The sequence below is a fragment of the Dyadobacter sp. AC419 genome, from assembly GCF_979253085.1.
The window spans coordinates 5001-62671 of the sequence record NZ_CEEDCD010000029.1 but is presented as its reverse complement, the minus strand read 5'-3'; the positions used below and the strand labels follow the sequence as shown (position 1 = coordinate 62671).

The following is a 57671-nucleotide window of genomic DNA, read 5'->3' as shown; positions in this document are numbered from 1 at the left end:
GGAATTGAATGGGCTTATTAAGCACCAAAGTGTAGTTAAATGTATTGGTCAAAGGCTTATTTCCGTCGGGCTTTGTAGTCATCGAAAACGGATCTTTCTGCCTCTCTTTTCCTCGCTGTACCTGGAATGCTATCTTTTGCTCAAAGTCAGTTACGGCACCCAGCGAATCAGTCACTGTCAGTTTCACAAGCGTAGAATCCGGATGAGGCTGCACATTAAAAAATTTAAGCGCAGCGCCGTTTTCCAGCATGTATGGAAGTGTGTCGTTGTTCATAAATTTCACGTCAACTTTCTCAATGGATTTGCTGAAAACGACGGCATAATTATTCACGCGGGGGATTGTCCGCTGAATTTTGAGCGCCGTATTATCTGTATAAAAACATATCTATATTGTACGACACAGAGTCTGTCCCCGCTGTTATAGGTTTCGCCTAGAAATCCAATTCGCTCGTCTTTTGCATTGTAAAGCATATTGCGGTTTTTGTCATCGATCGCAATCAATTTGTAATTTCTTGTCTGAATGTTTTCAATCGAAAAAACGCCGCTGCTGTCTGTCCGTGAAAAGTAATAGGGCTTTTGTTTGGTCACATTCAGTGTATCGCTCACATTATATAATCCGACCAATGCATCGAAGAGCGGTTTGTCCGTTTTAACATCTCTTAAGCGCCCATAAACACGTCCTGAATCGAGTGTGTTGCCGGTGCTAAACACGAGTTTCAAATTCTTCGCCGGATTCTTCTTCAGCAAAATCACGGATCGCATCGCCAAAACTTAACGTGTAAGTCGTGCTGTCGACGAACTGATTTTTGAAGCTTAATGAAACAGACATACCATTCTGTTTGTATGAATATGGATTGTCAGCTTCCGGCGTAATGATGAGTTTTTGATTGATATTATCAACGACAACATACTCGTCAAAAAACAGCTCGATCTTTTTTCCCTTAAAATTGAGTGTCTTATTTAAAGGATTGCTCTCAACCAATGTAGGCGGAATAGAATCCTTTTTACCACCGGTGGGTGCAACCTGCTGCGCGCAGCGTCCGAAAATCAATAGGCATATAATCGCAATGGCAATGGTTCTGATCATGGAATTTGTTAAAGTTAAAAAGGCCCACAATACATTGGATGCGTATTGAGGGCCCGTGCGAATTTTGTCAGAATTCAGTTTATTTTTTTGATACAATGTAAATCAAGCTGGATGTATTGAGGTGTTCCTTATCATTGGAACGACCTTTTAAATTAGAGACAAGTCCCGTTTTGACGCTGTCCAGATAATTAATGCTGCCGCCGCTGTATTTAGTGCTAAGCATTCCTACATAAAACGAATCAAACCACATCGGCAGAATGTTTTTAATCTCCAAACCGTGCTTATTAAGCAACGTTTTCATCGTTCCTTTTGTGAAGTGATATAAATGTCTTGGCACGTCATAAGCAGCCCAGAAACGGCCATATTTTGCGGCATCAAATGATTGTGGATTTGGTACGGCAATCAGGATTTTTCCATTTGGATTAAGATGCTGATATAACCAGTCCACCGTCTCATTCAGCAAATGCACATGTTCCAGCACATGCCACATTGTGATCACATCAAACGTTTGTGATGCCAGTTCCGAGGAGTAAATCGATTCGTAGATAGACGCTCCTGCCCTCTTCTCAGCTAATGTCCTTGCACCTGAATCCGGCTCCGTTCCTGCGGCTTTCCAACCGTCTTTGGCAGTTGCGGCCATGAAGTTTCCCGTTCCACATCCTATGTCCAGAATCTTACCTTTCGATGGAGCGAGACTATTGATCAACTCCACTTTTTGTTTGATCGTACGATTTCTGACTGCGGTATATGCTTTTGATATCAGATTGGTTTTCTCTTCATCGTGGTGTGAAATGTAATCTTCCGATTGATAATATGCGCCTATTTCAGCCTCCGATGGTCGCGGATTCGTAAACAGGAAATAACAATTGTTGCATTGCTGGATCGTAAATTCCTTGTGAGAAACGGTGTAATCTTCAACATTCAAATAATTATTGAAGCTGGACTTATCGCAAATCGGGCAATTCTGCGAGTGTTTCTAACGGCATTATCGTCCTATAAATAGCATTAATACTGAAATGTCGGAAGGGCTCACGCCGCTGATCCGAGAAGCTTGTCCGATGGTCTGCGGACGAGTTCTTTTCAATTTTTCGCGGCCTTCAAAAGACAATGAAGTAACCACGTCGTAATTGAAATTCTCGATAATGTTCAGGTTTTCTAACTTGTTCATTTTCTCAACGAGCAACATTTCCTTCTCGATATAGCTGTCGTATTTGAGATTAATCTCCGCCTGATGAATTGAATCCTTGCCAAATTTTTCCAGCAAAGTCTCTACAACGGGACTGGCTTCTGTAAGCTGATCAATCGAAATCTGTGGTCGTTTCAACAGCTGCGCTAGTGAAATTTTCTCCCGCAATGGAGCCGTGCCGATGGCGGCAAGCGTTGGGTTGATTTCTTCCGGCGTCAATTTTGTGGCGGAGAATGCTGCGATGATTGCAGCCACTTCGGCTTTCTTCTTTTCAACATTATTAAGCCTAGTTTGATCTGCCAGTCCTAGCTTGAAACCTTTTTCGGTCAAGCGAATGTCGGCGTTATCCTGGCGTAGCAATGTGCGATACTCAGCACGTGAGGTGAACATCCGGTAAGGTTCTTCGGTGCCTTTGTTGATCAAATCATCAATCAAAACACCAATGTAAGCCTCCGATCTTTTCAGCACGAATGGTTCGAGCTCATGCACATTCTGATGCGCATTAATGCCCGCCATCAATCCCTGGCAAGCTGCTTCTTCATAACCCGTCGTCCCATTGATCTGGCCGGCAAAGAAAAGGTTTTGGATCAAATGTGTTTCCAAAGTCGATTTCAATTGGGTTGGCGGGAAATAATCGTATTCGATCGCATAACCCGGACGGAACATTTTTGCGTTCTCAAATCCCGGAATTTTCCTTAGCGCTGCGTATTGCACGTCTTCTGGAAGCGAAGTCGAGAAGCCATTTACGTAGACCTCAACCGTATCCCACCCTTCCGGCTCTACGAAAATCTGGTGGCGATCCTTGTCTGCAAAGCGATTAATCTTGTCTTCAACAGATGGACAGTAACGAGGACCAATGCCTTTAATCCTTCCCGAAAACATGGGAGATTTCTCAAAACCTGTTCTCAGAATTTCGTGCACTTCTTCATTCGTGTAAGTAATCCAGCAGCTGCGTTGCTTGGCAAGCGGCTTAGTGTCCGAGTAAGAAAATTTGGATGGATTCTCATCTCCTGGCTGCTCTTCCATTTTGGAATAGTCCAGCGAACGTCCGTCCACACGTGGAGGCGTTCCGGTTTTCATGCGTCCTGCTTCGAAGCCTAATGTTACCAATTGCTCGGTGATTCCGGTCGCGGCCTTCTCTCCTGTTCTGCCGCCACCGAAATTTTTCTCACCAATGTGGATTAGTCCGTTCAGGAATGTGCCGTTCGTAAGCACGACAGATTTGGAATGTATCTCAATGCCCAGACTTGTCTTCACGCCGCAGGCTTTTCCATCCTTAATGATGATCTCTTTTGCGGTGTCCTGCCAGAAGTCAACATTCGGATTTTGTTCCAATACGTTCCGCCATTCCGTAGCGAACATGGCCCGGTCGCTCTGGCATCTTGGGCTCCACATGGCAGGGCCTTTTGACAAATTGAGCATCCGGAATTGGATCATTGTTTTGTCGCTAATGATCCCCGACTGTCCGCCGAGTGCATCAATTTCACGAACGATCTGCCCTTTCGCCACGCCTCCCATTGCAGGGTTGCACGACATTTGAGCAATGGTATGCATATTCATTGTAATCAGCAGCACGGAGGAGCCCATCGACGCAGCAGCCGCAGCTGCTTCACAACCGGCGTGGCCTGCTCCTACCACGATTACATCATATTCTTGAAACATAATTCATTTACTTATTAAACCACTTTAATTAAAGTGTTCCACGTGGAAATTTAACTAGAAGAGCAGAAGATACTGATCCTCTTTGGCCCGCATGGCCGCTTTTAGCTTTTCGTGCGTATCGTCATAACCCATCAAATGCAGCAAACCGTGAATCAAAACACGACGCATTTCGGTTTCAAAATCGGCATGAAACGTCGCTGCATTCTCTCTCACCCTGTCGACGCTGATATAAATATCTCCCTCAATGACATTATCTTCCTCACTATTGTCAAACGTAATAATGTCCGTGAAATAGTCGTGATCGAGATATTGTTTGTTGATTTCCAGGAGATAATCGTCGTCGCAAAAAATATAATTCAAATCAGCTATCTCATAACCCTCTGAAATAGAGGTGTTTTTGATCCACTTTTTCGTTTTTATTGGGCGTAATAGGTCGAAATCGACGTTTTCGGTGAAGAAATTAAGCATACCAGGCGATAAAATATTACAAACATACTAAACTATCCGCTTAAGAACAGTTTAGCCGATGACCGCGCCCTGAACAACTGCTTAAAAAGTGTTAAAACGCGGTCATCGGAATGTTCACAACAAAATGCTTTTATAATCAGTTCTTAGCCTGATACTTGCGGAAGTAAGTGTCCACCTCCCTTTTGTAGAATGGCGAGAATGTTGGCGGGATGGTTCTCAGCAGTTCAGTTTGCTTCTCTTTCTCGCGAATGTATCTTTCGAAAGCCGCAGGTGGTTGTCTTGGCAATTGTTTCGCACTCTGGGCTTTGCGCTGCTCGTCCTCATCCTGTTCCTTCATCGCTTTTTCCGATTCCAGCAAGCGAGTCGTTATTTCCTGGTTGCGCTTGATTAGCTCGGGTGTAATGCGCTTGTTCACGAGATCGGTTTCCGTCTCGTCCATTTTCTCAGCGATTTCCTGCAACTCCTTGCTCATCTGTTTTCCAACCTCCGTGCCTTTTTGCGATTCCATCAGGTCATTGATCATCTTCCGGATCATCGCTTGTTCAGCGGCCATTCTCGCCAGTTTCTCGGAATTATTTCCCTGCCCTTCCTTGCCTTCTCCCAGCTTTTTCATTTCGCCATTGAGCTTTTCCTGCATTTCACCCATGCCCTTTTGCTCGCCTTTCTGTTTTCCTTTTTTGCCTTTGCCACTTCCCGGCATTGCCATCGCCATTTGCTGTTGCATCTGGTTGAACACGTCGCTCAGCATTAGTGCCAGGTTATTCATGGACGTCATGGCGAATTGTTGCTTCGCAGTCGCCTGGTTGATCTGGCGGTCCTTAATGCTCTTCACGCTCTCGTCCATGTAAGACTTCATATCATTAAGCTCACGCGTAATAAACGACTGGATCTGAATCACACGGTTCGCAAGCGCATAAAGGCTGTCCTCGACGATTTTTGCGTCGTCTTTCAACTTCAATTGCTGCTGGCCGAGTTTGATAAATCGCGGATCCTGCAAACTCACGCCGCGAAAATCCTTCATCAATGTTTCCTGATCGAAAGAAAGCGTGATCAGATTTTCCAGAATGTCGCGCAACGCGTCAAGGTTTTCCTGCATTTGCTCCATTTCCGCAGCTTCCATCGCTTCCTGCATAGACTGCGACATTTTCTTCATCGATTGCGCCGCCTTTTTTTGTGATTCAGAAGCTTTTTTATTCTGTTGCTTATCCAGCTGCTCTTTGCTTTCCTCCATCTGCTCAGAAGCGTTTTTCTGCTCTTCTTTTTGCGTGTCCAAAGGCTGTTCAAGCTCCTCACTCATTTTTTCGACCTCCTTAGAATCCTCCTGCGCTTTCTTAAACTCATCCTGGATCTTTTCCTGCTCTTTTTTCAACTCCTCATTCTTGCCTTTTTTGTCATCGGAGTTCTTATTCTTGTCATTTTCCTGACTTTTATCTGCAAGCTGGTCTTCCTTATCAGCCAGCTCGTCCAGCTTTTCAGTCAGATTTTCCATTTTTTGTTCAAGCTGCATTTGCTTGAAAAGTTTCATGGTCCTTTCCAGCTCTTTTTCAAGATTGTTTTCCTTGTTTTTAAGCTTTTCCATCATGCTCGACATGCGGTCACTTTGCTTCTGCTCCAACAGTTTTTTCAATTCCTGGTAAAGCTTTTCCGTGTCCTTGTCCATCAGCTCGTTCATAAGCTTTTGAAGCTGGTCTAGCTTGCTCTGCAATTCCGGACTTTGCTGGTTAAACTGCTTCGATTTCTCGTTCGCGTTCTGGTTCTTTTCCTGCAAAGCCTGCAACTCTTTCATGAGCTCTTCCCGCTTTTTGAGCACTTCTTCGATCTGTTTTTGCTCTTTAAAATCAAGTTCTTTATTGCTTTTGAGCTTATTATCGAGGTTAGTAAGGTCTTTTTGCAAGCTCTGCGCCTTTTTCATGGCCGATTGCATCTGATCTTCTGTTTCTTTCTCCGATTTTTTGATTTCAGCTTCTAACTGATCTTTTGATGGAACTGTAAACTGAATTGCCCTTGATTTGGCGCTTTTCGGGCCATTCACGCCATCATTATCCCAAACCTGGGCATAATATTCGATCTTATCGCCCGGAGCCAGTTTGAGGCTGTCTACATACCATTGGAAATAAAAGCTTTGGGTGTTCACCGTTTTGTTAAAAGGAACCGGAATTCCTTTGGCAGGGGAAGCTTCTTTCTGATCCGCCCGTTTCACAGAATAGAACATTTTAAGCTGTGAGAAGCCATAATCATCGCTTATGGAGCCGCCTAGCACCAGATAATTATAAAGCGTCGTATCTTGGAAATTTTCGAGGTTAAGGACTGGAAATTTGTCCGGAACAACATTGATGAAATAACCGATTTTATCCGCATTCGTCGTCTCTTCATTTTGCAAATTCACCTGATATTGCGAAGAGCGTTTCACCGTTTTTCTGATCTCAAACTGATCTCCATCCTTTCCTTTCGCACGATATAATGCCGAATCATCATCAAATTTGATCGCCAGTGATTTGGTCGAAGAAGTGTTAAAATTCCATTCAACCGTCGTTCCTTCCGGCACAGAAAGGTTTCCAACATTGTTCAATCCCTCCGCAGGCTTGTTCAGATAAGCCGGATAATGCAGATTCACGTCAAAAGAAAGCAGCGAAGGCCGTTCAGCCACATTAATGCGATATTCCTCAGAAGTAAATCCGGCCGCGTCAAAAGAGAATTTAACGTCTCTTTGCAGGTTTTTGAATGTATAGGAATAAGTCTGATTGCCATCATTGTTCAGTTTGAATCTCGAACCGTTCTGGACCAGATAGGCGGCAGTGGGCAATGCTTCGCCTTTCAGTTTGAGTTTCAATGTAAAATCCTCGTTTCTAAATGCTTTCAAATTTTTGTTTTCCAAAACAAATGAAAACGGCGCATAAGTGTAATTTTTCTGAAAATGAATGATCCGCTCCGAGCTGGAAGTGAAAAATGAGGGATTGAAAAGCAAGATCGCAGCAATGGCCGCAAGCGGATAAATGGCGTATTTAATTCGCTTTTTATTCTCATTAAAACGAATCGCATCCGAAAATTTAACAATCAGCAACTGCCCCGATTTCTGGCGAATGCTGGCTTCGATCAGGTCCGATTGTGTGCCTGTTAAGCCCCTTAATTGCAATGTGTTGACGAGCTTATCCCCTATTTCTGGAAAATATTCACCGATCTGTAATGCAGCCTGTTCGTCCGAAATCGGCTTTTTTAAGCCAGAAAGATGTATTATAGGCTGAATAACCCATTGGAAAAACGAAAAAACGAGCACAGCCAAAAATCCGAAGAATAACATTCCCCGGACCCCTGAGCTAAAGCGCCCGAAATATTCTATTGTATTAAAGAAAAGAAAAACCGTCAGCAACAGCCCGGCCGAGAAAATGATGCCCTTAAGAAGCTGGTTTTGATAGTATTTCTGACGGTATTCCTGGATGCGGAGCAAAAGGCCTTCCATTGCCGGCGTAAATGCAGCCATATATGAGTCTCTTTATATCAGTTTGGAAATTTATAACGTATGCCGGAATCAAAAATTACGATCCGCTTTGCTACGCATAAAACAAACTAATATAGCGAATTATATGGAATTCCATCGTTTAAAATGGATTTTCCTCAGGCATTTTAGTGCATTCTGCTATGGTTAATTTTAAAGCGTCAGCAAAACGCCGACAGAAGCATAGTTGATCCAGTTGAAATTGTAAACTTCATCCGTATCCGCACCGCCTTCCACGACCCGATAACCTGCCTTAACGCTGAATTTCGGATTAATCTGGTAAGCCAAACCTGCGAAAACATCCTCTGCCCTACCCTGCTTCGCGGCCAAAGCATCTCCTTCCAGGATTACAGACCAGCGGTAAGACGGCTTGTAAGACGCATAAAAGTTCACCAGCGGAACAAAGCCAATGTTGTCGAAATGCGTGTCCTGTGATTCATTTTTGAAGCGCACATCCGCATCACGGATCTTCGCGGTAAGTCCTAATCCCACACGCCACCTTGTTTTAGCGACAATGTCGTAGCGATAGGTAAGTCGGTAAGAGTTGAATTTATAAAAAACCTGCAAAGGCTGGCCGCTTTGGTAAGTCAACCCATTGAAATTCACATCTTTTCCGAACGCACCATTGTATTTAACAGACAGAGGCGCATATAATGCGCTGATATTATGCCGCTTACCAAATGTGTAAGTGCCTCTGATCCGGTAAAAAATCTTTGGATCAATGCTTAGATCCTCCGCCAGGTTCACCTCTGTGCCGCCCACATTTGGAATGCGGACTTTGTTATAATTTGTTCCAAACACCACACCACTTTCGACATCCAGCTTAAACTGGGCCAACAGCTGTGAGGAACATAGCAGTAAAAAAACGATAATAATGTTTCGAGATCCCATATCCACACCTTTATTAAAAAAAACAAACAACCCGATATGAGTTGTTTGTACAAAAGTGGTGCCTGAGGCAACAATGTTGATATAGGCCGTCGGAGGCTATGCCTCGATCGTTTCCGGGTAATTTTTTACACTTCTTACAAAGGATTTAATGTCCTGTTCCAAGTCATTGCTCTCCTGCAAAACTCGGATGAATGCGCTGCCAATGATCGCACCGGCCGCATGATCCGAAGCTTTTTTGAATGTATCATGATCTTTAATCCCAAATCCGATCAGGCGCGGGTTACGCAGCTGCATCGCATTCAGGCGCTCAAAATATGACTCCATATCCTCGCTTACACCCGATTTCGAGCCTGTAACGCTGGCTGAGGAAACCGTGTAAATGAAGCCTTCGCTCACTTCGTCAATCTGGCGAATGCGTTTTTCGGAAGTTTGCGGCGTTACCAGGAATATATTCAGGATGCCGTAAGCGTCAAAAATGGCTTTGTATTCATTCAAATACACATCCATAGGCATATCGGGCAGGATTAAGCCGTCAACGCCCGTCTCCGCGCATTTTTTACAGAACTCTTCAATGCCAAACTGCAAAACCGGGTTTACGTATCCCATCAGCAACACAGGAAGCGAAATTGTCTCGCGCATATCCTGCAGGTTGTTCGAAGAGCATTTTCACGGTCATGCCGTTTTCCAGCGCCCTGTCATTGCTTTTTTGAATGGTCTCGCCATCCGCAACAGGGTCAGAATAAGGCATTCCAATCTCCACAAGATCGGCGCCGCCGTCCTGCAAGGCTCGTAAAACGCGCATGGTGTCATTGCGTTCGGGGAAGCCGGCTGTGAAATATACATTCAGCAAGCCGCCGTCGCTTTGCGTGCCGCTAAAAAGGTTTGTTATGCGGTTCATTCCTGTGTCCAGTAGTCGATCACCAAAACCTTGTCCAAATGCGGCCCAAGGACTTTTCCAAATGCTTTGTGGTCAGGATGAGGCAAATACACTTCGCGGGCAGCTTCGTTCTCGAATGTTACGAAAAATGCGTGCGTGAAGCCTTGCGCCAATCCTTCGGGGCTGTTGTTCGTGCCCCATTCCAGGCTTTTGATCTCCTTAATCTTCGAAGGCAATGCTCTGAAAGCATCTTCTACTTCTTTCACCTGCGCAGGCGTCGCCGAATCTTTGAATTTGAATAAAACGACGTGACGGAGCATTTTTTTCGGTGGGTTTTGAGGTGAAGCAGAAGCCATAGCGCCAAAAAGAAGCATTCCGGCCATTAATAGTAATTTGAAATTCATAGTTGGATAAAAGGTTGAACTGTAAGGAATTAATTGTTACTATGCGGAGCAATTCAGGCATTCGCCCTCGTCGCTGAATTTCAGTCTGTCAAACTCGCCAAGCTTTTCTTTGAGTTCGAGAATCTCGTCTTCCAGGTCGCACCTTTCGAAAAGCGAAAGCTCGCCGGAGTTTACTTTTCCTTCCAGCTCCTGAATTTTGAGCCTCAGATCAAAAACCTCGGGTAAGGTAAGTGTTGCCATTGCAATGTATTTATGAGTAAATTAATCGATGTATTTCATGTAAGTCGCCATGTCCTTATCGCCGCGACCGGAAAGGTTCAGGATCACGTTCTCGTTTTCAGAAGCACCCAGCTGACCTAAAATCGCCAGGGCATGTGAAGATTCCAGAGCCGGGATAATGCCTTCAAAGCGAGTTAGTTCAAATGCAGCCTGCACGGCTTCTTCATCTGTTGCCGACATGAAAATCCCTCTTCCGCTGTCGTACAAATAAGCATGCTGAGGACCAATGCCTGGGTAATCCAGACCGGCTGAAATTGAGAATGGCTCCACAACCTGGCCGTCTTCAGTTTGCATTAATATTGTGCGGCTTCCGTGCAGAACGCCTGGTTTTCCCAAAGCCGTCGTAGCAGCAGAATGTCCCGAAGTAAGTCCCTGACCAGCAGCTTCCACCGCCACGAGTTTTACACTTTCATCATCCAGAAAGTGATAGAAAGCACCCGCAGCATTGCTTCCGCCGCCCACGCAAGCCACCACATAATCAGGCGTTTCTTTGCCAGTCTGCTCTTTGAGCTGCCATCTCATTTCCTCCGAAATAATGGCCTGAAAACGTGCCACCATATCCGGGTAAGGATGCGGTCCTACCACGGAACCAATGATATAATGCGTGTCCACAGGATTATTGATCCAGTGGCGCATCGCCTCGTTCGTAGCGTCTTTCAATGTGCGTGAGCCGCAGGTTGCAGGCCTTACTTCTGCACCGAGCATCTTCATGCGGGCAACGTTAGGCGCCTGACGCTCAATGTCCAGCTCGCCCATGTACACAATGCATTCAATGTCCATCAGCGCACATACAGTCGCCGTAGCAACACCGTGCTGGCCGGCACCGGTTTCTGCAACCACACGCTTTTTGCCCAATCGCTTCGCCATCAGGATCTGCCCGATGGTGTTGTTCACCTTATGAGCGCCTGTGTGGCAAAGATCTTCGCGTTTGAGGAAAATGTTGGTTTTGTATTTTTCCGAAAGCCTGTTGGCCCGGTAAAGCGGCGTGGGACGTCCCACGTAATTGCGCAGGAGATCATTGTATTCTTTTTGAAAAGAAGGCTCTGCAATGATGCTGAGATAATTTTCACGCAGTTCTTCCACGTTTGGATACAGCATTTCGGGAATGAATGCACCTCCAAAACTGCCGTAGTAACCGCGGCCGTCCACTTGATATGACTTCTTTTCTGCTATTGCTTCCATAGTTTCTAAGCTTCCGCCTCTTCTTTCTCTTTTACACGAACTAAACTGAACAGTTCTTCCAACTTGGCAATGTCCTTCACGCCTGGCTCTGTTTCAAACTGACTGTTAACATCAATTCCATAGATAGGCAGCGTTTTGGATAACTCTATAATGTCTTCAATGTTGTCCAGCCCGATTCCCCCGCTGAGGAGAAAAGGCTTTTCATTATCGTATTTTTTCAAAAGTTTCCAGTCAAACGGCACACCGTTACCGCCTGGGTTATCGCCTTTTGTATCAAACAAAAACAGGTCACAGAACGACTTGTAATTGTTAAGCATCGCAAAGTTGAAAGACGCATCAATGCTGAATGCTTTGATCACATTAACCCCTTTCTGACGAATGCTGCGGCAAATGTCGGGCATTTCGTTGCCGTGAAGCTGTGCGTATTGCAGGTCGTATTTCTTAACCATTGCCAGGATATGGCCCGGGCTGGCATTTACAAACACGCCTACTTTCTTGATATTATTGGGAATGCTTTTGATAAATTCTTCATCCAACTCTTCGCCGACAAAACGGGGTGATTTTTCATAAAAAATAAACCCGATGAAGTTAGGCTGTAATGCCACCACTTTTTCAATGTTGTCTTGCTGGCGCAGTCCGCAAACTTTTATTTTCATAGAACCAAAGGATTTAAATTGCTATGTTGAGTTAAGTCATTTTGCAAATCCGCCAGTGCGGTTCCGGGATTTGCAGTCTTCATAAATGTTTCACCAATTAAAAAACCCTTATAGCCGTGACCGTATAATTTCAAAATGGTCTCAGCATCTTTCAGGCCGCTCTCTGATATTTTAACAAAAGAATCGGGAATCTGTTCACTTAGCGCGATCGAAGTTTCAATGGAGGTTTCAAAAGTTTTAAGATTTCTATTGTTAACCCCCACTATATCAATGTCTTCACCAATGGTCGCCGCCAGTTCCTCGGCATTATGCACCTCCAATAAAACTTCCAAACCCAGCTCGTGCGCTTTCTTGCTCAGCGACACCACTTCTGCTGGCGTAAGACAGGCAGCAATGAGTAAAATTAGGTCCGCGCCTATCGCTTTTGCTTCGTAAAGCTGATATTCGTCAATGATAAAATCTTTGCGCAGCATCGGGATCATTGAATTCGCCTGCCGTGCTTTCAGAAAATCTGCAAATGAGCCGCCGAAGAAATCCTGATCTGTAAGCACCGACAAAGCCACTGCGCCTGCATTTACATAATCAAAAGTCACAATCTCAGGCTTTACCTGATCATTAATGATGCCTTTTGAAGGAGATTTCCGTTTGAACTCGGAAATGATCTTGGGCGATGAAGCATTTCGCAATGCTGCCGACAGGGAAACTGTTTTGCGTGCAAATAAAGGCTCTTTTTCCAGATCGGAAATCGATTTGCTGCCTTTGGCTTCGCTTACTTCTTCCCTTTTTCTTGCAACGATTTTATCTAGTATGTTCATCTATAATTAGTCTTCGATCAATTTTTTAAAGCTGCGCAGCGCCTTTTTGCTTTCCAGTGATTCACGAGCCGTTTCCACCGCGTCGGGCAACGACAATGCCGGATTTGCACAATGCAATGCCAGCGCCGCATTGGCAAGCACGGCCTGCTTTTGAGAGAATGTTGCTGTATCGTTTAATACATCCATGAAAATTTTGGCAGATTCTTCAACCGTTTTCCCTCCCGAAAGGTCTTGTGCGCGCAAGGTGGGTAACCCCAGATGCGCGGGAGTGAGAACTTGCTCCGTGTGAGCGGTGATCATTTTAAAAGCACCTGTTAATGACACTTCGTCGTAGCCGTCTAATGCGTGAAGAACCAGAAATTGCTTGTCAGTCTGTTGGTAAAGATAAGCAAAAAGCCGTGCCAATTCAAGACTGAAAACGCCTACAAGCTGTTTTCTGGGCGAAACCGGATTCACCATCGGACCCAGCATATTGAAGAAAGTTTTGACCCCCAACTCACGCCGGATCGGTGCCACATTCTTCATCGAAGGGTGAAAAAGCGGCGCATGCAGAAAGCAAACACCGGCTTCGTTGATCTTCTTTTCGAGGATATCCTTATCATTGGTAAACTTCGTGCCGAGATATTCCAAAACCGTCGAAGAACCGCAAAGTGAGGAAACGCCGTGGTTACCATGCTTGGCGACATGCTGGCCCGCGCCCGCGACCACAAAGCAAGACAACGTTGAAATATTGAATGTGTCCTTGCCATCGCCACCTGTTCCGCAAACGTCGATGGGGTCATAGGCTGATAAATCAACGGCTAAGCACAACTCCAACATTGCGTCCCGGAAGCCTTCCAGTTCTTCCACTGTAATGCTTCTCATGGCGTAAATGGTCAGGAACGAGGCGATTTCGGAATTGGAATATTTGCCTGTGCTAATGCCGATGAGGACGTCTTTGGATAACTCTTTACTTAAAACTTTATATTCAAAAAGATGGCTAAGAATCTGCTTCATGATATTGCTAAGCGTAATGAAAGAAGGTTTTTACTGTTCGAAAATTGATTTTGTTTTCTAAATTTTCAACCAGTTTTCCAGCATTTCTTTACCATGCTCGGTCAGCACAGATTCCGGGTGAAATTGAAGGCCTTTTACATCATATTTCTTGTGCGAAAGCCCCATTACGCGGCCTTTTTCATCCAATGCGGTGATTGTCAGATCATCAGTAAATGTTTCAGGAATGACAGTCCAGGAGTGATAACGGCCGACTTTGATTTCGGACGGAAGCCCCTGGAAAATGCGTTCGGACGGATCTGTGACAATCGCCGTATCGCTGATGCCGTGCAAAACATCCGTCATGTTTTCGAGCGTGGCGCCATACACTTCGCCTATGCCTTGGTGTCCAAGACAAATGCCTAAAATGCTCTTGCTAGGACCATATTCACGGACCAGCTCGTGCATAATGCCCGCTTCCGACGGAATGCCCGGCCCGGGCGAAAGCAGGATTTTATCATATTTCCCGACATCTTCCATTGAAATTTTATCATTGCGGAAAATATCCACCTGGTCGTTCAACTCGCGGAGAATGTAAACGAGGTTGTAAGTGAAAGAATCGTAATTATCGAGGACTAAGATTTTCATTATTTCCAGTTTTTGCGGGTTATATCTCTACTGCAAAATCGATCGCCTTTCTCAAAGCAGCCAGTTTGCTGTTAATTTCCTGTAATTCACTTTCCACATTCGATTTGGCCACAACGCCCATTCCAGCCCTGAAAAACAATGTGTTATCCTTACTAAGGAATGTCCTGATCGCGATTGCATGGTTAAAATCACCATTGAAATCCATAAATCCGATCGCGCCGCCGTAAATGCTCCGGTTGCTCGTTTCCATCTGGTCGATCAGCTTCATCGCATTGTGCTTAGGCGCTCCCGAAAGCGTTCCAGCAGGGAATGTGTCGGCCACCAATTGCAAAGGATTCACGCCTTCATTCATTTTGCCAACCACTTTTGAAACCAAATGGATGACGTGCGAATAATATTGGACTTCCTTATAATTCGTCACTTTCACGGCATCGCAACTTCTGCTCAAATCGTTTCTTGCCAAATCAACAAGCATAACGTGCTCCGCAGTTTCCTTAGGATCATTTAACAACGCCTGCGCTGCCTCTGCATCCGCCTGATCGTCGCCTGTTCTGCGGAATGTGCCTGCTATGGGGTGAATTTCAGCTTGTCCGTTTTTGATAAAAATCTGTTTCTCCGGAGATGAGCCAAAAATCTTATAACTGCCATAGTCAAAATAAAACAGATAAGGCGAAGGATTGATGGAGCGTAATGCGCGGTAAACATTGAATTCATCGCCCTGGAAATCACGGCTGAACCTGCGCGAAGGAACGATCTGGAAGACGTCGCCGCGAAGGCAATGATCGATTCCTTTTTGAATTACAGTCCGCATTTCATCGTCGGTCACGTTGGACGTTTCTTCGGAAGCAATCTGAAACCCGTATTTAGGGAAATTTCTGTTTTTGATTAAAATTTCAATCTGCTCAATGCCACTCTCCTGCTCGCTGTCGCCATATTGATGCTCAAAAATGTAAAGCTCATTTTTGAAGTGGTTAATAGCGATCACATAGCGGTAAACCTGATAAAAAATCTGATCAATGTCCGTTTCCGGGCTCGCTGGCTGAATGGTAATGTCTTCAAAATAACTTACTGCATCGTAAGTCATATGACCGAAAAGGCCATTAGAAATAAAAGGAAAACCGTTCTTTTCTGATTTGAAGCTTTGCGCAAATGCATATAATGTCTGCACGGCGTCCCTCGGGTTTTTGAGCGTAATAATGTTTTGCTGTCCGTCCGGAAATTGCTGCGTAACGACATTCTGATTCAGCTTAAAAAAAGCAACCGGATCGCAGCAGATGTAAGTGAATGAGTTTTCATTACCGTGATAATCAGAGCTTTCGAGCAAGATTGTGTTCACAAAGCGGTCTCTCAGTTTGAGATAAATGGAAACCGGCGTTAATGTGTCTGCCAGAAGCTTTTTATGGCGGGTTGATATCTGATAGGTTGGATTCGACATTTTTGAAATCTTAAAAATTGATGATAATGGCACAAAAAAAACGGCTCGCTGTCAGATGAACAGCGAGCCGTTTGTAAAGTATATTTTGATTATACCAAAGCAATAGCTACTCGTCCATCTTGTTAAGACGTGCACGCCACCACCAAATAGTATTCAAAGTTTTCATATCTCGATTTTGTAATGTCCTGCGACATTGTCATTGGCAAATATAGAATAAAATAAATATGATTTTATTTATTCGAAAAAAAATTATTGCATTGTACCAGTCAGTTACTTCTCCCTGATCCGCTTCACAATCCTGACCGCCGTCATCATCAATATTGCAAAGATAACAAGCCCCAGCACACCCCAGAGCCAATCAACCGTGTTTTTCAAAACGACGAGGAAAACAATGGAGAATAGAAATATTGTAGCGATCTCATTGAAAAGCCTCAGCTGAAAAGACGAAAACCGGAATATTCCGTGACGCAGTTCCAACAAGATTTTACGCGTTAAAAAAATGATAAGCGACCAGCCCGACCACGAAAAGCAACTTCAATTGCATCCATTCCTGATCCAGCCATGACGGCGTAATGTAAAGCATAATGGAGCCGAAAATGATCGTGAGCCAGCAAGCCGGCGTCATGATCGCATTCCAGAGCAGCTTTTCCATTTTGGTAAACTGCGCAAACAAAATCTCCCGCTCAGGACTCGTCTTATCCTTAGCCTCTGTGTGATAGACAAATAACCGCGGCATATAAAAAAGTCCGGCAAACCAGCTTACGACAAAAATGATATGTAACGCCTTGAAATGGAGATAAGTCATGGGTGAATGGGATGCATGGCTGAGCAGGCTTAATGCTGTTCGATTAGTGATCTTTTCAAAGTCAAATTTCGTAAATAATGGGCGAATGCATCAGATAAACTTTCTTTGATCGCGATTCGTTTAACAATAAGCGACAACACAAATCAATAAAATGAGAACCACCATCCCTATTTTCACGTTCCTTTTTCTGTGTTGCATGGTTGTGATATCATGTGCACAGTCGGACAAAAAACAAAAAAAGCAAATGAACAAAGAAACGGCTTTGACAGCATTGGACGAAAATAACGTAGACATGTCAAATACAGAAACCGCAACTTTCGGAACCGGGTGCTTCTGGTGTACGGAAGCAGTGATGGAATCATTGGATGGCGTAAAAAAAGTTGTTTCAGGCTACGCAGGCGGTCACGACCCGAATCCTAATTACAAAGAGGTTTGCACGGGCAACACAGGCCATGCAGAATGTGTGGAAGTAACATACGACCCGAAGGTGATCAGCTACGCAGATTTGCTCGAAGCATTCTTCCGCAGCCATGATCCGACATCGCTAAACCGCCAAGGAAATGACGTTGGCACGCAGTATCGTTCGGTGATCTTTTTTCACAATGAGGAACAACAGAAGCTTGCTGAGCAGGCAAAGGCGGAATTGGACAAATCCGGGGCGTACGACAAGCCGATTGTAACCGAAATCTCCAAAGCTCCGAAGTTTTTTCCGGCAGAGGATTACCACCAGAATTACTTCGCAAACAACCCAGATCAAGGATATTGCGCATTTGTGATCGCACCGAAACTGGACAAATTCAAGAAGGTTTTCAAGGACAAATTGAGAAAGACGATCTAGTAAAATACCGTTAAAATTGGTTTGCCTACCTTTCGTATAAAGGGGCATTCCGATTAATAACTATCGATGGCACAAGTTTTGAAGCGTTGAAATAAAGGCTTTAATTTGTGCCATTATTTTTTTTAACAAAAACTAATCTATTACGATGAAAAAGATTCTATTTATGTTTTTTGTTGTTGCTGTACTAGGAACAACCTCAGAAAAAGCCTTTGCGCAATTTGAAAAAGGAGATAAGTTATTGAATGCTGGGATCAACTTAGGCGGCACATATGGTGGCGGCGGTGTTGGTGTAGGTGCTTCATTCGAAAGTGGTGTTCATGACTTCATCAGCGTTGGTGCTCAGGCTGACTTTGTTACTTGGAATTATGGCACTTTTGGATACAAATGGAGATATAATTTCTTTACAGTAGCAGCAAGAGGTTCTTACCACTTCGGAAAGCACTTTTTAACAATGGATAACCTGGATTTATACGCTGGACCAGCATTGGGATATCGTATTTCTTCTTACAGCACTCCTGGCGGTTATTCAGGTTTTTATGACGATGGTTACGGAAGCGGCGTTTTCTTCGGAGCCTTTGCAGGAGCGCGTTACTATTTCAAACCAACAATGGGTGTTTTTGCAGAAGTTGGTTACAATGCTTCTCCTTTGAAAGCTGGAATCACTTTCAAGTTCTAAGCTGAAAATCAATATATAAGAAAAGGCTTCGGGAAACCGAAGCCTTTTTTGTGCTCTAATGTTAAAATTTCATCCTTAATGTGACGAATCCGCTGCCATTAGCGGGATTGAAACCGGGTGACAATTGAAATGTGATCGGCTCGTTTCTTCTGGTGAGCTCCCTTCTTACCCGCGTTGCCTTCGAACCGTTCTTACCGCCTTTCACGAACCCTACTGTTCCAAATGTTACCGCGCCGGCAAAGCCACCAATCATCATCCAGGCGCCTGTAATGGCCCTTTTTTCATCCTGATAACTCTTGTAATTTCCGTTGGCATCCATGGCTCCTGCCACAATTCCGGTTCCGATTCCTGCCACAATTACTCCAACAGACGTCCCGACAATGCCCATAGTCATGCCGGCTTTGGACTTGCCTTTGTAATATTTATAAACTGCCCTGAGCTTATCTGGTGTCGCCGTCTGCAATTCTTCCTGAAACCTCGCTTTTGGCGTTACAGCTGTTGAATGAGAAAGGCTTGGCTTGGTAACTGGTGCGGAAGGAGAATAATAACTCGGGACTTCCAACACAGCTTCAAAGGTTTCGGTTTCGCCATTTCCGTATTGAATGGATGCGATTTCGGTTTTTCTGACCGTAAATAAAGGCCCTTCCGGATCGGTCACTTTCTTGTATTTTATCACATTCTCATCCACCTCCTGAATCAGCACTTCCAGCTTTGTGGCGTCGCGAAGTGTGATGAGGTCGGGCTTGCGCGTAGTTTGTGAAAATGACAAATGTGCGCTAAACAGCAAAAAAAAGCAGAAAACCCATTGGATCTTCTGCTCGGAAATTTTGATTTTCATTTGGGAAGGATGTTATAATAAGACATTTAGATCATTAATGATACTAAATAAATGCTATTACAGTGACATCCTTAATGTTAATTGTCCTGACTTATTAAACGGATCAATGCTTGGACTGATGTTCAGAATGCTGAGCGATTGATTTCGGCGCACTAATTCAGTCTTCACTTTCTCCGCTCTATTTCTATAAAATTTGTAGTTTCTAAAACCAATTAAACCAAGTCCTACGCCCACGACAGGACCAACTATTGCCAAAGAATTTCCAATTGTTTTGTTATCAGGACTGGTTCCTGAGCCAGCAATGATTACACCCGAAACAAGCGAAGCAGCTGCAAATGAAGTAAACACGATTGCACCCGTTTTGCCGTCCAGCGAGCGATCCGTATGATAGCGATATTTGTCTCTCAGTTGATCCGAATTCGCCATAACGACGCTTCTTTCAAATTTATCGGAAGGCAAATTGGCCATATCCGCATATTGTCCGACACTATCCGGCGGCACGTGACCGATTAAAACCGAATCGCGAACTTGAATGATCTTTCCTGTTTTAAGAATAACGCGCGCAACCTTATCGAGGTAAATGTAGCTTTTCGCGCTGTCAGCGGTCCCAAGATCCCGATAATTGATCTTTTCGTAGCTCATTTGGGTAATCAGCGCCTGAATTTTAGAACTGTCGCGCTTGACGATCACGTCATTTTTTGCTCCGGTCTGAGCCCATATTTGATTTGAAACAATAAAACTCAAAACAAAACCGAAAAGCAAACCTGACTTGACAAATGTGTGTAAATGCATGTTTTTAATGTTAGGTGAAAACGAATTGTTAAACTACACAATCTTTCTTCATAACCCTTAAAAAACCATGCTACTATACGCCAAATTTGTTCAGCTGCTTTACAAGCACTTCAAAATCTTTGGGATACGGCGCCTCCACGCGAATCGGATCACCATTCATCAGGGCAAACGATAATGCAAAAGCATGCAACGCAACACGCTGAATCAGAGGCTGTTCTTCCGTTTCTTTTTTCAGATTGAATTTGCGTTTCAAATTGGACAGGAAGATCGGCTCGCCGCCATATTGCGGATCGCAGACGATGGGCGCTTTCAAACACGACAAGTGAATCCGGATCTGGTGCATGCGACCCGTGATAGGAATGCATTCAACCAATGTATATCCGCGATAGACTTTCAATGTGTTAAAAATTGTCTCCGCAGTTTTGCCTTCCGCCCGGTCAATTTTAACGGCAGTTCCGTTTTTCAGAGGTAAAATAGGCAGGTAAACCGAAATGCTGTTCAGGTTATGAATGCCATTTGTAACTGCGTGATAACGCTTTGTAACCTCACGATGTTCAAATTGCATGGCCAAATGCCGGTAAGCGGCCGGGTTTTTCGCAAATGCCAGCACGCCGGAAGTTTCTTTATCCAAGCGATGCGCTGCCTGCAACTCGGAGTTGTATTCTTTTGCAAGCCTCAACACGCTTCCTCCCCTATCTGCCGTCCGCTCGTCAAGCGTAGCCAGGTGCGGGGGCTTATTAACGAGCAAAAAATCCTCGTCTTCAAATAATATCAGGTCCTTAAAATTGATCTTCATATAATATCAAATAAAAACAATCCGGAAGAACAACCAGTTGCGGTTCATTCTTCCGGATTGGCATATTACGGCAAAAATAATGATTTACTTTTTGTAAGCTTCTTTTCGATCAGCAACCTTGATGACTTCTATGAGAAGCTTTTCGTCTTCGATCGAATAAATCACCCTATAATTTCCAATTCGTATTCTGTAACTACTTTCGTAGTTTTCTAGTTTCCTTACTCCTTGTGGTCTTGGATTATTAGCGAGCGCATCAATATGGGCAATAATTTTTGAGCGATCTGATTTTGGAATACTTTCTAACTCTTTTAACGCCGATTTTTTGACAGAAATTTTATACATATCAATCCTTCGACATCAGCGAACTTCTCACATCTTCCCAATTTAAAGAAGGCTCATTTTTTCTCTGTCCAATCGCGATCTCGTCTTCAATTTCTTCCAAAATGTCTAGCAGACTGTCCCGATCTTTTAGCAAATCAATGTCTATTACAACAGCCTTTTTTTGTCCCTCCTCATCCATTAAATAGCTTATTCCCTTCATGATTGACAAAGTTTTCTGGAAAGTTAATAAATTCTAAACCAAAGCGCTAACCTTCGTTGGATTGGGATTTATGGTGTCGGATTCGACGAGGCCGTCGCGGAGGCGGACGATTCTGTGGGCATAATGTGCAATGTCTTCTTCGTGCGTTACCATAACAATCGTGTTTCCTTTGCTATACAATTGATCAAAAAGATCCATGATTTCGTAAGATGTTTTCGAATCAAGGTTACCCGTTGGCTCATCTGCAAGCAATATACTTGGATCATTAACAAGTGCCCGTGCAATGGCAACACGCTGGCGCTGACCTCCTGAAAGCTCATTAGGCTTGTGACCAGCACGATTTTCAAGTCCGACGTTTTTAAGCGATAACATTGCTTTCTCAGTGCGGTCCGATTTGCTTAATCCGGCGTAAATGAGCGGCAACGCAACATTATCCAGTGAAGACATCCGCGGAAGCAAGTTAAACGTCTGAAACACAAAACCGATTTCCTTATTCCGGATCTCAGCCAGCTCACTTTCCGTCATATCACTGACGTCTTTGTTATTTAAAATATATCTGCCGGTTGTGGGCGTATCCAAGCAACCGATGATGTTCATTAATGTTGATTTTCCAGAACCCGACGGCCCCATAAAAGCGACATATTCGCCCTTATTAACGGAAATCGTCACCGATTTGAGTGCCTGGATTACCTCGCTTCCCATCACATAACGTTTCGCAATTTCGGTGGTCTCAATGATTCTCATGTGATGCTTTTTATTGATTTGAGATAAACTAGAAGTGATTAACTACGAAGTGGCGGCGATTTTACGCCAATAATTGCTGACATACAATGCCGATAAAATCATTGCAGCTGAAATGTCGTCATTTTCAACGCTGCCCTCATTTTTCCAGAAACCTGTTGTAGAAAACCGGGCAATTTCTTCCGAATTTTGAATGGACCATTTTCCTTTCATCCACGAATCGAACTTCCATTCGTATTCATCGTCGCCGTAAATGATCTTCGCCGAGCCTTTCCAGTAATTATAATGAATTAGCCCAAGCTCATTTTTACCTTCAATATCGAGGATTTTAGTCTTTGTACTGAACCAGTTTTCTCCTTTAAATCGCAGTAAATGTCCGTCCAGTTCGCCATATCCTGCATCTTGCCAGACACCGGTTTTCAGAAGTCCGACAATTAATTTGCCCCGGAATATCCGATACTCAGTTCCGCTGACATTAGATTTCCAGGATAAGGACATGTTGATGAAGTGTAATTTAAGTTCTCTAAAATATCAAATCACTGAAATTCCGCTCTTTGTTTTTCGATAAGAGCCCGCATGGGTTGATAGCGAGTCATAAATTGCTGATAATCGGCAGGCAACGCATACTGACGCACTTTTTCTTCGCCTTCGTTGCCCTGACCAATCAAACCTTGTTCCAGGCTTAAATACGCATATTGTTCCCAAAGTTGTGGCGCATATTCGTTGTAACGCAATGCATCCAGCACAATTTTATAAGCTTTCGCAGTCCGTTTTTTCTGTCGGTAATATGCAGAAGCGGTTGCAACAACTTTTTCATCAAATGGATTTGACTGAATGGCATTGTCAAAATTCTGGTCCGAAGGCGTCCGTTTGGCTATTTGTAACAAAGAATCTGCCGGAGATTTTGGTTTCGCGCCGGAAAACAATGTCTGCTTCAATTTTTCGATGGCCGCATTCGGCTCTTTTTCCTGTATTTTATCCAATAAAACAACCGCAACCGCTTGTTTGTCAGACAAAGCATTAGCAACTGCCATGCCAATTGTCCCCTCAACGCCTTCTACTACAAGACAATGCTTCAATTGCCTGGTCATTAAGGCCAAGTTGTAACAACCAGTGCCCGAGTATTTTATGATAAATATCACTGTTTTCACCGCCGTCATCAGCCCATCCGGAAAGCGTTTCCAGCGCCTTTAATTTGCTTCCGCTATAATATTCAGCGTAAAGAGCTGCAAGGCTCAAATCTTGTGAAAGAACAGGGTTTTTTGTTGCCAAAACGGGTAAAAGTTTGGCGGGCATGCTGTCATTTTTTGCCTGATTAACAGCGTAGTTTAGTAAATAGGCAAATGAAGAAACGCTTAGCAAAGAATCAGCCGGAATGGCATCTTTGTTAAATGCTTCTTTTGTAAAATTCTGCCTTAAATTCTGAATAGCGAGCCAATTTGCCTGCCACGAAAGATAATTCTGCTTTTCGCTTTCTGTGGCAAGTGAGTCCAGCAATGTTTCGTCTGTGCTTTTGGCAAGAATGGCGAGCAGGTTTGTCGCCGGGATTTCTGAGCGTTTTGTGTTGTCTTTGGCCTTTGCGAGATAAAAATAGGCCGAATCCGCAACATTGGTTTTGGAATAAAGCATACCCAAATTATTCAGCAATTCCCCGCTTTTTGGAAAGCGTTTTGTTCCTTCTTGCAAGCTGTAAACGGCGTCAAAAAATAGATTTTCCTGAATCAAAATTCCGCTTAATCCCGCGTATGCTTGCGCAGAAGGGTTTTTGAGCAAAGCCTGACGGAAATAAAATGCTGCTGCATTCCGGTCGCCCTGCCGTAATGCGAGGGACGCCAATGCGTAATTGGATTTATGGTTTTGAAACTCCTGCTGAACAGCTAGCTTGTAATATTGCTCCGAAAGCGAAAACTCCTCCGTATTGGCATGAAGATCGCCCAGACCATTGAAATAACCCGCAATTGCTTGATTTACGGGCAACAATCGTTGTATAGAAAACAGGATAATCAGAATCGTAAAACCAAATAAGCGTGTCTGGGTTAATCCAAAGCGCATCGGTTTGTACAAGACTTTGTGAACGGCCAGTTTTTGCTGAAATAATGGGTAAAAATTGATCAGCACATAAAATAAAAAGAGGACACCCATGGCAAGCTGGCCCTCAACAACAACATCTTCAAGCGTTTCCAACACAGGATCGTTAGCCATTCCAGCCATATAGCCTGTAAATGAAACCGCAATGATAAACATGCTGATATAAAGCCAAAAGCCGGTGCTTCTGAATGGAATGATGCCACCCGTCGAATCGGCCCTTCTCCGGAATCCCCATATGCCCAGAACGCCTGCTCCCAAGCCAAGGTAAGCCGGACTAATTAATGTCAGGTCCCAGTCAATTTGCTTTGTATTTCGCAAGTATAAAAGTAAAAGCAAGAGCAAATACAAAATGCTGATGACCAGAAAGTTGACTAGGCCGGACTTTCCTTTCCCCGTGGATCCGCTGGTGCTTAGCCATACGAGCGCAGCCATAATTTCGGTGGCGCTCACGATGAGGAATAAAACGGTTATGATCAGCCAAAATGGGTAGGAATAAGAGGCCGCTGTCAATGGCGGAAATGGCGTTTTTGAAGCAAAAGCAACCAGTAATGCGATTACTATGGTCACCGCACCAACTCCCGCAATCCGCATGGCTATGCCGAGATCAGGCCGGAATGCGTGGAAATAATAAGTTATTCCGCCATAGAGCACGACTGCAATAATAAAGAGCGTTCGGTTTCCGTCACCAAAAACGCCAAGTGTTTCCAGTCGCGAGAAAGCCAGAAACATAATAAAAGCGATGGTCCCTGCCAGATAATAGAATCTTGACATGGTTGTCAATGCAGCAAGCAATATCGTAAGTCCGACTAAGGATAGGGTCCAGAATGCCGCAACACTCAAAAAATCGGTTTCCATAACAGAAGCCATAAAACTCTCTGTAACCAAATGTGTAGGCGTTGAAATGCCATATTGCCATTGATCCAGCTGCAAAACGTCAACGACCGCGGTTGTCTCAGACAGTTCACTAACCACATTCCACCGAATCACATTCGCCAGCGGATCAATGCTTTTGATCAGAAAAAAAACAAGCGCCAAAACAAGCGCCAGGAAAGCAGCAACCGTCATATTCCGTTCAGACGGTGACCAAACCTTCCAGAAAAAAAACTCCTTCATAAAATTCATTTATAGCAATTCTCGGAATTACAACGTAGAGATTTGGCAAAAACAGGCGGACTATCTAAAAAATATCCAATAATTCAATAATTCCTCGCTTGGTACTGACCAAATTATCTCCTACTTTTGCGGTCTGAAAAAAACCTCATCGGAGATAATCAAAATTATATAATGGCAAACGCGACAAACATAGGAAAAATTACGCAGGTAATTGGTCCGGTTGTAGACGTATCATTTGAGGACAGCGGCCGAATTCCGTCTATCCTTGATGCGTTAGAAGTCATCAAATCAAACGGTCAGAGAGTCGTTCTTCGAGTGCCAACAGCACTTGGGCGAAGACCGTATCCGTACCATCGCGATGGACAGTACCGAAGGTATGCAACGCGGAATGTCGGTTACTCCCCTTGGATCACCCATCAGAATGCCAATCGGCGAAGGGATCAAAGGACGTTTGTTCAACGTGATCGGTGAAGCGATCGACGGACTTACACCACTTGACAATTCGAATGGTATTTCTATCCACCGCTCAGCTCCTAAGTTTGAAGATCTTGCAACATCTACGGAAATCCTTTTTACAGGGATTAAAGTAATTGACTTGCTTGCTCCTTATGTAAAAGGAGGTAAAATCGGTCTTTTCGGGGGTGCCGGTGTTGGTAAAACCGTATTGATCCAGGAATTGATCAACAACATTGCAAAAGCTTACGCGGGTCTTTCCGTATTCGCAGGTGTTGGAGAGCGTACCCGTGAGGGAAATGACTTAATGCGTGAAATGATCGAAGCTGGTATCATTAAATACGGCGACGAATTCAAGCATAGCATGGAAGAAGGCGGCTGGGATATTTCAAAAGTGGATTATAACACGTTGAAAGACTCACAAGCAACTTTCGTTTTCGGACAAATGAACGAACCTCCTGGCGCACGTGCCCGTGTTGCACTTTCAGGATTGACAATGGCTGAGTATTTCCGCGATGGAGATGGCGAAGGTCAAGGTCGTGATATTCTTTTCTTTATTGACAACATTTTCCGCTTTACCCAAGCAGGTTCAGAGGTTTCGGCCCTTTTGGGACGTATGCCGTCTGCGGTAGGTTATCAGCCAACATTGGCCACAGAAATGGGTCAGATGCAGGAACGCATTACATCTACAAAGCGTGGTTCAATCACATCTGTACAAGCGGTTTACGTGCCTGCGGATGACTTGACTGACCCTGCTCCTGCGACAACATTTGCTCACTTGGACGCAACGACTGTACTAAGCCGTAAAGTTTCTGAAAAAGGAATTTACCCAGCAGTGGATCCACTCGATTCAGCTTCAAGGATTTTGAATGCAGAAACATTGGGTGCAGCACATTACGATTGCGCACAGCGTGTTAAGAACATTCTTCAGCGTTACAAGGAATTGCAGGATATCATTGCGATCCTTGGTATGGAAGAACTTTCTGACGAAGATAAGCTTGTCGTTTCACGCGCTCGTCGTGTTGAGCGCTTCTTGTCTCAGCCATTCTTTGTTGCAGAGCAGTTCACAGGTTTGAAAGGAACATTGGTTGACATTAATGATACAATCAAAGGCTTTAACCTGATCATGGACGGCGGTTATGATCACCTTCCTGAAATGGCTTTCAACCTGGTTGGAACCATTGAAGATGCGCAGGCAAAAGGAGAAAAAATGCTTGCAGAAGCAACAAGGTAAGCTGTAAGCTTTATAAACTCAAGATTTATGCATTTAGAAATCATCACCCCAGATAAGAAAGTGTTTGCCGGAGAGGCAAATGCCGTTACATTACCGGGTTCTGAAGGACAGTTTCAGGTTTTAAACCGTCACGCACCATTGGTTAGCACGCTGGGCAAAGGTGATGTGGTTGTAGAAGCCGGTGGCGTAAAGCAATCCTATCTGATCGACGGCGGCGTTGTAGAAGTGCTTAACAACAACGTTCTCGTTCTGGCAGAAGCTGTTCTGTAAGCATATATTATTAATTGAAAAAGCAGATGTTGCGAAAGTGACATCTGCTTTTTTTTGTGTTTAAAACACTCGTTAAGTTGTTTCCAGGATCAAAATAATCGCATCATTGGATAACGCTTCAAATTCAACTTCCTGCACATTCCTAAGAGAAAGCCCGTCCCGCTTTTCAAGAAGCCGGTTCTGGACTTCAAATGCGCCTTCAATAATAAAAACGAAGATGTTATTTGTGGGACTTTTTAGAGAATAAGTGCCATCCTTGCGGCCGTCATACATGCCTATTAAAGCGTTTTCGTGCGGATCTGGGGCATCCAATATTGGAATAAGCGTATTTTTAATGCTTAGGTCAAAAGCGTTTACAACTACTTCTTGAAAACTAATGTTGTTTGCTAAGATACTGATGTGCAAATAGTTAATTGCTTGGTCCGGGTAAGGATTTGTGATGACAAAACGATCATCCGGCGTCATGTCAAGTAGAAAGCATTCACCAGAATCAACAAATCGCAGTTCTCCTTTTCCTCCATCAATTTCAAGCGCACCCACCAATGGCAATAACAGAAGTTGAACTGGCTCGTTGACAGTTACTTCATGCGAACATTGCGGTGAAAGCGTTTCATCGTTCAAAGCCAGTAAATTTCCGAAGGCCTCGCGATTCTCAGCTTTGTAATGTCCGAAGTTGAAAGTGTAAAACGCCCGGTAACCCTCCGACTGAAATTGTCCTCGCTGACTTTGAAGATAAATTTGTGCTTCTGTTTCCATGTTTGCCGCGATCATTCCGCGCTTACAACAATTGCATGCGTAAGTTCGTATCCTGCTGATGCACTGCCTGTTACTGTGGGCATTTCCGTAGAAGTGCCGTCGTTGAAAACGTTATCACGTGAATTTGTCGTGTCCGCCTGGCCGTGGCTCGCGTAAACGCCTTGTGCGTAAACCACTTTGCTGATCGCTTCCGGAAATGCAATCTGAGTCACTAGCAGCGACTTTCCGCTCGCATTATATACATGCACGTGAATGTGCGGCGCACGACCCGAATACCAGCCCGGATAAATGCTTGTAAATGTAACCATTCCGTTTGTGTCAGTCATTTGGCGGCCTCTCAGGAAATGGACATTGGTATAATTCGTCGATTGCATGCCTGAGCCGCCATATTCCGAGTAATTTCCGCCTGCGTCACAATGCCAGATATCGACAAGTGCGTCGGCCAATCCTTCGCAGCTGTTATTGAGGTTTTGGATGGTTATTTTGACAGATAACTTGGTTCCTTGCCGGTCAGATGTAATGTCGTTTGCTACCAGACTGGCAGGAGTTTTGGTAGGAAATGGTCCGGCAGTTTCGGTGGCGGTCATTGAGCAGGTGCCTGATCCAGAGCCGTTTGTACTTCCCGTGGTCGTTTCGGATCCGACTTCTACGGGCGCAACTGTGTCGCTCGAGCAGCTGATCAGCGGCACGATGGCTGCGAACCCTAATGCTGAAAATCCCCGCCTTAAAAATTCTTTGCGTTCCATATTGTTTGTAACAGTTCATGTGATTCAAATACATAATCGCACGAAGCACGGTAAATGTTGCAGTGTATGGTCAATGTCTCGGTGAATAGGCTGAACGGGCCGGTGAATGCCACAAACAAAAAGGTCGATTCTCACCATCTTATATTCCGATCTGACAAAGATGGAATCCCGTGCATGAGCAGAAACTGATTTGACTTACTGCCAGTGAATAAAGGTTATTGAGTGTGTTAAATAGGAAATGCGGGTTGATCTGAGCTTTGAAAAATGATAATTCCGCTGCCGCCTTGTCTGCCTCGGAGCGGATGATCCTTTTCTCCGAAAGCTCAAAAAGAAAACGTGTTGCTGTTTGAGATAAAGTGCTGGAATTAAGAAAATATAATTGACATACAAGACAGCCATATACAATGCGACGAACAGCCAAAACATTACCGAACCCAGCATTCGCAGCTCAATAACCGGGACTATTCCCTGGCATAACCGTGATTGGCAGGCTGATAAACAGAAGCCAGCCAGCCAATTGGGCGATCCATAGAATTTTAGTCCCAAGCATTATATTCTGCCAAAAGGAGGTTTTGCGATGTAATCAATGTCAATATAGGACTTACAAAAAGAAAAAGTTTTCCTATTTTCGAAAAGCACAATTTCACTCCTCCACAATGCAACAACCCGCAGCCAAGAATGAACTGTTTAAAATTTTAGGTGTCGGATTCGGCATAGCCGTAACGGTCGGCGGGACAATTGGCACAGGAATCCTCCGAAAACCCGGTCCTATTGCAGCACAATTAGGCGATTCTTGGCTCATAATGGGCCTTTGGGCAGCCGTCAGCTTATATGCCTTGTTAGGAACATTGTGCACCATTGAACTAGGGACTTCGATGCCCAAAGCCGGCGCCTGGTATGTTTACGCACAACGCGCTTTTGGCAATTATGCAGGTTTTGTGGTGGGCATAAACAGCTGGCTGGGAACATGTTCTGCCCTTGGTTTTGGTGTTTATACCATGAGTGAATATTTGGCATTGCTCGTCCCGTCTTTTGTGGGTTTTGAACCTTATGTTGCAGCTGCCATTTTACTGATTCTCACGGGCATACATTGGATCGGACTCGCGCTGGCGAGCAGTTTTCAGAACATTATGAGTGTGCTGAAAGGGCTCGGACTTTTCATTTTTGTGGCCGTATGTTACATATATGGAGACGAAGTGACGGCGGAGCAAGCGCAACTGACCACAAGCGAAATCGTGAAAACAGGAAGTTGGATTGCTCCGGTAATTTTCTCACTACAAGCCATATTTTACACTTACGACGGTTGGCATACAGCCGCTTATTTTTCAGAAGAAGACAAAGATCCGACCAAAAACCTGCCCAAATCGATGATAGGAGGCGTTTTGCTCATCATTGCAATTTATCTGCTTTGTAATCTCGCCATTCTGCACATTCTGCCGATGAATGAATTAGCTCAGTCTAAGCTGGCCGCGGCGGACGCCATTCGATTAATTTTTGGCGAAGGATCAGCGAAAATTGTGACGCTGTTTTTGATGATCTCCATCTTAGGGATCGTTAATGCACAGTTGCTGTTCAATCCACGGGTTTTATATTCCATGAGCCGTGACGGTTTATTTTTCAAAGGCGGCACATCCGTAAACAAAGGCGGAACGCCTGCAACGGCCATGCTGATCACTTCGGGCGTCGCCATAACATTGATTTTGATTGGGAAAGACGCGACCGAAAAGCTTTCGGACATTGCTACATTCTTCTTTGTACTGGGTTACACATCCGGATTTGCGTCATTATTGGCACTTCGAAAAAAGGAGCCGCTCCTACCCCGCCCTTGGAAAGTCCCGGCTTATCCGGTGCTTCCGATTGTGATGCTGATCCTTTCAATCGCATTCCTCGTAAGCGCTGTGGTTCAGGATTTACCGAGCAGTCAGTTTGCTTTGCTTTTTCTAGTCATTAGCTATCCCATTTACTTGCTTGTTACCCGGCTGAACCGTTAAATTGCATCCGGTTACAAAAAAGTATAACTATGCCATGGATCAACGGACTTCTACGAAAATGCCTTATTCCCCTCATGTTGCTGTTAATCACTGGTTTTCATTGGATTGACGATGATTTTACCCAGCACATTGCAGCCAAACTTGCAGAATATCGAACACATTTCCCGCAAGAAAAAGCCTATTTGCATTTAGATAAGCCCTATTATGTCACCGGTGACACGCTCTGGTTTAAAAGTTACTTAGTCGAAGGCGCATTGCATTTGCCTGACAGCGCGAGTCAGCTTTTATATGTTGACCTGATTGAGCAGCGGACTGGCAAAAATGTGGCTTTGCGGCGCGTTCAAATGTCGGGTGGCATTGGAAACGGCGAGATTGTGTTGGCGGATTCTATTCCAAAAGGTGCCTACACCATTCGCGCCTACACCAATTGGATGCGCAATTTTTCCGAAGACCTGTTTTTTCATAAGGACATTTATCTCTTTGATCCTGACAGCATTGCCGTGCCCGCTCCTCCCCGCTCGGTTGATATCAAATTTTTTCCCGAAGGCGGTCAAATGGTTGCTGGCATCACCACGCGCATTGCATTTAAAGCGGTTGCAGAAAATGGCCTGGGGCAAGATGTGAGCGGTTTCATACTCGATAAAAGTAAGGATACAGTGGCGTCTTACAAAAGCGCACATTTGGGAATGGGGCGCTTTCAGTTTGAGCCAAAGTCAGGGGAAACTTACACAGCTTATGTGCATGCAAAAGACGGAAAAGCGGTTCAGTATGACTTTCCGGAAGTGATGGAAAACGGATTTACGATGATCGTAGACAACCTTTCAAATCCCCTTAAAATGCGGGTGCTCGCCTATTGCAAACTTCCTGGCAAACAAGAATCCGTCGTGCACATTGTAGGGCATTCAAAAGGAATCGTCGCGTTTGTAGCCAAAGGAAAAGTATCCGCCAAAGGACTGACAATGAGCCTTCCAACAGCCGAACTGCCGGACGGGATCACACATTTGACACTTTTTGATGAGCAAAATAAACCGGTTTGTGAAAGACTCGTTTTTATCAATCATGAGCGGAGTTTACGGGTTAAAATCACGCCTTCCAAAGCTGCTTACAAGCCACGTGAGAAAACATCCATTGAAATTTCTGTTTCAGATTCTGCCGGGAAGCCCGTTGAAGCAAATCTTTCTGTCGCGGTTACGGACGCAGGGCAGATTTTACAACAGCCTTACGACCAGACCATTACTTCCAATTTTCTGCTTTCATCCGATTTAAAAGGATTTATCGAACAGCCCGGACATTATTTTGATCCCGAAAAATCTGAGCGAAAGATTAACATGGATTATCTGATGATGACACAGGGTTGGAGTCGCTTCCGCTGGGAGGATGTGCTTTCGGATTCCCTTGCGGCTCCGCGGCATTTTGTGGAGCAAGGCGTTACATTGGAAGGAGAAGTGCGGCGGAACAATAAAAAGTTAGTCGACAAAATTGCACTTTCCATGTATCTGAGCAATGACAGTCTGGGCACTTTTATGACTGCTGAGACCAATGAAGCAGGTCGCTTTTCAGTATATAATCTGGCTTTTTCCGATTCGTTGAAGATCCGTTTGCAGGGCATGAACAAAAAAGGCAATGCCAATCTTTCCTTTATTTTAGACCCTTTTACAACGCCAAAAATAACCTTGGTTAAAGTGCCTTTTTATCCCATAACCGTCGATGCGGTGCAGTTACAAGCCTATCTCAAACGTGCGGAACAGGATCAGGAAATAGCCCGAAAAATCCGGGAAAGCCGGGAACGGTTATTGCAGGAAGTGACCATCAAAGGAAAAAAGGCAGTGCAGCGTGATTCAAGAAAATTGTATGGATCTGCGGATGCGTCCCTTAAAATAACGCCGCAGATGGCATCGAGCGGACGAAGTATTTTGGATATGATAGCTGGACGAGTGGCTGGTGTTCAAGTGATTGGCTCGGGAATGAATGCTTCGGTGTTCATTCGGGGAAATCGTGGCGAACCGCTTTTTGTGCTGGACGGAATGCCGGTGGAGAAAGATATGATAGCAAATCTGAACACATTTGATGTTGAGTCAATTGATGTGTTGAAGGGAGCTTCGGCGGCAATTTTCGGAAGTCGCGGCGGCAATGGTGTGATCTCGATTTTGACCAAAAGAGGAAATGAAAATTACGATTACTCGCAGGACATTGTGCCGGGCGTGCTGGTCACAAAAATTGCAGGTTTTAATGTTCCAAAAGAATTTTACGCACCGACTTATGAAGCCAGTAAACCGCAGGACACAAATCCTGATTTTCGCGCGACGATTTTCTGGGCGCCTATGCTGCGAACGGACAAACAGGGAAAAGCGAAATTGGAATATTACAATACAGATGCGTCAACCAATGTTGACATTAGGACAGAGGTTTTGAGCTTTTCTGGAACGCCTGGTTTTGGAAAAGGGGTTTATTCGGTTCAATAGGGCGTTTTTTGAGCCAGGAAAGTTTGAATAAACTTTCCTGGCGAGCTGATTTTCAGGCAAGATTAAGTTTGTTTGAGCGTTACTAATCTTATTTGGCCTTGAAGAGCGGACAAATCATACAGTCAAAAATTGGTAACTTTGATTTTTAAGTAAAAATGGCTTGTCACCTCTTCGGATCTGACTTTGTTTAGATAAAAATATGAGGACTGAATATATCAAATTGACCCTGCTTATCTGCCTCATTTCGAGCACATTCGTGGCTCAGCCTGCCGAAGCACAGCGTCGTAATAAGGAAAAGGAAAAACAGCCGGAAAAGTCAGAAAATACGAGCTTTCGGCTTGCAGAGGAAACGCTGGCCGCCGACGGCATGAAGTTCATTATGAAGGATGAGCCCGAGCGCGCGCTGCCTATATTTCAAAAATTGGTTGAATCGAGCAGCAATGATGCGGCGAGCCATTATTTGCTCGCAACTGCATTGATTAAGCTTGAAAAATTTGACGACGCCATTGGGTCGGCTAAGAAAGCTTATGACCTGGACAAGGAAAATATATATTACGGACAACAGTTAGCGGAACTGTACGCCAAGCGCAGGAAATACGCTGAAGCGGCAGAAATTTACGAAAAACTCCTTCAAAAGAATCCTGGGAATATTCAGTATGGTGTTGAGCTGGCGGCGGTGTATGTCTTTAATGATCAGTTTGATAAGGCAATTGAAACCTATAATGTTTTAGAAAAAGCATTAGGTGTAACCGAAGAGATCACGCATCAGAAAGAGCAGCTTTATTTGAGACAAAATAATCTGGAAAAAGCCCTTGGCGAAGCGAGAAAGCTGATTGCAGCTGAACCCGGCGAGGTGAGTTATCTGGTCGAATTGGCCGAAATGCTGATTGCGAACGAGCGGATCGTAGAGGCCGTTACGCCTTTGGAAGAAGCATTGAAAATCAATCCGGATGAGGCGCAAGCCCACGTTTTGCTGGCTGACATTTACCGGCGGAATGGCGATGTCCAGAAATGCAATCAGGAATTAAGGCTCGTTTTCGCTAATCCAAATCTCGACGCAGATCCTAAAATCCGCGTTTTGTCTGGTTATTTAACCATGCTTAAAACAGGCGAGGAGCTGGGCGAGGCCGTATCGCTGGCCAAGCAGCTTGCAGAAACGCACCCCAATGAATCGCGCACGAATGCCATTTACGCCGACTTGCTCATGCGCCAGGGACAGAAAGCCGAAGCTCGTAATATTTATATGAAAGCGGCTAACCTAGACGGATCCGTTTTTCAGATTTGGCTGGCGATCCTTGAACTGGACGGTGCTCTTAATCAGGTCGATAGCATGCTTGTTCATTCGGAGAAAGCATTAGAATTGTTTCCTAATCAAGGCATGTTCTGGTATTTTAACGGAGCTGCCAAAGTCATGAAGCGATCGTATAAAGAGGCGATTTCGTCATTTGAGGAAAGCCTGAAACTCATGGGCGAGCATCCGGAACTGATCCCCGCGATCCATGCTCAAATGGGTGATGCCTACAATGGTTTGGGAGATCACGAAAAGTCGGATGCGTCTTACGAACTTTCCCTGAAAAGCGATCCGAATAATGATCATGTGCTGAACAATTACAGCTATTTCTTGTCACTGCGGAAAGAAAAGCTTGATCTCGCCCTCAAAATGTCTGCCAAGCTCGTCCAGGATCATCAGAACAATCCAACTTACCTGGACACGCACGCCTGGGTGCTATATATTCGTAAAGATTATAAGAAAGCAAAGGAGTTTCTTGAAAAAGCAATGATGGACAGCAGTGCGGTAAGTGGCACGATTGTTGAGCATTATGGAGATGTACTTTTCAAACTTGGCGAGCGCGACAATGCTGTTGCGCAATGGAAAAAAGCCAAAAGTATGGGAGAAACAACCGAACTTCTTGACAAAAAAATAGCGACTGGTGCACTATATGAGCAATAAAATAACGATTTGTGTGCTGGCCCTCAGCCTTTTCTGGTTTTCATCTTGCCACAAACAACGTTCTTCAAAAAATAATAATACAGCTGTTACAAAGAATTCGCTCGCAAATGTGGCTCCAATGTCAGTTGATTCGGCAGTTGCCGATACAGTCGCGGCTGCTGCGCCGTCCGGAGAGAAAGAGCCCGAATCCATCAAGGTCAACACCGTATCATTTGACTATTTGGTAGCGAAGTCGAAAGTCGATTTCAAGAGCAAAACGCAGGATTTTGATAACACCAATGTCAATATCCGCATGAAAAAGGACAGCATTATCTGGCTCTCGGTGACGGGCGTGGGGTTTGAAGTTGCAAGAGGCAAGATCACGCCTGATTCCATTGTTTTTATGGACAAAATCCACAAGAATTACTTTGTTTTCACATACGAGCAGCTGAGCAAGCAATACAATTTTGATCTCAACTTTGCTCTTTTACAAGCGGTTATCATTGGTAATTTACCTTTTCCGGAAACGGGAAACGGCCGTTTTGTAAAGGAAAATGACTTTTATGTTTTAAAGCAAATCGTCGAACGCCTGGAAGTGTCCAATTACGTTGCCGAGAGCAATCTCAAACTGTCCCGGTTAATGGCGACAGAAGTTCCTACCCAAAACACTTTCACGCTTGACTATGAGGATTTCAAGGAAGTGAAGTCGTTTTTATTTCCTTTTGTCAGCCGGATCGACCTGAATGTTAAGTCGCAGAAGGATCAGCAGGTAAACTATACAACCATGCGAATCAAGCACAATAAGGTTGATTTGGTAAGCGAAAATCCAGGATTTCCATTTAGTGTCCCAAGCTCCTACAAGCGAAAAAGGTAAAAATCAGCAGGTCAAACTGAGATCATGAGGCAAAAACCCTAAGTCTGCTTAACTTTGCCAGCCTTTCCAGGACTTTTGGCCGCAAGAATTAACTGTATGCCCTTTCAAAAACCGCATTTTCGTCGCTTACTATTACTGATAACGTTCCTTTGTTGTGCGTCCTTTGGCGCATATGCGCAAAAAACGCGTGAGCAGCTGGAACGCGAGAAAAGTGAAAACCAGAATAAGATCAAGGAAATTCAGGGCATTTTGCGCCAGACTTCTTCGCAAAAAAATGTTAACCTGGGCCAGTTAAAGGCATTAAATCAGCAAATCAACACTTACAAAAAGCAAATTGACCTGCTTTCGGATGATCTCGATCTTTTAAACAAAGAACTTCAAGTTCTCGAAAAAAAGAAGCAGACATTGGATGGCAACCTGGCCAAATTGAAGACCGAATATGGTCATATGATTTACGAGGCCTCGAAAAGGAATGTCTATTTTAACCAGCTCGTTTTCCTTTTTTCTTCGGGAACATTCAACCAGTTTGTTTTAAGATATAAATATTTGAAGCAGTATACCGAGGCGCGGCAGGGGCAGGTTAAGGAAATTGAAGCATTGCAATCGCAGTTATTGGCCGAGCGCCGACGCATTACAGTGAAGCAAAACCAGCAGAAAAACGTCCTGGATACGCGTGTAACGGAGAATACGAAACTGGAAGGCCTGAAAGTGAAGCAAAATGAAGTGATTCAGGAGCTTTCGCAAAAAGAAGTCGAATTAAGGAAACAAATAGCCGAAAACAAACGCGCAACCGACTTACTGGAAGCGAACATCCGACGCATTGCGGAGCGGGAAAGGCGCGAAAGGATCGCACGTGAACGCAAAGAACGTGAAGAACGCGAGGCACGAAGGAAGGCTGAACGTGAAAGGCTGGCAAGAGAAAACGCCGAACGGGAGAAAAAAGGAGAAGCTGCAGTTGTGGCTGAACCGGAAAAAGAAGAGCCGGTCACTTCGGGTGGAATGAGCGAAGAGGAAACCACATTGGCATCGTCGTTTACAGCATCTCAAAATAGATTACCCTGGCCGGTAAAAGGCTTTGTATCAGGTCATTTTGGCCAGCGTCCGCATGCTGTATTGAAAGGCGTAATGGTCGATAACCTGGGTGTTGACATTCAAACAACTGCCGGAGAACCAGTGCGTTCCGTTTACGACGGCGTGGTTCTGGATGTAACAGAAATGCCAGGAATGGGCAATGTTGTAGCCATTCAGCATGGTAATTATATGACGATTTATGCCAAAATGAATGGTGTAACCGTACGGGCCGGACAAAAAGTAAAAGCTCGTGAGAACATTGGACGGGTGGCGACGGATACGGACGGCACTTCTGAACTGCAATTCCAGATCTGGAAAAACACATCGCGCCTTAATCCTGAAAGCTGGCTGATGCACAGATAATCAGGATCCGGCCATATTATTTACCTTACCGCAATAAGATTATGTCAATCCATACTCCTGATATTAAACGCGTTACAACCCACATTATTCAGGAAATGAAAACCCGTGGGGAAAAAATATCCTGCCTTACTGCTTACGATTATTCCATGGCCGGCATTGTGGATACTGCGGGCGTAGAGTTGATTTTGGTAGGGGATTCTGCCTCCAATGTGATGGCCGGACATGAAACCACATTGCCGATCACGATTGATCAGATGATTTACCACGCCACATCGGTGGTAAGGGCCGTAAAAAGGGCGCTTGTTGTGGTTGACCTTCCGTTTGGATCCTATCAAGGCAATTCGCGCGAAGCGCTTAACTCAGCAATCCGGATCATGAAAGAGTCCGGTGCGCATGCAGTAAAGCTGGAAGGTGGATTGGAAATCAAGGATTCCATTACCAGAATATTAAGCGCCGGGGTGCCGGTTATGGGTCATTTGGGCCTTACACCGCAATCGATTTATAAATTCGGGACTTATACAGTAAGAGCGAGACAAGAGGCTGAGGCACAGAAATTGATTGAAGACGCGCGGATGTTGGAGGAAGTGGGTTGCTTTTCTGTTGTCTTGGAAAAAATTCCGTCTTCATTAACCAAACAAGTCTCCGAGACTGTGACAATTCCAACGATCGGAATCGGAGCAGGACCGCATGCAGATGGACAAATACTTGTTTTGCACGATTTGCTGGGCATTAATAAGGAGTTCAAGCCGAGATTTTTACGCCGTTATGCCGACCTGAATGGCGTGATGACAGATGCAATTTCAAATTATATTAAAGATGTGAAAGGCAAATCGTTTCCTAATGATCAGGAATCGTACTGACCTTTTTAAAAGTAAAGAACTAATTATATGGCAAAGCGACCATTTCAAATCATATACGAAGACAATCACCTGATTATCGTCAATAAAGAGCCAGGCATTCTGGTTCAGGGCGATGTAACGAGAGACAAATGTCTGCTCGATATGGTGAAAGAATATATCAAGGAAACATATGAAAAGCCAGGGGCGGTTTTCCTTGGGACCGTGCATCGCCTCGACAGGCCGGTTAGCGGTCTTGTTGTTTTTGCAAAAACGTCCAAAGCATTGGAGCGGATGAACGAGATCTTCCGCAAAAGAGATGTGCAGAAAACCTATTGGGCAATTGTGAAAAATCGTCCGGCTGAGAAAAAGGGCAAATTAGTGCATTATCTTTCCAAAGACGAATCGCGCAATGTGACCACTGCCTACGATTACGAAAAGCCCGGAACACAGCGCGCAGAGCTATCTTACCGCTGGCTGGGTGAGCTTAATAAATTCCACTTGCTCGAAGTTACGCCTATAACGGGTAGGCCGCATCAGATCCGCGTTCAGCTTGCGTCTATGAATTGCCCCATTCGCGGAGATGTGAAATACGGCTATCCAAAAGGAAATCCGGACAATAACATTAATCTTCACGCAAGGAGGCTGTATTTTGAGCATCCTGTTAAAAAAGAGCCGATTATCTGCAAAGCCGGCGTCCCGAATGATCCTTTCTGGGAAGAATTCCTGACACTGGATACGGAAGAAATCAAGCCTGAGCATTTGGACTTTCTCTACGAATAATGTCCACGAATGATCGAAAAACTCAAACAGCGCTGGAATGTCAAGAATGGTTGGGACGTCCTGATCATTCTTATTGTTTTCGCGTGCACAGGGTTTTCGGTTTTGTATGTTAAGCGTGGTTTGTTTTCATTGGTTGGCATCAATGAGCAATCTCCACCATGGCTTCGCTGGGGCGTTAACATTCTCATTATCCTGCCGTTATATCAAGTAATATTGCTCGCCTGGGGCTGGATCTGGGGCAAGTTCACGTTTTTCTGGGAATTCGAAAAGCGAATGTTCACCCGAATCGGGAGCTTGTTTCGGAGAAGAAAAGCCGGAATGTAAAGGAAGGATTTCGTCGGGCGTTGTTTCACGTCGTTGCATCCCTCCGGGATTACATTTTTTTCGTATCAACTACTTTCTACCAATATTACGTCGCTCCGCGACTTGCTTTTGCGCTGGCTAAGGCCGAGGCGTGTCATCTTGGTAGGGACATTAATTCATATCCAAACACAACTGCCGGAGGCATGCAAGGATGCGCATTGTTCACGTCGTTACATCCCTCCGGGATTTACATTTTTTTCGTATCACCTATTTTCTACCAATATTACGTCGCTCCGCGACTTGCTTTTGCGTCGGCAAATGCCATAGATGTATCGTCTTGATATAAACATGGATTACATCGAAACACAAATGCCGGAGGCATGCAATCTTGGTAGGAAATATGAATCAGCATCCAAGCAAAATGCCAGAGGCATGTAAGGATGCGCGTTGTTCACGTCGTTTCATCCCTCCGGGATTTACATTTTTTTCGTATTAACTATTTTCTACCAATATTACGTCGCTCAGCGACTTGCTTTTGCGCCGGCTAATGCCAGAGGCGTGTCATTTTGATATAACGGATTCAAATCGAAACGCAAATGCCAGAGGCATGCCATGTTTGGCAGGAAACATAAATTAGCATCCAACACAAATGCCAGAGGCATGCCATCTTGGTAGAACAGGAATCAGACGCAAACGCAAAATGCCGGAGGCATGTAACAACGTCCATGACGCCTTGCACCTCCAATCTATTTATCAATAATGGCCTGATAAACCTCTCTCGCTTGGTCATACGCAGCTTTGGCGGCTGCTTTTTCCTCTGCTCGAATGTTGGGCTCTTTCATTTTCCAGCATTGATCCAATGTCGCAATGCACCACGTTGCGCTTTTCTTCTCAACCATTGGTTTGTTATCAACATTGATGAAAACGGGATTCGAGTGTGAGCTTGGATACACGCGCAATGCGGCCCAGCCTGATTTCTGCATTTGATAGGAGAACTTTACATTGGAAACTGTGCCGTCTGCGTTGATTTCTGTGGTGTCAACTGCTTCGCCATTTACGATCAATTCTACCCGCACTTTCCTTGATTTGGCAATCCTTGCACGTTCGATATCCCAATATGGCATCAAAATGATGGATGTTTGTGCGATCTTTTCACCTGCCGGATCTTGTTCCTGCGGGAGATATGCGGCGACATTTGCAGTAATATTAACTTTGTCATTGGCTTTAACGGCAATTTCGCTGTCGTCCGTGCCGGCTTCTTCACCATTGACCGAAAAGTCCATAATATGCGATTTCCCGTCAGAAACGTAGCTTCTTCCGGATTTAAGAGCGGCGACGTAATTATCATAATTATATGCACCCATGGGCTTAAAATAACTTCTTGCTTGCCCTACGCGCGCATCTGTAATGCATGGAAAATCCGTCTCTCCGCTGAGGCGTGGCCGGAAACCGCAGTTCAAAGTGTGGTAATACATGTTCAATTCCCAAGGTGCTGGCGTGTCTCCTGCGCTGAAAAAATCGACGAGGTTTTGCGTCACGGTTACAATGTATTCGTTTGCACCAATCCCATCCATTTTTGGAACTACATAATTCGGCAGCTTGTCCGTGGGTTCCAGTGGCTGCAAACCCCAGCCGGAATGCGCATAACCCACAACGCCGCCCTGCGACTTAGCCCAGGACAAGACCGGAGCCGTCCAGCTTGGCCATTGCTCAATTTGCGTCGTGCCGGGATAATCATCTTCCTTAATGCGCAGTAAAACAATGTGCCCTGAATGTGAAGACGGAAATCCGGAGACTTCGACATCATTGCGCATGATGTTTTTTGCATTCGACAAGGGGTGATCTTTTCCTGTAAAAAATGTTTTTTGATGATACCAACTTGGCCCCCAGGCCAGATTAGCGGCCATATTTAGATCTTCGCCAAGCGTCTGGCGCATCATGTCTTTCGGATCCACGCCCTCGGTCGGGCTGTCGTAATGACTGCAACCGGCTGCATGAATGTGATGATCTGCGCTGTGCCAGCCAAGTTTTGTCATTTGAATCCAGCGCTTCAGTTGGAATGAAACCGTGACAGAATCCTTATTATCGGGGACAATGATCTCTTTTGTTTGCTTAATGTATTCGGGGCCGCGGGTGTAAGTAACCTGGTATTTTCCAGCAGGGAGCATAATGTGTTCACCGTCGGCCCGGTAAATTTGTGGTTGAAAAAAGAAATCAGGATAAGTGTCAAAAGCGGCTACACGACGCGATGGAAGCGGATAAATGCCCGAAAACTTTCCGGATGCATGCGCTTGTCCGTCCGTGATGAGGAAGGAAGCCATTGTGGGTTTGCCATCCACATCCTGCACATTAAATTTAACCTTAACCGCAGGTTTTGTATTAAAAAGAATGTGCGTCGAATTCCTGAAACCCAGATCCTGCGACCCCTGACCCACATTATAGGCAACTTCTATCTCGCGCTGGCCAGCGTCTTTGGAATACAATTGCACTATGGCGTATTCTAATTTCAAACCTGTCAGATTCGCTTGCAGCGGCGGATTTGCATAAATCTGAATCTCAGCAAAACGATTAGCGGTCTGGCCGGGCGTCAGTTCATGCTCTTTTTTGACTTTTGGCTCAAAAGAAGGGGAATGATATGGTTTTGCAGCATTAGGGCTTTGCGCTTCGAGCTTTGCCGTAATGCCCGCTTCATTATTAATTTTTACCAGATAACTCGTCCACCCGCCCTGGATAAGCGTCGCCTTGGCTGGTCCGCGCAGCACTTTTACACGGCCTTCCGGATTAATGTGAACGAAGTTGAGGCAGTAAGGATCAAATATTTCTTGTATTTGAAGAACTGTTTCCTTTGTTAAAGGCTTGTCAGACAATGCTTTTAGTCTTTTAGCATCCGCAGGCGACAATGAACTCCCCGAAAAAGTAAGCGCTTCCTGCAAACGCATGGCCTGCGCCAGCAACGGCTGCGGTTCAACATCCGTAACATGTCCCGCCGACTCGTGATTGTGATGCTGAGCCAGCAGCAGGATTGGAATAAAAAACTGGATCAAGAAAAGCGCTGTCTTTTTCATATACATGAAAGACTAGTCTTCTCCTTTTTTCCTGTAAAGTTTCCAGGCAGTAAAGCCCAAATATACCATAGAACCTCTCGCACCGCCTTTTTTCAACAAACCATTCACATTGCTAAATCCCAGAAAAACAGGCCCAAAGTGTCCGACAGCGCCAATTGACGGCCGGTTATTGCCTTTGATGAAAGAGATCGGGAATGCAAAATCAGAATCTTCGTCTTCAAAACGCGGTGTAATCGTAAATGCATTCAGCTGATAAGCATCGAGATACGCATCGTTTCTGCGTTTGTATGCTTTTGTTTGAGATAAATTCAGGAAAAATCCTTTGACCAGCTGAATGTCCGCTTCCCAATGCAGCGCTTGCGGCAGTTGAACATTTCGTCTGAATGTTGTGTCGGTTTCGGAAGGAAATAATGTCATGAAACCTTCGGGGCCTTTGTCACTTATATTTTCAAGTTCGCTTTGCCCAATGATCGATTCCGCTTCGCGGCCTGCTATAGCCCGGCTTTGATTAGTTCTGTAACGAATTGATCCAACGTCTGTTAAAGAACCAGCGAGGCGAATCAGATATTCCGGACTCTCGTCAAACACTTCTTTCGACTTTCCCCAATATTTTCCCAACTCATAAGAAAAACCGACATCATAACCCCAACCGGATCCATATTGATCAGAATTAAACAGATTAGAGATTCGCATTTTTTTGTTTGGCGCACTGTAACCGCTTTCATAAGCAATGTTTTGAATCACCAATTCGCTGGTTTCATCAACGCCCGGCAGCGGACGAATGCTATAACGATCCGCTGAGCCATTCAAATAACCGATCCGTGCGCCGAAAACGCGTTTTCCGGTCACACCAATGCGGAGCTTATGCGCATCCAGATCGAGCAACTGAACGCCGTAGGACACGCTGACATCTGAAAAACTTTGCTGCACTAAATTGAAATTTCCCCAGGCCTGGTTTGTAGGCGGCGTGCTTCCGGTGTCCAGTCTGTGAAAATATAATGTCTGAATGGGATCGGGGAGGTTATTGCCTTGTACGAAACCCCGCGTCCTGAATTGCAATGCAATGCCTTGATATTTGCCAATGGCCAGCGATGCGGACGGCCAGCGAATTTCACTGACGGTGTAAATCGGATCGTCATTTAGTAATGATCCGGTTGTGCGAGAACGGCCGTAGAGTTCTTTGGTGGAGTGGGGGACGAGCAGCGGATACAACAGCGAATTTTCCCCGACAAAATTAAAATATCTGTAATTAATGCTTCCGCCAAGTGTTCCAATGTTGATCTGCCACTTGTGTTTCGGGCCGCCCAGCACGGACGGATTGTAAGTTGCGCGATACAAGCCACCGTAATTACTGAATTGCATCCCTGGGATTTGCTGGGAAAAAGCGGCCTGAATTGTAATAATGGATAATAGTGCGAAGGTAAAAACAGTGTTTTTCAATGTTGAGTTTTGTTAGTTAAAGCCAGTTTGCCGATCGTATCGTACCGGATTACTTCTTCCTTGATCAAATGCTGCAATGTTTGTAAAAAATCTTCTTCCGGAACATCTTCAAAAGCCTTGCCAAGTTCGTTCGGCGTGACAGCTCCGGTTTGTCCCAGGAAAGTCACCAATGCATTGTCTAATGTTGCATGATGTTGGGTTTCATTCTTTTTCTTTTGGATGCAAATGTCACAAACACCGCATTCATCCGCGTCAAATTCATTAAAATATTCGAGTAAAAGCAGCGTGCGGCAAATGCGTGTGTGGGCAGCATAATGAGCCACAGATTGCGCTTTTGTCAAATCACGGCTCTTTTTTTTCTCAATTTCAAAAACATTTAGCGGCAGCAAAGCGGCGTCATAGCGCGGGGTCATGAATGTAAGCTGCGGTTTGTTTTTCCTTGGCTCATAATCGATGATTTCACGCTCTTTTAAAAAATTCAGCTTTTTAATCACCTCTGCCTCAGGCGCAAAAAAGATCTGACCGATTTCATTTTCCGATATCCGGACATATTCTGTGAAAAGCTCGCCTCCGTACATCCTCAGAATTACCTTGATAAACGAATCGATTTCCTGGTAACGTATTTGAAAGTCGTATAATTGGCGGTTATCGACGAGGAAATGGATTTTCGAAGCATCATTAAAACTCTCGCTTAATTGCAGAAAACCCTCTTCTTCAAGCAGTTTGAGGGCATAATGCGTTTCATTCACCGCCAGGCCAAATGTGCCTGTAAACTGCTGAATGTCAAAATCAAATGCAGCAAACTCGCCGCTGCCGGTTGCGATCTTATAATAGTTGGCAAGCGACTGGTAAACCTTCTTTAAAACTTCCATCGGCGGATATTTCCGCTCAACGGTTTCTAAAAGCTCTTCAAGGTCCAGTTTGGTGAAAAGTGCCACGGCATAAGCCTTCGCTTCATCCCGGCCGGCCCGCCCTGCTTCCTGATAATATGCTTCCAGATTGTCGGGCAGGTCAAAATGGATAACGGCGCGCACATCCGGCTTGTCAATCCCCATTCCGAATGCATTGGTCGCAACAACCACCCGCGTCTGATTTTTGATCCAGGCCGACTGCCTTTCGCCACGATCCCGGAACGGAAGTCCGGCATGATAGCTTTGGGCACTGATTCCCTGCCTGTTAAGCCAGTCTGCGAGTTCTTTTGTGCGCTTTCTTGTCCGTACATAAACAATCGCCGAACCGGATACATTCTTTAAGATTTGGAGCAGTTTTCTTTCCTTATTTTCTTCTGAAAATGCTGAATAGGAAAGGTTGGCGCGGGCGAATGATTGTTTGAAAACGCGTGCATTACGCATTTCGAGCTTATCCAGAATGTCGGCACGCACTTCCTCCGTGGCGGTTGCCGTCAGCGCCATCACCGGAACGCCGAGAATAAGCTTCCTGAATTCTGCGATTAAAAGGTAAGCGGGCCGAAAATCATAGCCCCATGCAGAAATGCAATGTGCTTCATCTATTGCCAACAGACAAACATCCATTTGCTTCGCCCTGGCGATCATAATGTCTGTGCGCAGCCTTTCCGGGGAAACGTAAAGGAATTTTGTGTTGCCGTGAATGCAGTTGTCGAGCGCAATGTCAATCTCATTTTTACCCATGCCCGAGTGGATCGCCGCAGCCGATATGCCTCGCCTTTTGAGCTGCTCCACCTGGTCTTTCATCAATGCAATGAGCGGTGTAACCACAATGCAAACGCCTTCCGTTGCCATCACCGGCACCTGGAAACACACTGATTTACCACCGCCCGTCGGGAGGAGCACCAATGTGTCAATGCCGTTAAGGACTGCTTTGATGGCATCTTCCTGAAAAGGCCGGAAGTTATCGTAACCCCAGTATTGTTTCAGGACAGCGTGAAGGTCGGTCATCAGACTCTTATGGTTCTAGTGCGTAATGAAATTCGTGCAAAGTTGTTTAATTTCATCAAAATTCCCGCCACATACATGATGTTTGACAACGCAAAACATAACCGTTACGTCCGAATCTTGCCCTGGCTGCTGGCTTTTAGTTTCGTCCTGATCACGTTTTTGCCAAGATCGCTGGATGATACAATGTTCATGGATGGCCTCGCTTATGCCTCCATTGCACGAAATATGTCGCAGGGAATCGGCTCTTTCTGGCGTCCGCATTTTGCCGATTCTTTCTGGCTTCCTTATGATAACGGGCCGTTTTTCTTCGGACATCCTCCGCTGCAATTTGGCTTGCAATCCATTCTATTCCGCGTCATGGGCGATTCTACGGCGGTGGAAAATGTTTATAATCTGATTATTCTGATCGCCTCGGTTTTTTTGATAATAAAAATCTGGCAAAAACTGTTTGACGGGCAAAAGGAAATTCGCGCCTATGCCTGGGTTCCGGTTTTGTGCTGGTATGGCGTCGAAACGGCCTATTACAGCATTCCGAACAACTTCCTAGACAGTACAATGTCTGTTTTCTGTTTGCTAGCGTGCTATTTTCAGCTGTCTTTCTGGAAAAAAGTGGACGAACCGTTTTCGAAAACTTACTGGCTTATTATTGGCGCGGGCGTCGCCATTGTGCTTGCCTGCTTAACAAAAGGACCGGTCGGGTTATTTCCGCTGGCATTCTCGATGATTTATGCGGTTGTTTATGATAATGCTTTATTCAAAAAAGGGATCAAAGTCACGGCTATTATGCTGGCAACTTTTGTGGCCCTAATCGCTGGAATTTTGACTTACGAGCCTGCGTATGCGTTTTTGACAAAATATTTTAATGGACAGGTTGTGCAGGCATTGTTACAAAAAAGAGAAAAAACGGGAGAGGGTTTCGGCGCGCATTTCTATTTATTGAAAGAGTTGCTGCGCAATGTGGCTCCGCATCTGGCTGGCCTTACCGCTTTGTATGGGATCTGCATTTTACTTAAAATCAAACTTGGGCTTTCTCGACAGTTAGCGAAGATCTGCAAACTGGTTTTGCTGGTCGCTGGCTCGGCTATATTGCCTATGCTGGTGAGTATCAAGCAGTATCCGCATTATTTGTTGCCTTCTTTGCCTTTTGTTGCCATCTTGTTTGCAGCATTATATGTTGAAAAAATCAATTCTCTCGTTGCGCTTAGACCAAAATTAGCCGTCGCTGCGTTTTCCATTGGAATTTTAAGCTGCTGGACTTTGACGGCGGTGAAGTTGAATGAAACGGATGAAAACATAATGGCAGTTAATGCCCGGGAAATTAGACATTATGTGCCTAGCGCTTCCAAAATCGGCATTTGCCCTGATTTATATCAGCAGGCCGACATTCACACTTATTTGCAGCGTTATCACCATTTGTCCCTTACTACGGAGGCAGAGGAAGCAAAAGTAGTTTTGGCCGATCGCCATTGTCTGCATGATTTCGACCTGAGACATGATAAGATCGTCAAGCTGGAAGGCAATTTCTTTTTAATCATCAAAAATCAGCAACAGCCGGGTGACCATGCTGTTTATCAATCACAACGGAATAAATTTTAACCCAATTACATGCGCACGCTTATCTTATTTGTTAGTGTTTTAATGCTTTCAGGGTGCTCGGCGTCCCATTATCTAAAACGAGAATTAAAAAATTCGCAAGTCCTGAGTCAGCAGCATACAGGCGTTTCTGTTCAAAAACTGAATGAGAAAAAGGAACTGGCGGCTTATCAAAGCAACAAATATTACAATCCTGCTTCCAACACAAAGCTTTTCAGTTATTACGCTGGTTTAAGCGCATTGGGCGACTCGATTCCAGGACTTGAATATCTGGAATGGGGCGAGTTGCTGATCATTCGCGGAACAGGTGATCCATCACTTTTGCATCCGGACCTGCCGCATAGCAAGGTTTTTGATTTCTTACAAAGCCGTAAAGAGCCGATCTTTTTCACACCTTATAATTTTGAAAACAAGCGGTTCGGTCCGGGATGGGCGTGGGGCGATTACAATGATTATTATCAACCAGAAGTGTCTCCTATGCCTATTTATGGCAATGTGGCGCGTTTCACGGGTGAAGGCGGGACGAAATTTCAAGCTTCTCCTGCCTTTTGGAATAAATCAATGGTTTTTGATACAACTGCCTCAGGCATAGCACGTGATGAATTTCAAAATTCATTTCACCATTCAAAACTAGCCGTTCCGCAAGGACTGATTCAGGATGTGCCGGTGCACATGACGGATGCGGTAACGGTGCAATTGCTGAGCGATACGCTAAAAAGGGAGGTTAAGCTGATCAACATTCCTCTGGAAATCGAGTTGCAGAAAATATACAGCATTCCGTCCGATTCGCTTTATAAAAGAATGATGCAGGTGAGTGATAACATGCTTGCGGAGCAATTAATGTTACTTTACGCATCTGCAAACGGATTGCCATTGAATACAGAAAAGGCCATTGCACACGCAATTGAGCACCATATGAGTGATTTGCCGGATAAGCTGGTTTGGAAAGATGGCTCTGGATTAAGTCGTTACAATTTGTTTACGCCAAGAACGATCACCGCATTGCTGCAAAAGATTTATCAAAAAGTGCCGCGTGAAAAACTGTTTCAAATCCTGCCTACGGGTGGGAAATCCGGGACGTTGGGGAATATGTTCAAAGGCCAGGAGCCATTTGTTTTTGCCAAAACAGGAAGTTTGAGTAATAACTATTGTCTAAGCGGATATCTCCTTACGAAGAAAGGCAAGACGCTGGTGTTCAGCTTTATGAATAATAATTTTACACGGCCTTCCGGTGAAGTTCGCAAGGAAGTCGAGCGCATTTTAACCGGATTGCACGACAAATTTTAACTAATCGACTTCATTCCAGGTTTTTCCTGTGCAATAGATCTTGTTTTTTCCATTGGTCCGGACGAGGAGATAAATCTGGTAAGCTCCGGGCTCAATGGTGGCGGTGTGAAAGCTGGCATAAGCGCCTTTGGCAAAATACATTCCCCGGCGGATCGTAGTTTTCAAGGGCACCGCGGACTGGTTTGGCGGAGCAGCGTAAACATGGTCTGCTGATTTCAGGAGCACATAAGCGCCGTCGGAATAGTCTTTGACGGGCTTAAAAAACGCTTTCTCAAAATTAATGGTCAGATAGTCGCCTGACTTTGCAATTACATCCGGGCTGTAAATGCTGTCGCAAAGCGCCTTGTTGAAGCCTGCCGCCGGATTCCAGTCTTCGGCCAATGGGTCGGCTGACTGATAATATGCCCTTATTTTCTCAAAATGCTTTTGATCCATCGAAAACATGCGAATGCCAAGCCAGTCGGCATTGTAACGTGCATTGAATTCCTGTGTAATGGCAGACCGCCTGTAATTGACCGCTTCCGCAACATTGCCGTGCAGGATAACCAGGTTCAAAAGCACAGTAATGCCCAAAATAAAAGGAGTTAACCGAAACCGCGATTGCTGGCTTTGAAGCGACAAAAACGCGAAATACAATGCAACGCAGCACAGCGTTGAATACATGCGGTATCGCCCTTTGAACATGCCCGCGAATGTGTCCGTTGGGATGCGTTTATAGGTTAGCGCCAGTGTGGTGATGCCAATAAATATGAGGATTGCAAGCGCGAAAACGGCCGTTGGATTTGTGTATTTTGATTTGAGTAAAAACGATTTCCAAAGTGGCAAAAACTGCTTTCTGTAAAGGAAAATGAAGATGATAACTAACAGCATTCCACATGCAGAGGCCAGATACATCATGGACATGGGGACGCTGTAAGCGCTTAATGTGGCAATGGATCCGATGAATCCGAATAAACCGAAAAATCCTTCCTTAACCTGCTGAGGATCGGAAAAGCTGAGATTTTGGGTGATCGGTGTGAAATCAATGAAGTAAATGATAGCGACAATGCCGGTGAAAACGGTTGTGATTATAAACTCTTTGCGATAGCCGGTGAGCAAATAAATCAGCCCGATAACCGGCAGCACCATGAGACCGTTTCCGTAAGTGAATGTCGCAAGAAATGCGAAAAAGAGGCTTAGAAAGACGTTTTTGGAATGATATGCCGTAAAATAAAGCGCCAGTAATGCAAACAGGATCACGCCAAAATTACAAAGTGAGCTCACGCCCCAGAATATATTTTCAAAAGACTGAATGTTAAACCAAAGCCAGGCGATCGGGACAAAATACCAAAATGAAAGCCGCAGTCTACTGAATGCTTTGTAAAAAATAATGGCACACAAGCCCCAGCAAATGTTGGAGACGATCATGAGCCAGATGAGGTTTACGCGGCCGAAAAGATCGTGAAATAGCAGGATGACGGATCGCGAAAAAACGAGGCGATGCTCGGGAAACAATGTGGTAAGCAGCTGCCACCGCCGCGGCCATGAAGCACTTTCAAATTCGGGAATGATCCCGAAAACGAGGATGTCGTCAAATGCTACATAATTGACATTCAGTGCAATTGCCTTGAAAACCAGGATGTAAATCCCGACAGGAATAATGCACAATAAAACGGCAAGCCAAATCTTATTTTTAAGAAAGCTCAGGAGAGTTGAAAGCATATTTGAACAATTCGTGCCCGAAATCCGGCACGCTAATTAAGCAGTTGAATGATGATTTTCAATCATTCATGCCCGTTAATTTTCGGTTTCTTCCTCCGCAGAAGCGCGGGGATCCTTGGTGTAATCGTAGAGCAGCTTGCCTTTATCGTCCCATTCGCGCAATACAAATGGCTCAAAATCTTCGTCCCAACCTGATTTCGGATATTGAATTTCTTTCTTGCGCTGGCGACGGAATTGGTAATATTCAACCCAGCGACCGATTTTTTGACCTGCGTCGTATTTTCCGGTCGTCATGAGCTGACCTTCTTTATAAAACTGCATATAGTCGCCTTCAACCTCACCAAAAGCAACGGGCAGCACTTCTTTTATTTGCGTATGCGATGAATCATAATATGTTATCTGCGATTCAGCCGGGAAACCTCGCTCCCAGACTGCCTTATCGATCAAATTGTATTTGGCGTCGTATTTAACCCAGCGGCCATCTTTCGCGCCCATATAATAGAAGCCTTCTTCGATCAGATTTTCGCCGTTGTATTTTTTATAAGAGCCGTGAAGCGGCAGAGCCTGTTCTTTTTCCTTGATAAGCGCTGAGCTTAACTTTTTGCCCTTTTTATCATACCAGCGTGTATTTGCACCCAAAACGTAGGGATTTAAAGGCTTATATTCCTTCAAAACATGAAAGAATTCAACAGTAGCACGGTCACCGCTTCCGTATTTGACGGACATGGCTTGCATCGGAATGCCTTCATACTGCACTTTGGCGAGCTTCGCTTTTTCCTTTTTCCGCTTGCGGTCTTTCTTCTGGCTTTTGTATTCTTTAACCTTTAAACCAAGATCAGGAATCGTTTCTCCAAAGAGCGTAGAAATGCTGGTTGATTTTCCGTTTGCGCCCGGAAGCGGGCTGTTTACGACAGGATCTAGGCCGGATACAAATGATTTAAGGCCTTTGCTCCGGTTTACAGTGTCCTTTTTAACAGTTTCCTTAGGCAACCAGGAGGGGGTGTCAGTCTTTTGTTCCGATTGCGCTGATGCCGTTTCTAGCAGAATTAAGCAGAAAAAGCACCAGAAAAGAATAACTCTTTGCATGTGTATTGGATTTTTCTTCAGAGCAAGATTGTTACTTTTGTAACGAAATGGCTTTTTGTATATTGATTATCAACGGACAAATTTAAAAAAACGCAGTGGAAAAAAGCGCTAAAATTTATATCGCCGGACATCGTGGCATGGTAGGCTCCGCAATTCACCGGAAATTGGTTAAAGAAGGTTATGAAAATTTTGTCCTGAGGAAATCTTCGGAACTCGACTTGCGCGATCAAAGTGCAGTGCGGGACTTTTTCGAAACAGAACGCCCTGATTACATTTTCCTTGCTGCGGCAAAAGTTGGCGGCATTATGGCCAACAACATTTACCGCGCCGAGTTTTTGCATGATAACTTGCTGATACAAAACAATGTGATTGATAGCGCTTACCGGACCAATGCTAAAAAGCTGATGTTTTTGGGATCCAGCTGCATTTATCCTAAGCTGGCACCGCAGCCGCTTCGCGAAGAATCGCTGCTAACCGGACTTTTGGAACCGACCAATGAACCTTATGCGATTGCGAAGATTGCCGGAATAAAAATGTGTGAAGCATATCGCGCACAATATGGCTGCAATTTCATTTCAGTGATGCCAACCAATCTTTACGGCCCGAATGACAATTACGATCTGAACAATTCGCACGTGTTGCCAGCCATGATCCGTAAATTTCATGAAGCGAAAGAAGAAAACAAGCCATTTGTTGAGCTTTGGGGCACCGGATCACCGTTGAGAGAGTTTTTACATGCCGACGATCTGGCGGACGCGTGCTATTTCTTAATGCAGACATATGATGAGCCTGGCTTCCTGAATGTGGGCGTTGGAGCAGATGTTACAATCAAACATTTGGCTGAAATGATCCAGCAGGTTACTGGTTATTCCGGACAAATTCATTGGAATACAGACAAGCCAGACGGCACGCCCCGCAAGCTGATGGATGTGAGCAAACTGCATGCATTAGGCTGGAAACACCGCATTGATCTGGAAGAGGGGCTGGCAGTTACTTACCAGGATTTTCTTCAAAAAAGAGAAACTTACGCCGTGTAAACCGATTGAGCGTGAAGGGTTACAACTAGCGTAGGCATAATTTTTCAATACTAAAATCTAAATTTGCCTACGATAATTCTTTTTTTTGACAAAATTTCAGTATATAATTATAAGATTCTTCGGGAAACTAATTAGTTTTGCAGCGTCCTAAAAAAGGGGCAATACAAAACCTTAGTCATAGAGAAATGTCGGCCATTATTAAGTTAGACCAGATAGACCGTAAAGTACTGAAGATCTTACAAACAAACGCTAAAATAACAAACGCACAATTATCAAAGGAAATAGGCTTGTCGCCTGCACCGACTTTGGAGCGTGTTAAAAAACTAAAGCAATCCGGAATTATCAAGAGTTACCATGCGCAGCTTGAACCTGAAAAAGTGGGCTTAGGCGTAAGCACATTCGTTCAGATTTCACTCGTAGGGCATAGAAAAGCGGTTACGGAATCGTTTGTGGAAAAAATTCACGCAATTCCCGAAGTGATCGAATGTCACCACATTACCGGAACAGGAGATTTTCTTTTGCGCGTTATTTCAAAAGACATCAGCACTTATCAGAAATTGATGCTCGAAAAAATAAATGAAATTGAAGAAGTGGCCAGCACACAGACGATGGTTATTTTGTCAACTTTTAAAGAAAGCAAAGTTTTACCGATACCTTGATTTTACTTTACGTCTTACAAAAGAAAAGCGCCTGATTGGAAAATCAGGCGCTTTTCTTTTAATAATGTTCCCGTTTTACTGGTGTTGCTCGCGCAAAAGATCATTCACCGTTTTTACTGGATTGAAGGTCAGAAGCGGAACCTCAACGAATAATGTGTTCCAATCTGCCATTGCGCCATTCCATAAGCCGGGAAGTTCCTGTGCTTTCAGATCTTTACCGTCCTTGGATTTTCCGGTAATGAAGCCGGTCAAAGGATCACGGAATTTTTTAAGATCATACAATTCTCCTTTGCTATTTTTCACAGCGCATACCAAATCCACAGGATTAAAGTGCGTTGAGTTCTTGAAAATGCTGTTTTGCGCCTCGTCGTCGACATCAACCTGCGCTGATTCTACAATTTGCAGGGAAGAAGATCCGTCCGCATTCTCCGCCCAGAACGGACCGCCACCCGGTTCGCCCTGATTTTTAACCATTCCGCAAGCGCGCAATGGCCGGTCAAGCTTTTTCAGAAAGTAAATGGATTTCTGATCATCGGACCAGGCTTCAAAGTCTGCTGGCGGCACAACACACAATTCGTTTCTGAAGAGATGTGTCCAGTTCAGCAAGCAACTCCGGATTGGATTGGTTCTTCAATTTTTCCAGATAAGCAAAAATGCGTTTTTGATAGCTCAAAACGATTCCTGCCAAAGACTTTTTATATGTTATGGTGTCGCCCTTAATGCGGTCGGGAACAACATTATCGATGTTTTTGATAAAAATAATGTCTGCATCCAGCTGGCCCAAATTTTCCAGTAACGCACCATGTCCTGCCGGGCGAAACAGTAATCCACCATCTTTTTCACGGAAAGGCGTGTTATCCAGATTCACAGCAATGGTGTCCGTGGAGCTTTTTTGCTCAGAAAACGAAACAATATATCTGACGCCAAACTCTGATTGATAAGTCGGCAACACTTCAACGACCAGTTTTTCAAACTTATCACGGTGCTCAGGCGAAACCGTAAAGTGGATTTGAACGTTGCTTCCGGCATTCGCATATTTCGCGCCTTCAACCAAATGTTCTTCCAATGGTGTCCTGGAACGATCGGCGTAGTTGTGGAATTTGAGAAGTCCTTTTGGCAATTCGCCGTATCCTAATCCTTTATTGGTAAGAAAATAAGACGCAATCGTCTTTTCATCCGCAGATTCAATGTCATTGCCATCGGCTGCAAGTGAAGTTTTCAGATCCTCATAGAAAGCGAAATCTTTCAGTTTGACAAAAAACTCTTCAACTGACTTATCTTTTTTATCGTCCTGCAAAAAGCTGAAAAGGGATTTAAACATCCGCGTCGCCGCTCCTGATGCGGGTACGAATTTCAACAAAGCAATTTCTCCTTCCGATGCACTTTTGTCGAATTCAGCGATCACATTTGAAATTTGTTCATCCGTCAATCTGATAATGCCGTCACCAACGGTGGCTGCTTTGGAGAGTTGGAGAAAAGGGAATCCGTTTTCGAAATATTTAACTTGCTCTTCTACTGTGCTAATGTCGCTTCCGCGCTGATTTATTTGTAAAATATCTTTTTCAATAAACATATTACCGTCGTTTAATGGTGAAGTTTTAGGGTAAATTAATTGAGATTCGTTGAGTAAGGTCGTAATTACAGTAAAGCGGGCGACAATCGTACTATAATCATGCTAAGCGATTTATTTAAGTATGCGGAGTTTTGCAAAGCTTAGCAAGAGTGTTTTTTCTCCGACGAGTTTGAAATTCACTGTTGCTTTCCGGTCCGTTCCGTTGACATCCATCTTGGTAACCTCACCAAAACCGAATTTTAAATGCTCCACTTTGTCACCTTCTTTCAGATCAAAAGTGTCGCTTGCCACAAAATCCTCAGACGGTGTGTGCGCTGCGGCTGCATTGGTAACGGGTGGCGCGGGCTTGCGCTGTGTAAGGTTTCTGGCAAATGAAGTCACTGCAGGCGAGCTGTCCCTCGTAGGAACGCCGTGAAGCATATTGGCAGCATTCAGAAAATGCGGGTCCACTTCCAGCAAAAACCGGCTTGGCTCACACATTTTTAACCGCCCCCATTGGTAACGGCTTTCTGCATATGAAAAGGAAAGCTTTTTCTCAGCGCGCGTGATGGCCACATAAAAAAGTCTCCGCTCTTCTTCCAGATCCTGCCTGCTTTCCAGCATCATCTGGCTCGGGAAAAGGTCTTCTTCAAGTCCAACGATAAACACATTTCGGAATTCCAGACCTTTTGCTGAGTGAATGGTCATCATCGTAACGCGGTCGTTGTCATTGTTATCATCCGGTTCATCAGCATTGGTAAGCAGCGAAACGGATTGCAGAAATGCGCTTAACGTTTTGTCTTCGGTTTCCTCGTTGTCGACAAATTCCTTGATCCCGTTCAGCAATTCCTGTACGTTTTCATAGCGCGAAAGTCCCTCGACTGTTTTGTCTTCGTACAATTCCCGCAAAATTCCCGACACCTTAGCAATGTGTGCAGCGACTTCGTAGGCGTCTTTTCCTTCTTCTACGAGTATTTTGAAGCTTTTGATTAATGTCGCAAACTGCTCGATCGGCGTAATGGTCCGGCCACTTGCATATTTTCCAATATTAGCCACAACATCCCAGATCGGCAGATTATTTTCAGAAGCCGCAACAGCGATTTTTGCCACCGTCCCATCACCGATTCCTCTTTTGGGAAGATTAATAATGCGTTTAAAAGCTTCTTCGTCACGCTGATTGACCGTGAAGCGAAGATATGCGAGCAGATCCTTGATTTCTTTTCTTTGATAAAAAGACTGTCCGCCGATGATCCTGTATTTAATCCCAAGCTTGCGAAGTGCTTCTTCAAAGGACCGGGATTGCGCATTGGTCCTGTAAAGGATCGCAAAATTCTCATTTCGCAAAGCCTTTGACATTTTTTCCTCGAAAATGGCCGTAGCCACAAGCCGTCCTTCCTCATTGTCAGAACCAGCCTTTATTACATCTATAAGTGAGCCCTCTTCATTATCTGTGAAAGTCCTTTTTTCCAGCTGCGCTTTGTTACGCGCAATGACCGAGTTCGCAGCATTGACAATGATGCCGGTTGAACGGTAATTTTGTTCGAGCTTAATAACCCTTACGTCCGGAAAGTCCTTCTCGAAATTCAGGATGTTCTCAATGTTGGCACCGCGGAAAGCATAAATACTCTGCGCATCATCACCCACAACAACAATGTTCCTGTGGACAGCAGAAAGTTTTCGGGTGATCAAATATTGCGAAACGTTTGTATCCTGAAACTCATCGACCATCACATGCTGAAATTTGTGCTGGTACTTATATAGTACATCCGGGAAATCGCGGAAAAGGACATTGGTGTTAAAAAGCAGATCATCGAAGTCCATGGCATTGGCCTGGAAACACCGCATTACATAAGTTTTATATAACCGGCCGATCTCTTTCATTTTGGCAGCATCATCGTCCGCCTGTATTATAGGATTAGCGAGATAATCATCCGCGGACACCAACCGGTTCTTTGCGCCCGAGATCCGGTTGAAAACGACATTAGCTTTATAAACCTTATCATCCAGGTTATATTCCTTAATAATGCTCCTTAATAACGATTTGGAATCATCGGTGTCATAAATCGAAAAATCACTCGTGTAACCCAGATATCGGGCTTCAATGCGCAGTATTTTCGCAAAAACCGAGTGAAAGGTGCCCATCCATATATTACGCGCTTCCATCCCCACGGCTCCTTCAATGCGGCTCCGCATTTCTCCCGAAGCCTTATTGGTAAATGTTAAGGATAAAATGCGGAACGGGTCAACGCCATTCTCTATAAGATTAGCAATTCGATAAGTAAGGACCCTCGTTTTCCCTGAACCCGCGCCAGCGATAATCATCAACGGGCCGCCACCATGCAAAACCGCTTCACGCTGAGGCTCGTTAAGCGTTGACAAATATTCTTTTTGATTCAAAATACTATGCTTGTCCAATTTATTTATCTAATTACAGCAAAAGCCAAAGTTAGGAAAAAGCATTAAAAGCACTGTTCCTATATTAAGGTAACCGCCAGTGAAAGCATGCAGGTTCCAAAATTTATACCACAGAGCTCAGAACGCGAAAGCAGATTTGATAGTTTACAGCAGACAAGGAATTAGCCTTATACATATATATGAACATTGAAGATCAGCCACTCGAAGCGCAGTGGGAACATTTACTGGAAAATCTGGAAACACTTATAGGAAAAAAGCCCGGAGACTTAAACGGAGTTCTCTTTTTGATAGGCGTGCAAGAGTTGGGGCAAGGCGCTAAAAGATTCTCAAAAGAGCAAAAGCAGGATCTCATGCATATAGGAATCTGCAAGGTTCTCAGTTTGTCATCTTATTACGAATTGGAATACGTGGATAAGGATGGCTGGCCGCATTACAAATTGAACCGGGCATTGCCGCAAGGGGACATTATGAAGCAAGAAGCCCTTTTAAAAATGCATGTGATCGAATACTTCAAAAATATTTAAAATTTTTTTTGAACGGATAAAACTGGTTATCAAAAGGTTAC

General features: G+C 44.6%; 52 protein-coding genes and 4 pseudogenes (1 of these 56 only partly in view). 18 read left to right on the top strand and 38 right to left on the bottom strand.

Annotated features, from left to right (window positions below; genetic code table 11):
* From AC0IYG_RS28250 to AC0IYG_RS28160, 19 genes and pseudogenes are all read right to left on the bottom strand, one after another.
* Nucleotides 1–331: the beginning of a hypothetical protein gene (locus tag AC0IYG_RS28250; protein WP_471714427.1), read on the bottom strand. The gene continues 524 nt to the left of window position 1, outside the view; only the first 331 of its 855 coding nucleotides appear in the window; it begins with the start codon at nucleotides 329–331; the stop codon falls past the left edge of the window.
* Nucleotides 328–720, bottom strand: coding sequence for a peptidase associated/transthyretin-like domain-containing protein (locus tag AC0IYG_RS28245; protein ID WP_471714426.1), 393 nt, complete (start codon nucleotides 718–720; stop codon nucleotides 328–330). Before AC0IYG_RS28245 ends, AC0IYG_RS28250 begins: the two co-directional genes overlap by 4 nt.
* Complete coding sequence (locus AC0IYG_RS28240; RefSeq protein WP_471714425.1) at nucleotides 704–1087, bottom strand: Ig-like domain-containing domain; 384 nt, start codon at nucleotides 1085–1087, stop codon at nucleotides 704–706. The genes AC0IYG_RS28245 and AC0IYG_RS28240 overlap by 17 nt, the downstream gene beginning before the upstream one ends.
* 79 nt (nucleotides 1088–1166) lie before the next feature.
* On the bottom strand, nucleotides 1167–2012 hold the full coding sequence (locus tag AC0IYG_RS28235; protein WP_471714424.1) for a class I SAM-dependent methyltransferase: 846 nt from the start codon (nucleotides 2010–2012) through the stop codon (nucleotides 1167–1169).
* Nucleotides 2013–2072: 60 nt separating this feature from the next.
* Nucleotides 2073–3935, bottom strand: coding sequence for a tRNA uridine-5-carboxymethylaminomethyl(34) synthesis enzyme MnmG (mnmG, locus tag AC0IYG_RS28230; protein ID WP_471714423.1), 1863 nt, complete (start codon nucleotides 3933–3935; stop codon nucleotides 2073–2075).
* A gap of 54 nt (nucleotides 3936–3989) precedes the next feature.
* Entirely contained in the window at nucleotides 3990–4403 is a 414-nt protein-coding gene (gene ybeY, locus AC0IYG_RS28225) for an rRNA maturation RNase YbeY (RefSeq protein ID WP_471714422.1), read from the bottom strand.
* Between the two features lie 136 nt (nucleotides 4404–4539).
* Entirely contained in the window at nucleotides 4540–7860 is a 3321-nt protein-coding gene (locus AC0IYG_RS28220; RefSeq protein ID WP_471714603.1) for a DUF4175 family protein, read from the bottom strand.
* 189 nt (nucleotides 7861–8049) lie between these two features.
* On the bottom strand, nucleotides 8050–8733 hold the full coding sequence (locus tag AC0IYG_RS28215; RefSeq protein WP_471714421.1) for a porin family protein: 684 nt from the start codon (nucleotides 8731–8733) through the stop codon (nucleotides 8050–8052).
* Nucleotides 8734–8883: 150 nt separating this feature from the next.
* Nucleotides 8884–9685, bottom strand: a pseudogene (trpA, locus tag AC0IYG_RS28210) (tryptophan synthase subunit alpha).
* Nucleotides 9682–10038 (bottom strand): Dabb family protein, encoded by a 357-nt coding sequence (locus AC0IYG_RS28205; RefSeq protein WP_141110440.1) that lies wholly within the window; start codon nucleotides 10036–10038, stop codon nucleotides 9682–9684. Before AC0IYG_RS28205 ends, trpA begins: the two are co-directional and overlap by 4 nt.
* 69 nt (nucleotides 10039–10107) lie before the next feature.
* On the bottom strand, nucleotides 10108–10308 hold the full coding sequence (locus tag AC0IYG_RS28200; protein WP_026632703.1) for a hypothetical protein: 201 nt from the start codon (nucleotides 10306–10308) through the stop codon (nucleotides 10108–10110).
* 21 nt (nucleotides 10309–10329) lie between these two features.
* The gene (gene trpB, locus AC0IYG_RS28195) at nucleotides 10330–11529 is read right to left on the bottom strand and encodes a tryptophan synthase subunit beta (protein WP_233799222.1); all 1200 of its coding nucleotides are present in this window, start codon (nucleotides 11527–11529) and stop codon (nucleotides 10330–10332) included.
* Nucleotides 11530–11534: 5 nt separating this feature from the next.
* Nucleotides 11535–12185 (bottom strand): phosphoribosylanthranilate isomerase, encoded by a 651-nt coding sequence (locus AC0IYG_RS28190; RefSeq protein WP_233799223.1) that lies wholly within the window; start codon nucleotides 12183–12185, stop codon nucleotides 11535–11537.
* Complete coding sequence (trpC, locus tag AC0IYG_RS28185; RefSeq protein ID WP_471714420.1) at nucleotides 12182–13000, bottom strand: indole-3-glycerol phosphate synthase TrpC; 819 nt, start codon at nucleotides 12998–13000, stop codon at nucleotides 12182–12184. The genes AC0IYG_RS28190 and trpC overlap by 4 nt, the downstream gene beginning before the upstream one ends.
* Before the next feature lie 6 nt (nucleotides 13001–13006).
* Nucleotides 13007–13996, bottom strand: coding sequence for an anthranilate phosphoribosyltransferase (trpD, locus tag AC0IYG_RS28180; RefSeq protein ID WP_471714419.1), 990 nt, complete (start codon nucleotides 13994–13996; stop codon nucleotides 13007–13009).
* A 57-nt stretch (nucleotides 13997–14053) separates the two neighbouring features.
* The gene (locus AC0IYG_RS28175) at nucleotides 14054–14620 is read right to left on the bottom strand and encodes an anthranilate synthase component II (protein WP_471714418.1); all 567 of its coding nucleotides are present in this window, start codon (nucleotides 14618–14620) and stop codon (nucleotides 14054–14056) included.
* A gap of 19 nt (nucleotides 14621–14639) precedes the next feature.
* The gene (locus AC0IYG_RS28170) at nucleotides 14640–16055 is read right to left on the bottom strand and encodes an anthranilate synthase component I family protein (RefSeq protein ID WP_471714417.1); all 1416 of its coding nucleotides are present in this window, start codon (nucleotides 16053–16055) and stop codon (nucleotides 14640–14642) included.
* A gap of 270 nt (nucleotides 16056–16325) precedes the next feature.
* Nucleotides 16326–16535, bottom strand: coding sequence for a hypothetical protein (locus AC0IYG_RS28165; RefSeq protein WP_471714416.1), 210 nt, complete (start codon nucleotides 16533–16535; stop codon nucleotides 16326–16328).
* A gap of 4 nt (nucleotides 16536–16539) precedes the next feature.
* Nucleotides 16540–16860, bottom strand: a complete 321-nt coding sequence (locus AC0IYG_RS28160) for a CopD family protein (protein WP_471714415.1) — start codon at nucleotides 16858–16860, stop codon at nucleotides 16540–16542.
* 244 nt (nucleotides 16861–17104) lie between these two features.
* Here AC0IYG_RS28160 and msrA point away from each other — a divergent pair, with 244 nt between their 5' ends.
* Together msrA and AC0IYG_RS28150 are read left to right on the top strand one after the other, a co-directional pair.
* Nucleotides 17105–17698, top strand: a complete 594-nt coding sequence (gene msrA / locus AC0IYG_RS28155; RefSeq protein WP_471714414.1) for a peptide-methionine (S)-S-oxide reductase MsrA — start codon at nucleotides 17105–17107, stop codon at nucleotides 17696–17698.
* Between the two features lie 145 nt (nucleotides 17699–17843).
* Nucleotides 17844–18374 carry a hypothetical protein gene (locus AC0IYG_RS28150; RefSeq protein WP_471714413.1) on the top strand — a complete coding sequence of 177 codons (531 nt, stop codon included), beginning with the start codon at nucleotides 17844–17846 and terminating at the stop codon, nucleotides 18372–18374.
* A 61-nt stretch (nucleotides 18375–18435) separates the two neighbouring features.
* On the opposite strand, the gene AC0IYG_RS28145 is transcribed toward AC0IYG_RS28150, so the two are convergent.
* The 9 genes from AC0IYG_RS28145 to AC0IYG_RS28105 form a co-directional block, all read right to left on the bottom strand.
* Nucleotides 18436–19212, bottom strand: a complete 777-nt coding sequence (locus tag AC0IYG_RS28145; RefSeq protein ID WP_471714412.1) for a hypothetical protein — start codon at nucleotides 19210–19212, stop codon at nucleotides 18436–18438.
* Between the two features lie 57 nt (nucleotides 19213–19269).
* Nucleotides 19270–20004, bottom strand: coding sequence for a hypothetical protein (locus tag AC0IYG_RS28140; RefSeq protein WP_471714411.1), 735 nt, complete (start codon nucleotides 20002–20004; stop codon nucleotides 19270–19272).
* A gap of 73 nt (nucleotides 20005–20077) precedes the next feature.
* A complete protein-coding gene (locus tag AC0IYG_RS28135) occupies nucleotides 20078–20800 on the bottom strand; it encodes an RluA family pseudouridine synthase (protein ID WP_471714410.1) in 723 nt (240 codons plus the stop codon).
* An 84-nt stretch (nucleotides 20801–20884) separates the two neighbouring features.
* The gene (locus AC0IYG_RS28130) at nucleotides 20885–21142 is read right to left on the bottom strand and encodes a type II toxin-antitoxin system RelE family toxin (RefSeq protein ID WP_471714409.1); all 258 of its coding nucleotides are present in this window, start codon (nucleotides 21140–21142) and stop codon (nucleotides 20885–20887) included.
* A 1-nt stretch (nucleotide 21143) separates the two neighbouring features.
* Entirely contained in the window at nucleotides 21144–21341 is a 198-nt protein-coding gene (locus AC0IYG_RS28125; RefSeq protein ID WP_471714408.1) for a hypothetical protein, read from the bottom strand.
* Between the two features lie 33 nt (nucleotides 21342–21374).
* Complete coding sequence (locus tag AC0IYG_RS28120; RefSeq protein ID WP_471714407.1) at nucleotides 21375–22085, bottom strand: ABC transporter ATP-binding protein; 711 nt, start codon at nucleotides 22083–22085, stop codon at nucleotides 21375–21377.
* A 42-nt stretch (nucleotides 22086–22127) separates the two neighbouring features.
* Nucleotides 22128–22580: a hypothetical protein gene (locus AC0IYG_RS28115; RefSeq protein WP_471714406.1), complete on the bottom strand. Its 453-nt coding sequence runs from the start codon at nucleotides 22578–22580 to the stop codon at nucleotides 22128–22130.
* A 38-nt stretch (nucleotides 22581–22618) separates the two neighbouring features.
* Nucleotides 22619–23161 (bottom strand): hypothetical protein, encoded by a 543-nt coding sequence (locus AC0IYG_RS28110; RefSeq protein WP_471714405.1) that lies wholly within the window; start codon nucleotides 23159–23161, stop codon nucleotides 22619–22621.
* Nucleotides 23130–25283 (bottom strand): tetratricopeptide repeat protein, encoded by a 2154-nt coding sequence (locus AC0IYG_RS28105; protein ID WP_471714404.1) that lies wholly within the window; start codon nucleotides 25281–25283, stop codon nucleotides 23130–23132. Before AC0IYG_RS28105 ends, AC0IYG_RS28110 begins: the two co-directional genes overlap by 32 nt.
* Nucleotides 25284–25454: 171 nt before the next feature.
* Between AC0IYG_RS28105 and atpD the strand changes: the two are divergent.
* Nucleotides 25455–26970, top strand: a pseudogene (atpD, locus tag AC0IYG_RS28100) (F0F1 ATP synthase subunit beta).
* 27 nt (nucleotides 26971–26997) lie between these two features.
* A complete protein-coding gene (gene atpC / locus AC0IYG_RS28095; protein WP_471714403.1) occupies nucleotides 26998–27240 on the top strand; it encodes an ATP synthase F1 subunit epsilon in 243 nt (80 codons plus the stop codon).
* 72 nt (nucleotides 27241–27312) lie between these two features.
* On the opposite strand, the gene AC0IYG_RS28090 is transcribed toward atpC, so the two are convergent.
* From AC0IYG_RS28090 to AC0IYG_RS28080, 3 genes and pseudogenes are all read right to left on the bottom strand, one after another.
* Complete coding sequence (locus AC0IYG_RS28090) at nucleotides 27313–28011, bottom strand: pirin family protein (RefSeq protein ID WP_471714402.1); 699 nt, start codon at nucleotides 28009–28011, stop codon at nucleotides 27313–27315.
* On the bottom strand, nucleotides 28008–28742 hold the full coding sequence (locus AC0IYG_RS28085; RefSeq protein ID WP_471714401.1) for a dioxygenase family protein: 735 nt from the start codon (nucleotides 28740–28742) through the stop codon (nucleotides 28008–28010). The genes AC0IYG_RS28090 and AC0IYG_RS28085 overlap by 4 nt, the downstream gene beginning before the upstream one ends.
* 196 nt (nucleotides 28743–28938) lie before the next feature.
* Nucleotides 28939–29022, bottom strand: a pseudogene (locus AC0IYG_RS28080) (histidine kinase); the annotation flags it as partial.
* A 99-nt stretch (nucleotides 29023–29121) separates the two neighbouring features.
* Between AC0IYG_RS28080 and AC0IYG_RS28075 the strand changes: the two are divergent.
* From AC0IYG_RS28075 to AC0IYG_RS28035, 9 genes are all read left to right on the top strand, one after another.
* Entirely contained in the window at nucleotides 29122–29274 is a 153-nt protein-coding gene (locus AC0IYG_RS28075; RefSeq protein WP_471714612.1) for a hypothetical protein, read from the top strand.
* 124 nt (nucleotides 29275–29398) lie between these two features.
* Entirely contained in the window at nucleotides 29399–30733 is a 1335-nt protein-coding gene (locus AC0IYG_RS28070; protein ID WP_471714400.1) for an APC family permease, read from the top strand.
* Nucleotides 30734–30762: 29 nt separating this feature from the next.
* Entirely contained in the window at nucleotides 30763–33195 is a 2433-nt protein-coding gene (locus tag AC0IYG_RS28065) for a TonB-dependent receptor plug domain-containing protein (RefSeq protein ID WP_471714399.1), read from the top strand.
* Nucleotides 33196–33415: 220 nt separating this feature from the next.
* Entirely contained in the window at nucleotides 33416–35146 is a 1731-nt protein-coding gene (locus AC0IYG_RS28060) for a tetratricopeptide repeat protein (RefSeq protein ID WP_471714398.1), read from the top strand.
* 118 nt (nucleotides 35147–35264) lie between these two features.
* On the top strand, nucleotides 35265–35999 hold the full coding sequence (gene lolB1, locus AC0IYG_RS28055; RefSeq protein ID WP_471714397.1) for a lipoprotein insertase outer membrane protein LolB1: 735 nt from the start codon (nucleotides 35265–35267) through the stop codon (nucleotides 35997–35999).
* A gap of 96 nt (nucleotides 36000–36095) precedes the next feature.
* Nucleotides 36096–37433: a murein hydrolase activator EnvC family protein gene (locus tag AC0IYG_RS28050; RefSeq protein ID WP_471714396.1), complete on the top strand. Its 1338-nt coding sequence runs from the start codon at nucleotides 36096–36098 to the stop codon at nucleotides 37431–37433.
* Between the two features lie 41 nt (nucleotides 37434–37474).
* The gene (gene panB / locus AC0IYG_RS28045) at nucleotides 37475–38293 is read left to right on the top strand and encodes a 3-methyl-2-oxobutanoate hydroxymethyltransferase (protein WP_471714395.1); all 819 of its coding nucleotides are present in this window, start codon (nucleotides 37475–37477) and stop codon (nucleotides 38291–38293) included.
* A gap of 27 nt (nucleotides 38294–38320) precedes the next feature.
* Nucleotides 38321–39052: an RluA family pseudouridine synthase gene (locus AC0IYG_RS28040; protein ID WP_471714394.1), complete on the top strand. Its 732-nt coding sequence runs from the start codon at nucleotides 38321–38323 to the stop codon at nucleotides 39050–39052.
* Between the two features lie 9 nt (nucleotides 39053–39061).
* Nucleotides 39062–39376, top strand: coding sequence for a DUF6787 family protein (locus AC0IYG_RS28035; RefSeq protein WP_471714393.1), 315 nt, complete (start codon nucleotides 39062–39064; stop codon nucleotides 39374–39376).
* A gap of 725 nt (nucleotides 39377–40101) precedes the next feature.
* Here AC0IYG_RS28035 and AC0IYG_RS28030 read toward each other — a convergent pair.
* The 3 genes from AC0IYG_RS28030 to AC0IYG_RS28020 are packed head-to-tail and all read right to left on the bottom strand — an operon-like array spanning nucleotide 40102 to nucleotide 45776.
* Nucleotides 40102–42420: a CehA/McbA family metallohydrolase gene (locus tag AC0IYG_RS28030; RefSeq protein ID WP_471714392.1), complete on the bottom strand. Its 2319-nt coding sequence runs from the start codon at nucleotides 42418–42420 to the stop codon at nucleotides 40102–40104.
* A gap of 12 nt (nucleotides 42421–42432) precedes the next feature.
* A complete protein-coding gene (locus AC0IYG_RS28025; protein ID WP_471714391.1) occupies nucleotides 42433–43860 on the bottom strand; it encodes a DUF5723 family protein in 1428 nt (475 codons plus the stop codon).
* Nucleotides 43857–45776: a RecQ family ATP-dependent DNA helicase gene (locus tag AC0IYG_RS28020; RefSeq protein ID WP_471714390.1), complete on the bottom strand. Its 1920-nt coding sequence runs from the start codon at nucleotides 45774–45776 to the stop codon at nucleotides 43857–43859. The genes AC0IYG_RS28025 and AC0IYG_RS28020 overlap by 4 nt, the downstream gene beginning before the upstream one ends.
* Nucleotides 45777–45851: 75 nt before the next feature.
* Between AC0IYG_RS28020 and AC0IYG_RS28015 the strand changes: the two genes are divergently transcribed.
* Both AC0IYG_RS28015 and AC0IYG_RS28010 read left to right on the top strand, forming a co-directional pair.
* The gene (locus tag AC0IYG_RS28015; RefSeq protein WP_471714389.1) at nucleotides 45852–47372 is read left to right on the top strand and encodes an ArnT family glycosyltransferase; all 1521 of its coding nucleotides are present in this window, start codon (nucleotides 45852–45854) and stop codon (nucleotides 47370–47372) included.
* Nucleotides 47373–47381: 9 nt separating this feature from the next.
* Nucleotides 47382–48656 (top strand): D-alanyl-D-alanine carboxypeptidase/D-alanyl-D-alanine-endopeptidase, encoded by a 1275-nt coding sequence (locus AC0IYG_RS28010; RefSeq protein WP_471714388.1) that lies wholly within the window; start codon nucleotides 47382–47384, stop codon nucleotides 48654–48656.
* On the opposite strand, the gene AC0IYG_RS28005 is transcribed toward AC0IYG_RS28010, so the two are convergent.
* Together AC0IYG_RS28005 and AC0IYG_RS28000 are read right to left on the bottom strand one after the other, a co-directional pair.
* A complete protein-coding gene (locus AC0IYG_RS28005; protein ID WP_471714387.1) occupies nucleotides 48657–50357 on the bottom strand; it encodes a hypothetical protein in 1701 nt (566 codons plus the stop codon). It abuts the gene before it with no gap.
* Between the two features lie 75 nt (nucleotides 50358–50432).
* Nucleotides 50433–51347, bottom strand: coding sequence for a toxin-antitoxin system YwqK family antitoxin (locus AC0IYG_RS28000; protein WP_471714386.1), 915 nt, complete (start codon nucleotides 51345–51347; stop codon nucleotides 50433–50435).
* Nucleotides 51348–51538: 191 nt separating this feature from the next.
* Between AC0IYG_RS28000 and fcl the strand changes: the two genes are divergently transcribed.
* Nucleotides 51539–52480, top strand: coding sequence for a GDP-L-fucose synthase (fcl, locus tag AC0IYG_RS27995; RefSeq protein WP_471714385.1), 942 nt, complete (start codon nucleotides 51539–51541; stop codon nucleotides 52478–52480).
* A 185-nt stretch (nucleotides 52481–52665) separates the two neighbouring features.
* On the top strand, nucleotides 52666–53139 hold the full coding sequence (locus AC0IYG_RS27990) for an Lrp/AsnC family transcriptional regulator (protein WP_471714384.1): 474 nt from the start codon (nucleotides 52666–52668) through the stop codon (nucleotides 53137–53139).
* A 75-nt stretch (nucleotides 53140–53214) separates the two neighbouring features.
* Here AC0IYG_RS27990 and AC0IYG_RS27985 read toward each other — a convergent pair.
* Together AC0IYG_RS27985 and AC0IYG_RS27980 are read right to left on the bottom strand one after the other, a co-directional pair.
* Nucleotides 53215–54712 (bottom strand): annotated as a pseudogene (locus tag AC0IYG_RS27985) (DUF4301 family protein).
* A gap of 111 nt (nucleotides 54713–54823) precedes the next feature.
* Nucleotides 54824–57106 (bottom strand): ATP-dependent helicase, encoded by a 2283-nt coding sequence (locus AC0IYG_RS27980; RefSeq protein WP_471714383.1) that lies wholly within the window; start codon nucleotides 57104–57106, stop codon nucleotides 54824–54826.
* A gap of 179 nt (nucleotides 57107–57285) precedes the next feature.
* On the opposite strand from AC0IYG_RS27980, the gene AC0IYG_RS27975 reads away from it, so the two are divergent.
* The gene (locus AC0IYG_RS27975) at nucleotides 57286–57630 is read left to right on the top strand and encodes a hypothetical protein (protein ID WP_471714382.1); all 345 of its coding nucleotides are present in this window, start codon (nucleotides 57286–57288) and stop codon (nucleotides 57628–57630) included.
* The last annotated feature ends 41 nt before the right edge of the window (nucleotides 57631–57671 follow it).

Bases quoted from the DNA above. Each gene is read 5' to 3' on its own strand.
- AC0IYG_RS28240 (WP_471714425.1), bottom strand. From the start codon at position 1,087: ATGATCAGAACCATTGCCATTGCGATTATATGCCTATTGATTTTCGGA.
- mnmG (WP_471714423.1), bottom strand. From the start codon at position 3,935: ATGTTTCAAGAATATGATGTAATCGTGGTAGGAGCAGGCCACGCCGGT.
- ybeY (WP_471714422.1), bottom strand. From the start codon at position 4,403: ATGCTTAATTTCTTCACCGAAAACGTCGATTTCGACCTATTACGCCCA.
- AC0IYG_RS28220 (WP_471714603.1), bottom strand. From the start codon at position 7,860: ATGGAAGGCCTTTTGCTCCGCATCCAGGAATACCGTCAGAAATACTAT.
- AC0IYG_RS28205 (WP_141110440.1), bottom strand. From the start codon at position 10,038: ATGCTTCTTTTTGGCGCTATGGCTTCTGCTTCACCTCAAAACCCACCG.
- AC0IYG_RS28200 (WP_026632703.1), bottom strand. From the start codon at position 10,308: ATGGCAACACTTACCTTACCCGAGGTTTTTGATCTGAGGCTCAAAATT.
- trpB (WP_233799222.1), bottom strand. From the start codon at position 11,529: ATGGAAGCAATAGCAGAAAAGAAGTCATATCAAGTGGACGGCCGCGGT.
- AC0IYG_RS28190 (WP_233799223.1), bottom strand. From the start codon at position 12,185: ATGAAAATAAAAGTTTGCGGACTGCGCCAGCAAGACAACATTGAAAAA.
- trpC (WP_471714420.1), bottom strand. From the start codon at position 13,000: ATGAACATACTAGATAAAATCGTTGCAAGAAAAAGGGAAGAAGTAAGC.
- trpD (WP_471714419.1), bottom strand. From the start codon at position 13,996: ATGAAGCAGATTCTTAGCCATCTTTTTGAATATAAAGTTTTAAGTAAA.
- AC0IYG_RS28175 (WP_471714418.1), bottom strand. From the start codon at position 14,620: ATGAAAATCTTAGTCCTCGATAATTACGATTCTTTCACTTACAACCTC.
- AC0IYG_RS28170 (WP_471714417.1), bottom strand. From the start codon at position 16,055: ATGTCGAATCCAACCTATCAGATATCAACCCGCCATAAAAAGCTTCTG.
- AC0IYG_RS28160 (WP_471714415.1), bottom strand. From the start codon at position 16,860: ATGACTTATCTCCATTTCAAGGCGTTACATATCATTTTTGTCGTAAGC.
- msrA (WP_471714414.1), top strand. From the start codon at position 17,105: ATGAACAAAGAAACGGCTTTGACAGCATTGGACGAAAATAACGTAGAC.
- AC0IYG_RS28150 (WP_471714413.1), top strand. From the start codon at position 17,844: ATGAAAAAGATTCTATTTATGTTTTTTGTTGTTGCTGTACTAGGAACA.
- AC0IYG_RS28145 (WP_471714412.1), bottom strand. From the start codon at position 19,212: ATGAAAATCAAAATTTCCGAGCAGAAGATCCAATGGGTTTTCTGCTTT.
- AC0IYG_RS28140 (WP_471714411.1), bottom strand. From the start codon at position 20,004: ATGCATTTACACACATTTGTCAAGTCAGGTTTGCTTTTCGGTTTTGTT.
- AC0IYG_RS28135 (WP_471714410.1), bottom strand. From the start codon at position 20,800: ATGAAGATCAATTTTAAGGACCTGATATTATTTGAAGACGAGGATTTT.
- AC0IYG_RS28130 (WP_471714409.1), bottom strand. From the start codon at position 21,142: ATGTATAAAATTTCTGTCAAAAAATCGGCGTTAAAAGAGTTAGAAAGT.
- AC0IYG_RS28125 (WP_471714408.1), bottom strand. From the start codon at position 21,341: ATGAAGGGAATAAGCTATTTAATGGATGAGGAGGGACAAAAAAAGGCT.
- AC0IYG_RS28120 (WP_471714407.1), bottom strand. From the start codon at position 22,085: ATGAGAATCATTGAGACCACCGAAATTGCGAAACGTTATGTGATGGGA.
- AC0IYG_RS28115 (WP_471714406.1), bottom strand. From the start codon at position 22,580: ATGTCCTTATCCTGGAAATCTAATGTCAGCGGAACTGAGTATCGGATA.
- AC0IYG_RS28105 (WP_471714404.1), bottom strand. From the start codon at position 25,283: ATGAAGGAGTTTTTTTTCTGGAAGGTTTGGTCACCGTCTGAACGGAAT.
- atpC (WP_471714403.1), top strand. From the start codon at position 26,998: ATGCATTTAGAAATCATCACCCCAGATAAGAAAGTGTTTGCCGGAGAG.
- AC0IYG_RS28090 (WP_471714402.1), bottom strand. From the start codon at position 28,011: ATGATCGCGGCAAACATGGAAACAGAAGCACAAATTTATCTTCAAAGT.
- AC0IYG_RS28085 (WP_471714401.1), bottom strand. From the start codon at position 28,742: ATGGAACGCAAAGAATTTTTAAGGCGGGGATTTTCAGCATTAGGGTTC.
- AC0IYG_RS28070 (WP_471714400.1), top strand. From the start codon at position 29,399: ATGCAACAACCCGCAGCCAAGAATGAACTGTTTAAAATTTTAGGTGTC.
- AC0IYG_RS28065 (WP_471714399.1), top strand. From the start codon at position 30,763: ATGCCATGGATCAACGGACTTCTACGAAAATGCCTTATTCCCCTCATG.
- lolB1 (WP_471714397.1), top strand. From the start codon at position 35,265: ATGTCAGTTGATTCGGCAGTTGCCGATACAGTCGCGGCTGCTGCGCCG.
- AC0IYG_RS28050 (WP_471714396.1), top strand. From the start codon at position 36,096: ATGCCCTTTCAAAAACCGCATTTTCGTCGCTTACTATTACTGATAACG.
- panB (WP_471714395.1), top strand. From the start codon at position 37,475: ATGTCAATCCATACTCCTGATATTAAACGCGTTACAACCCACATTATT.
- AC0IYG_RS28040 (WP_471714394.1), top strand. From the start codon at position 38,321: ATGGCAAAGCGACCATTTCAAATCATATACGAAGACAATCACCTGATT.
- AC0IYG_RS28035 (WP_471714393.1), top strand. From the start codon at position 39,062: ATGATCGAAAAACTCAAACAGCGCTGGAATGTCAAGAATGGTTGGGAC.
- AC0IYG_RS28030 (WP_471714392.1), bottom strand. From the start codon at position 42,420: ATGAAAAAGACAGCGCTTTTCTTGATCCAGTTTTTTATTCCAATCCTG.
- AC0IYG_RS28020 (WP_471714390.1), bottom strand. From the start codon at position 45,776: ATGACCGACCTTCACGCTGTCCTGAAACAATACTGGGGTTACGATAAC.
- AC0IYG_RS28015 (WP_471714389.1), top strand. From the start codon at position 45,852: ATGATGTTTGACAACGCAAAACATAACCGTTACGTCCGAATCTTGCCC.
- AC0IYG_RS28010 (WP_471714388.1), top strand. From the start codon at position 47,382: ATGCGCACGCTTATCTTATTTGTTAGTGTTTTAATGCTTTCAGGGTGC.
- AC0IYG_RS28005 (WP_471714387.1), bottom strand. From the start codon at position 50,357: ATGCTTTCAACTCTCCTGAGCTTTCTTAAAAATAAGATTTGGCTTGCC.
- AC0IYG_RS27990 (WP_471714384.1), top strand. From the start codon at position 52,666: ATGTCGGCCATTATTAAGTTAGACCAGATAGACCGTAAAGTACTGAAG.
- AC0IYG_RS27975 (WP_471714382.1), top strand. From the start codon at position 57,286: ATGAACATTGAAGATCAGCCACTCGAAGCGCAGTGGGAACATTTACTG.